The 57,671-nt window shown below is 69.8% G+C and carries 50 protein-coding genes and 1 pseudogene (1 of these 51 only partly in view); 8 read left to right on the forward strand and 43 right to left on the reverse strand.

Going from position 1 to position 57,671, the window contains the following annotated elements; all coding sequences use genetic code 11:
• The 5 genes from ACFVKT_RS14690 to rpsB all read right to left on the reverse strand — a co-directional run.
• A protein-coding gene (locus ACFVKT_RS14690) for a phosphatidate cytidylyltransferase (protein WP_385731296.1) crosses the window boundary here: on the reverse strand, nt 1-100 show its 5' end (the start). The gene continues 1,031 nt to the left of window position 1, outside the view; only the first 100 of its 1,131 coding nucleotides appear in the window; its start codon is at nt 98-100; the stop codon falls past the left edge of the window.
• Nucleotides 100-657 (reverse strand): ribosome recycling factor, encoded by a 558-nt coding sequence (gene frr / locus ACFVKT_RS14695; RefSeq protein ID WP_327432044.1) that lies wholly within the window; start codon nt 655-657, stop codon nt 100-102. Before frr ends, ACFVKT_RS14690 begins: the two co-directional genes overlap by 1 nt.
• Nucleotides 658-825: 168 nt before the next feature.
• Nucleotides 826-1,596, reverse strand: a complete 771-nt coding sequence (gene pyrH, locus ACFVKT_RS14700) for a UMP kinase (RefSeq protein ID WP_385731298.1) — start codon at nt 1,594-1,596, stop codon at nt 826-828.
• 193 nt (nt 1,597-1,789) lie between these two features.
• Entirely contained in the window at nt 1,790-2,626 is an 837-nt protein-coding gene (tsf, locus tag ACFVKT_RS14705; RefSeq protein WP_385731300.1) for a translation elongation factor Ts, read from the reverse strand.
• A 94-nt stretch (nt 2,627-2,720) separates the two neighbouring features.
• Complete coding sequence (rpsB, locus tag ACFVKT_RS14710; RefSeq protein ID WP_385731302.1) at nt 2,721-3,671, reverse strand: 30S ribosomal protein S2; 951 nt, start codon at nt 3,669-3,671, stop codon at nt 2,721-2,723.
• 270 nt (nt 3,672-3,941) lie between these two features.
• On the opposite strand from rpsB, the gene ACFVKT_RS14715 reads away from it, so the two are divergent.
• Nucleotides 3,942-4,577 (forward strand): M23 family metallopeptidase, encoded by a 636-nt coding sequence (locus ACFVKT_RS14715; protein ID WP_385731304.1) that lies wholly within the window; start codon nt 3,942-3,944, stop codon nt 4,575-4,577.
• Nucleotides 4,578-4,904: 327 nt separating this feature from the next.
• Here ACFVKT_RS14715 and ACFVKT_RS14720 read toward each other — a convergent pair whose 3' ends face one another.
• The 18 genes and pseudogenes from ACFVKT_RS14720 to proS form a co-directional block, all read right to left on the reverse strand.
• Nucleotides 4,905-5,462 carry a TetR/AcrR family transcriptional regulator gene (locus ACFVKT_RS14720; RefSeq protein ID WP_385732103.1) on the reverse strand — a complete coding sequence of 186 codons (558 nt, stop codon included), beginning with the start codon at nt 5,460-5,462 and terminating at the stop codon, nt 4,905-4,907.
• Nucleotides 5,463-5,726: 264 nt separating this feature from the next.
• Complete coding sequence (gene whiG / locus ACFVKT_RS14725) at nt 5,727-6,569, reverse strand: RNA polymerase sigma factor WhiG (protein ID WP_383681685.1); 843 nt, start codon at nt 6,567-6,569, stop codon at nt 5,727-5,729.
• A gap of 271 nt (nt 6,570-6,840) precedes the next feature.
• Nucleotides 6,841-7,986, reverse strand: a complete 1,146-nt coding sequence (gene dprA / locus ACFVKT_RS14730; protein ID WP_385731307.1) for a DNA-processing protein DprA — start codon at nt 7,984-7,986, stop codon at nt 6,841-6,843.
• Nucleotides 7,986-9,608 (reverse strand): YifB family Mg chelatase-like AAA ATPase, encoded by a 1,623-nt coding sequence (locus ACFVKT_RS14735; protein WP_385731309.1) that lies wholly within the window; start codon nt 9,606-9,608, stop codon nt 7,986-7,988. Before ACFVKT_RS14735 ends, dprA begins: the two co-directional genes overlap by 1 nt.
• Nucleotides 9,608-9,982: a YraN family protein gene (locus ACFVKT_RS14740; protein WP_385731311.1), complete on the reverse strand. Its 375-nt coding sequence runs from the start codon at nt 9,980-9,982 to the stop codon at nt 9,608-9,610. Before ACFVKT_RS14740 ends, ACFVKT_RS14735 begins: the two co-directional genes overlap by 1 nt.
• A gap of 265 nt (nt 9,983-10,247) precedes the next feature.
• Nucleotides 10,248-10,556, reverse strand: a complete 309-nt coding sequence (locus tag ACFVKT_RS14745) for a DUF2469 domain-containing protein (RefSeq protein WP_003965949.1) — start codon at nt 10,554-10,556, stop codon at nt 10,248-10,250.
• Between the two features lie 55 nt (nt 10,557-10,611).
• Complete coding sequence (locus ACFVKT_RS14750; protein WP_385732105.1) at nt 10,612-11,169, reverse strand: NUDIX hydrolase; 558 nt, start codon at nt 11,167-11,169, stop codon at nt 10,612-10,614.
• A 1-nt stretch (nt 11,170) separates the two neighbouring features.
• Nucleotides 11,171-11,941 carry a signal peptidase I gene (lepB, locus tag ACFVKT_RS14755; RefSeq protein WP_385731313.1) on the reverse strand — a complete coding sequence of 257 codons (771 nt, stop codon included), beginning with the start codon at nt 11,939-11,941 and terminating at the stop codon, nt 11,171-11,173.
• A gap of 167 nt (nt 11,942-12,108) precedes the next feature.
• A complete protein-coding gene (lepB, locus tag ACFVKT_RS14760) occupies nt 12,109-12,927 on the reverse strand; it encodes a signal peptidase I (protein WP_385731315.1) in 819 nt (272 codons plus the stop codon).
• Between the two features lie 7 nt (nt 12,928-12,934).
• A pseudogene (gene lepB / locus ACFVKT_RS14765) lies at nt 12,935-14,020 on the reverse strand (signal peptidase I); the annotation flags it as partial.
• Nucleotides 14,013-14,729, reverse strand: a complete 717-nt coding sequence (gene lepB, locus ACFVKT_RS14770; RefSeq protein WP_385731316.1) for a signal peptidase I — start codon at nt 14,727-14,729, stop codon at nt 14,013-14,015. The gene lepB (ACFVKT_RS14770) and the pseudogene lepB (ACFVKT_RS14765), both read right to left, overlap by 8 nt.
• Nucleotides 14,730-14,774: 45 nt before the next feature.
• Nucleotides 14,775-15,125, reverse strand: coding sequence for a 50S ribosomal protein L19 (gene rplS, locus ACFVKT_RS14775; RefSeq protein WP_385731318.1), 351 nt, complete (start codon nt 15,123-15,125; stop codon nt 14,775-14,777).
• Between the two features lie 134 nt (nt 15,126-15,259).
• The gene (gene trmD, locus ACFVKT_RS14780) at nt 15,260-16,081 is read right to left on the reverse strand and encodes a tRNA (guanosine(37)-N1)-methyltransferase TrmD (protein ID WP_385731320.1); all 822 of its coding nucleotides are present in this window, start codon (nt 16,079-16,081) and stop codon (nt 15,260-15,262) included.
• Entirely contained in the window at nt 16,078-16,650 is a 573-nt protein-coding gene (rimM, locus tag ACFVKT_RS14785; RefSeq protein ID WP_385731322.1) for a ribosome maturation factor RimM, read from the reverse strand. The genes trmD and rimM overlap by 4 nt, the downstream gene beginning before the upstream one ends.
• A gap of 84 nt (nt 16,651-16,734) precedes the next feature.
• A complete protein-coding gene (locus ACFVKT_RS14790; RefSeq protein ID WP_075031224.1) occupies nt 16,735-16,974 on the reverse strand; it encodes an RNA-binding protein in 240 nt (79 codons plus the stop codon).
• A gap of 2 nt (nt 16,975-16,976) precedes the next feature.
• The gene (gene rpsP / locus ACFVKT_RS14795) at nt 16,977-17,396 is read right to left on the reverse strand and encodes a 30S ribosomal protein S16 (protein WP_385731324.1); all 420 of its coding nucleotides are present in this window, start codon (nt 17,394-17,396) and stop codon (nt 16,977-16,979) included.
• 324 nt (nt 17,397-17,720) lie between these two features.
• Nucleotides 17,721-18,323 carry a hypothetical protein gene (locus ACFVKT_RS14800; protein ID WP_385731326.1) on the reverse strand — a complete coding sequence of 201 codons (603 nt, stop codon included), beginning with the start codon at nt 18,321-18,323 and terminating at the stop codon, nt 17,721-17,723.
• A gap of 250 nt (nt 18,324-18,573) precedes the next feature.
• Entirely contained in the window at nt 18,574-19,989 is a 1,416-nt protein-coding gene (proS, locus tag ACFVKT_RS14805) for a proline--tRNA ligase (protein ID WP_385731328.1), read from the reverse strand.
• A gap of 199 nt (nt 19,990-20,188) precedes the next feature.
• Between proS and ACFVKT_RS14810 the strand changes: the two genes are divergently transcribed.
• Entirely contained in the window at nt 20,189-21,046 is an 858-nt protein-coding gene (locus ACFVKT_RS14810; protein WP_385731330.1) for a class I SAM-dependent methyltransferase, read from the forward strand.
• 214 nt (nt 21,047-21,260) lie between these two features.
• Here the strand turns inward: ACFVKT_RS14810 and ftsH are convergent, their stop codons facing one another.
• From ftsH to ACFVKT_RS14840, 6 genes are all read right to left on the reverse strand, one after another.
• Entirely contained in the window at nt 21,261-23,186 is a 1,926-nt protein-coding gene (gene ftsH, locus ACFVKT_RS14815) for an ATP-dependent zinc metalloprotease FtsH (RefSeq protein ID WP_385731331.1), read from the reverse strand.
• Between the two features lie 184 nt (nt 23,187-23,370).
• Nucleotides 23,371-24,921, reverse strand: a complete 1,551-nt coding sequence (gene ffh, locus ACFVKT_RS14820; RefSeq protein WP_385731333.1) for a signal recognition particle protein — start codon at nt 24,919-24,921, stop codon at nt 23,371-23,373.
• A gap of 264 nt (nt 24,922-25,185) precedes the next feature.
• Entirely contained in the window at nt 25,186-27,657 is a 2,472-nt protein-coding gene (locus tag ACFVKT_RS14825; protein ID WP_385731335.1) for a [protein-PII] uridylyltransferase, read from the reverse strand.
• Nucleotides 27,658-27,703: 46 nt separating this feature from the next.
• Complete coding sequence (locus ACFVKT_RS14830; protein ID WP_164411711.1) at nt 27,704-28,042, reverse strand: P-II family nitrogen regulator; 339 nt, start codon at nt 28,040-28,042, stop codon at nt 27,704-27,706.
• Entirely contained in the window at nt 28,039-29,376 is a 1,338-nt protein-coding gene (locus tag ACFVKT_RS14835; RefSeq protein WP_385731337.1) for an ammonium transporter, read from the reverse strand. The genes ACFVKT_RS14830 and ACFVKT_RS14835 overlap by 4 nt, the downstream gene beginning before the upstream one ends.
• A 339-nt stretch (nt 29,377-29,715) precedes the next feature.
• Complete coding sequence (locus ACFVKT_RS14840) at nt 29,716-31,197, reverse strand: hypothetical protein (RefSeq protein ID WP_385731339.1); 1,482 nt, start codon at nt 31,195-31,197, stop codon at nt 29,716-29,718.
• A gap of 447 nt (nt 31,198-31,644) precedes the next feature.
• Between ACFVKT_RS14840 and ACFVKT_RS14845 the strand changes: the two genes are divergently transcribed.
• Nucleotides 31,645-32,307, forward strand: coding sequence for a bifunctional DNA primase/polymerase (locus ACFVKT_RS14845; RefSeq protein ID WP_385731341.1), 663 nt, complete (start codon nt 31,645-31,647; stop codon nt 32,305-32,307).
• Nucleotides 32,308-32,405: 98 nt separating this feature from the next.
• On the opposite strand, the gene ftsY is transcribed toward ACFVKT_RS14845, so the two are convergent.
• Nucleotides 32,406-33,611, reverse strand: a complete 1,206-nt coding sequence (gene ftsY, locus ACFVKT_RS14850; RefSeq protein ID WP_385731343.1) for a signal recognition particle-docking protein FtsY — start codon at nt 33,609-33,611, stop codon at nt 32,406-32,408.
• 202 nt (nt 33,612-33,813) lie between these two features.
• On the opposite strand from ftsY, the gene ACFVKT_RS14855 reads away from it, so the two are divergent.
• On the forward strand, nt 33,814-34,785 hold the full coding sequence (locus tag ACFVKT_RS14855) for an LLM class flavin-dependent oxidoreductase (protein ID WP_385731345.1): 972 nt from the start codon (nt 33,814-33,816) through the stop codon (nt 34,783-34,785).
• Between the two features lie 180 nt (nt 34,786-34,965).
• On the opposite strand, the gene ACFVKT_RS14860 is transcribed toward ACFVKT_RS14855, so the two are convergent.
• The 4 genes from ACFVKT_RS14860 to ACFVKT_RS14875 form a co-directional block, all read right to left on the reverse strand.
• Nucleotides 34,966-36,291, reverse strand: coding sequence for a sugar porter family MFS transporter (locus ACFVKT_RS14860; protein ID WP_385732107.1), 1,326 nt, complete (start codon nt 36,289-36,291; stop codon nt 34,966-34,968).
• 342 nt (nt 36,292-36,633) lie between these two features.
• Nucleotides 36,634-40,215: a chromosome segregation protein SMC gene (gene smc, locus ACFVKT_RS14865; protein ID WP_385731347.1), complete on the reverse strand. Its 3,582-nt coding sequence runs from the start codon at nt 40,213-40,215 to the stop codon at nt 36,634-36,636.
• A 208-nt stretch (nt 40,216-40,423) separates the two neighbouring features.
• Nucleotides 40,424-40,624: a hypothetical protein gene (locus ACFVKT_RS14870; RefSeq protein ID WP_365428924.1), complete on the reverse strand. Its 201-nt coding sequence runs from the start codon at nt 40,622-40,624 to the stop codon at nt 40,424-40,426.
• Between the two features lie 384 nt (nt 40,625-41,008).
• Nucleotides 41,009-41,290, reverse strand: a complete 282-nt coding sequence (locus ACFVKT_RS14875; RefSeq protein ID WP_385731349.1) for an acylphosphatase — start codon at nt 41,288-41,290, stop codon at nt 41,009-41,011.
• A 143-nt stretch (nt 41,291-41,433) separates the two neighbouring features.
• Here ACFVKT_RS14875 and ACFVKT_RS14880 point away from each other — a divergent pair, with 143 nt between their 5' ends.
• Entirely contained in the window at nt 41,434-42,393 is a 960-nt protein-coding gene (locus ACFVKT_RS14880) for a CAP domain-containing protein (RefSeq protein ID WP_385731352.1), read from the forward strand.
• A gap of 103 nt (nt 42,394-42,496) precedes the next feature.
• The gene (locus tag ACFVKT_RS14885) at nt 42,497-42,910 is read left to right on the forward strand and encodes a winged helix-turn-helix transcriptional regulator (RefSeq protein ID WP_385731354.1); all 414 of its coding nucleotides are present in this window, start codon (nt 42,497-42,499) and stop codon (nt 42,908-42,910) included.
• 235 nt (nt 42,911-43,145) lie between these two features.
• Here the strand turns inward: ACFVKT_RS14885 and mutM are convergent, their stop codons facing one another.
• The 8 genes from mutM to recG form a co-directional block, all read right to left on the reverse strand.
• Entirely contained in the window at nt 43,146-44,006 is an 861-nt protein-coding gene (gene mutM, locus ACFVKT_RS14890) for a bifunctional DNA-formamidopyrimidine glycosylase/DNA-(apurinic or apyrimidinic site) lyase (protein WP_385731356.1), read from the reverse strand.
• A gap of 137 nt (nt 44,007-44,143) precedes the next feature.
• Entirely contained in the window at nt 44,144-45,001 is an 858-nt protein-coding gene (gene rnc, locus ACFVKT_RS14895; protein WP_385731358.1) for a ribonuclease III, read from the reverse strand.
• 19 nt (nt 45,002-45,020) lie between these two features.
• Nucleotides 45,021-45,194 carry a 50S ribosomal protein L32 gene (rpmF, locus tag ACFVKT_RS14900; protein WP_033321093.1) on the reverse strand — a complete coding sequence of 58 codons (174 nt, stop codon included), beginning with the start codon at nt 45,192-45,194 and terminating at the stop codon, nt 45,021-45,023.
• A gap of 2 nt (nt 45,195-45,196) precedes the next feature.
• Nucleotides 45,197-45,841, reverse strand: a complete 645-nt coding sequence (locus tag ACFVKT_RS14905) for a YceD family protein (protein WP_385731360.1) — start codon at nt 45,839-45,841, stop codon at nt 45,197-45,199.
• 127 nt (nt 45,842-45,968) lie between these two features.
• Complete coding sequence (locus ACFVKT_RS14910) at nt 45,969-47,051, reverse strand: cell division initiation protein (protein WP_385731362.1); 1,083 nt, start codon at nt 47,049-47,051, stop codon at nt 45,969-45,971.
• Between the two features lie 100 nt (nt 47,052-47,151).
• On the reverse strand, nt 47,152-47,631 hold the full coding sequence (coaD, locus tag ACFVKT_RS14915) for a pantetheine-phosphate adenylyltransferase (protein WP_385732109.1): 480 nt from the start codon (nt 47,629-47,631) through the stop codon (nt 47,152-47,154).
• Nucleotides 47,632-47,657: 26 nt separating this feature from the next.
• Nucleotides 47,658-48,245: a 16S rRNA (guanine(966)-N(2))-methyltransferase RsmD gene (gene rsmD, locus ACFVKT_RS14920; protein ID WP_385731364.1), complete on the reverse strand. Its 588-nt coding sequence runs from the start codon at nt 48,243-48,245 to the stop codon at nt 47,658-47,660.
• A 91-nt stretch (nt 48,246-48,336) separates the two neighbouring features.
• Nucleotides 48,337-50,562, reverse strand: a complete 2,226-nt coding sequence (recG, locus tag ACFVKT_RS14925; RefSeq protein WP_385731366.1) for an ATP-dependent DNA helicase RecG — start codon at nt 50,560-50,562, stop codon at nt 48,337-48,339.
• Nucleotides 50,563-50,725: 163 nt separating this feature from the next.
• Between recG and ACFVKT_RS14930 the strand changes: the two genes are divergently transcribed.
• A complete protein-coding gene (locus ACFVKT_RS14930) occupies nt 50,726-52,564 on the forward strand; it encodes an HSP90 family protein (protein ID WP_385731368.1) in 1,839 nt (612 codons plus the stop codon).
• On the forward strand, nt 52,561-55,536 hold the full coding sequence (locus ACFVKT_RS14935) for a tetratricopeptide repeat protein (protein WP_385731370.1): 2,976 nt from the start codon (nt 52,561-52,563) through the stop codon (nt 55,534-55,536). Before ACFVKT_RS14930 ends, ACFVKT_RS14935 begins: the two co-directional genes overlap by 4 nt.
• A gap of 201 nt (nt 55,537-55,737) precedes the next feature.
• On the opposite strand, the gene ACFVKT_RS14940 is transcribed toward ACFVKT_RS14935, so the two are convergent.
• Complete coding sequence (locus ACFVKT_RS14940) at nt 55,738-57,495, reverse strand: DAK2 domain-containing protein (RefSeq protein ID WP_385731372.1); 1,758 nt, start codon at nt 57,493-57,495, stop codon at nt 55,738-55,740.
• Nucleotides 57,496-57,671: the final 176 nt, after the last annotated feature.

Here is a 57,671-nt window from a genome sequence, read left to right on the forward strand (position 1 = left end):
CGTATGCGGGACCCGCCGGGGCAGCCCCCTGGACAGGCCCCTGCTCGGACGGCCCCCAGTACCCGGCTTGTGGCGGCGCCCCCCAGGAAGAGTCGTTCATCAGACCTCGAGCAGCTCAGCTTCCTTGTGCTTGAGGAGCTCGTCCACCTGAGCGGCGTACTTCGCCGTGGTGTCGTCGAGTTCCTTCTCCGCACGGCGGCCCTCGTCCTCGCCGACCTCGCCGTCCTTGATCAGCTTGTCGATGGTCTCCTTCGCCTTGCGGCGGACGGAGCGGATCGAGATCTTGGCGTCCTCACCCTTGGTCTTGGCGACCTTGATGAACTCCTTGCGGCGCTCCTGGGTGAGCTCCGGGAAGACCACCCGGATGATGTTGCCGTCGTTGCTCGGGTTGACACCCAGGTCGGAGTCGCGGATCGCCTGCTCGATGTTGCGCATCGCGCTCTTGTCGAACGGGGTCACCACCGCCATACGCGGCTCGGGCACCGAGAACGAGGCCAGCTGGTTGATCGGCGTCAGTGCGCCGTAGTAGTCCGCCACGATCTTGTTGAACATCGCCGGGTGCGCACGACCGGTGCGGATCGCGGCGAAGTCCTCCTTGGCGACCACGACGGCCTTCTCCATCTTCTCCTCGGCCTCGAGGAGGGTCTCTTCGATCACCACTTGCTCCTGCGTGTCTTGAGTAGGCCCGGCAGCTGTCCTCGTAGGGGTGGCAGCCGGCTGCGTCGCGTCTTGTTCCTGCACGGTTCCGGACCGGCTGGACATTGTCCATCCCCCGGTCAGGGTCCGTACTCCGTCCGGTCTCGGCCCCGGTCGGGGCCGGTCCCGTCAGGCCCGGCTGCTGTGTTCACCCACAAGTGTGCCGATCTTCTCACCCTTGACGGCGCGCGCGATATTGCCCTCCGCCAGGAGCTCGAACACCAGGATGGGCAGCTTGTTGTCCCGGCACAGCGTGATGGCGGTCATGTCGGCGACCTTGAGGTCCCGGGTGATGACCTCGGCGTAGCTGAGCGAGTCGAACTTGACCGCCTCGGGGTTGGTCTTCGGGTCGGAGTCGTACACACCGTCGACACCGTTCTTGCCCATCAGCAGTGCCTCGGCGTCGATCTCCAGGGCGCGCTGGGCGGCGGTGGTGTCGGTGGAGAAGTACGGCATGCCCATACCGGCGCCGAAGATGACCACACGGCCCTTCTCCAGGTGCCGTACGGCGCGCAGCGGGATGTACGGCTCGGCGACCTGCCCCATGGTGATGGCGGTCTGGACCCGGCTGTCGATGCCTTCCTTCTCCAGGAAGTCCTGGAGGGCCAGGCAGTTCATGACCGTGCCGAGCATGCCCATGTAGTCGGAGCGCGCCCGGTCCATGCCGCGCTGCTGGAGTTCCGCCCCGCGGAAGAAGTTGCCGCCGCCGATGACGACCGCGATCTGGGCTCCGCCGCGCACGACGGCCGCGATCTCACGCGCGATCTTGTGCACCACGTCGGGGTCGACGCCCAGTCCGCCGCCGCCGGCGAACGCCTCGCCGGAAAGCTTCAGCATGAAGCGTCCCGCGCCTTTGCCGTCGTCGGTCTTCTCGCCCTTGCCGGCCTGGGTGGTGGTCATGGATCTCTCGCCTCTTTACGTGTCACACATACAAAGAAGGCCATTGCCGGTGGGGTGTTGTTCGCATCCCATGCTCGGCAATGGCCTCCTCGTCAGATCTGCTGTCGTCCGACACGCACGCGCGCGTGCCCACGTACGCGGACGACTGCTGTCGACCCTAGCAGCGGGGCCGGGCGTCGATCGCGGTACGGACTCAGATGCCGACCTTGATGCGCACGAAGCGCTTCAGGGTGACACCGGCCTCGTCCAGGATCTTCTGGACGGACTTCTTGTTGTCGAGCGCGTACGGCTGACCGAGGAGGGTGGCCTCCTTGAAGAAGCCGTTGACGCGACCCTCGACGATCTTCGGAAGCGCGGCCTCCGGCTTGCCCTCGGCGCGCGTGGTCTCCTCGGCGACGCGACGCTCGGACTCGACGACCTCGGCCGGAACGTCCTCACGGGAGAGGTACTTCGGCGCGAAGGCGGCGATGTGCTGCGCGATGCCCTTGGCAAGCTCGGCGTTCGGCTTGTCCAGCTCGACCAGAACACCGATCTGCGGGGGCAGGTCGGGCATGGTGCGGTGCATGTACGCGGAGACGTAGCCGCCGGCGAACTGGGCGAAGCGGTCCAGGACGATCTTCTCGCCCAGGTTCGCGTTGGCCTCGTCGACGAACGCCTGAACCGTCTTGCCGGGCTCGATCTCGGAGCCCAGGAGGGCGTCGAGGTCGGCCGGGGAGGACGCGACGACGTGCTCGGCGATCTGGTTGGCGACGGCCTGGAACCTCTCGCCCTTGGCGACGAAGTCCGTCTCGCACTTCAGCTCGACCAGGACACCGGAGGAGTTGTCGTCGGCGATGATCGAGACCACAGCGCCGTTCTCGGCGGAGCGGCCCTCGCGCTTGGCGACGCCTTTCTGGCCCTTGATCCGCAGCGCCTCGACGGCCTTGTCGACGTTGCCGTCGGCCTCGTCCAGCGCCTTCTTACAGTCCATCATGCCGGCGCCGGTGAGCTCACGGAGCTTCTTGACGTCGGCGGCGGTGTAGTTCGCCATGATTCCTGGAATCTCTCTCGAAGTCTGAAGATCTACGGGCCGAACGGCGGGGGCTTGGTGAGCCCCCGCCGTTCAGAACCCGAAGGGGTGAGGGTCAGGCCTGCTCGGCGTCCGCGGCGGGAGCCTCGTCGGCGACCGGGGCTTCGGCGGCGGGCGCCTCGGCGACCGGAGCCTCAGCGACAACCTCGGCCTGCTCGGCGTCGGCGACCTTCTCGGTCTCGGCGGAGATCTGGACCTCGGCAGCCGGAGCGGCGTCGGCGTCGTCGGCCTTCTTCTCGCCCTCGAGCAGGTCACGCTCCCACGCGGCGAGCGGCTCGCCCGCGGCCTTGTCGCCCTCGGCGGCCTTGCCCACGCCGGAGCGGGAGATGAGGCCCTCGGCGACGGCGTCGGCGATCACGCGGGTGAGCAGGGTGACGGAGCGGATCGCGTCGTCGTTGCCCGGGATCTTGTAGTCGACCTCGTCGGGGTCGCAGTTGGTGTCGAGGATGGCGACGACCGGGATGTTCAGCTTCCGGGCCTCGCCGACCGCGATGTGCTCCTTCTTGGTGTCCACGATCCAGACGGCGCTGGGCACCTTCTGCATCTCGCGGATACCACCGAGGGTCTTCTCCAGCTTGGCCTTCTCGCGCGACAGCACGAGAAGCTCCTTCTTGGTGAGACCCGACGCGGCGACGTCCTCGAAGTCGATCTGCTCGAGCTCCTTGAGGCGCTGCAGACGCTTGTAGACGGTCGAGAAGTTGGTGAGCATGCCGCCCAGCCAGCGCTGGTTGACGTAGGGCATGCCGACGCGGGTGGCCTGCTCGGCGATGGCCTCCTGCGCCTGCTTCTTCGTGCCGACGAACATGACCGTGCCGCCGTGGGCGACGGTCTCCTTGACGAACTCGTAGGCGCGGTCGATGTACGACAGCGACTGGAGCAGGTCGATGATGTAGATGCCGTTGCGCTCCGTGAAGATGAAGCGCTTCATCTTCGGGTTCCAACGACGGGTCTGGTGACCGAAGTGGACGCCGCTTTCCAGCAGCTCCCGCATCGTGACGACGGCCATGGCCGTTCTCCTTGGTGTTCTCGGTTGTGCCGCGCGTGCCGGACGGCACTCGCGCCTGACGCCCGCTTGCGCCTTGCCACTAGGGACCGAGAGGCGCTGACACCGGCCGTTTGAGGGCCTCGTGTCGGGGCGTGCGAAGTCGACCCGGTCGCCCGGATCGCCACCAGAAGTGTACGGGACCTGAGAGGCACCGGATGACGCCGTTGTCCACAACCGGCTGGTACTCCACAGATCCCGGCCAAGATCGGCCCGATGCGGGACGGTTCTCGCATGCGAGCGAAACGATGTCTGCGTACGTGGCTGGGTTTGCTGCTGGGACTGACGGTGACTGTCCTGGGGTCCCTGACCCCGTCCGCCCTTGCCCGGACGACCGGCCCTGCACCACCAAGTCCGCCCAGTTCCCCGGGAACGCCCGCGGCCGCCGACCCGACGGTCCCGGCTGTCGCCCGCGCCTGGCCCTTGGGCGTACGTCCCTCGGTCGTACGAGGCTGGGAACCTCCGGCGACGACATACGGCCGCGGCCACCGGGGCGTGGACCTCGCGGCGGCCCCGGGCACACCGGTACGGGCCGTCGCGCCGGGCCGGGTGTCCTTCGCCGGCCGGGTCGCGGGGCGCGGAGTGGTCTCGGTGGAGCTGACGGGCACGGGTACGCCGCCTCTGCGCACGACGTACGGTCCGGTGCGGGCGTCGGTGGAGAAGGGCGCCGAAGTCGCGGCGGGCGAGATTCTGGGCACCGTGGAACCGGGCAGTACCCACTGCCCGACGTCGTGCCTCCACTGGGGCCTGCTCAGAGGAAAGACCTACCTGGACCCACTGTCCCTGCTCCCGTCTTGGCTGCTGCGCAGAGGCCCGTCCCGCTTGCTGCCGGTGACCGGGGTGCCCTTGCAGCCGCCTGCGCCGTCCTAGCCGTGGGCATGCGTACCGCCAGGGGCAGCACGGGTGGGCACAGCGACACGGACAGCGGCGCCTATGCAGCCGTCTGCACCGTCCTAACCGTGGGCATACGTACCGCCAGGGGCAGCACGGGTGGGCACAGCGACACGGACAGCGGCGCCTATGCAGCCGTCTGCACCGTCCTAGCCGCGGGCATGCGTACCGCCAGGGGCGGCTCCCGTCTCAACGAGAACGGCACCCCGCACAGCGCCGGGCCGCGCGACCCACCCCGGGCTCAGCCTCGACGCCGAGAGCCGGCAGCGGTGGCTCAACCCCAACACCGAGCCCCACCGAGGCGGCTCAGCCCCGAACGCCCCGCAGAGCCATGGCGACCGCCGCGTCGGTGATGGCGGTGGGATTCTCAGCCGCCCCCAGCTCGATCCGGCGCACAGCCGCGTCCACCACACCCTGAAGAAGCATCGCCGCCAACCGCGGCTCAGCGTGCCCCAGCTCCCTGAGCGCCTCGACGATCATCGCCACAAGGCCACCATGAGCCGCACGGATCTTCTCCCGAGCCCCGGCATCGAGCTCGCTCGCGGAGATGGCCACCACGGCCCGGTGCCGCCGGTCCCCGACAAGGGCCAGCTGCTGTCGGACGTAGGCCTCGACCTTGGCTTCCGAGGTCTCCGCCCGCTGCATCGCGTCGGACACCTCAGCCGCCCAGACCGGGAAGTCGACCTCGCACAGCTCTTCGACGACAGCAGCCCGCGACCGGAAGTACTCATAGACGGAAGACCGCGCAAGCCCCGTGCGCTCGGCGAGAGCCGGGAAAGTCAGCGCCTCCGTCCCGCCCTCGGACAGCAGGGACCGCGCCGCGTCCAGCAGGGCGGCTCGCTGCATCGACCGGTGCTCGGCCACGGAGGCCGCTCGAATCCTTGGCACGGCCACCACTTTACGGACGGACCGCCCCGAACGGCACCCACCCCGATCACCCGACCATTCGAAGCCGCACCAAACAGGGACAAGACGACGGCGGGCGCACGGCCGAGCCAAGGTCAGAGGATGCGCCGACCACGGACAGGAGCCGAGGACCTAAGACAGAACGTATCGGGGCCCAGGATGATGGCCCCGGTACGGGGCAAGCCGCGGCAGAGACGATTCAGCGCCCTGCCCCCATCGCGATCAGCGCCCGAAACTGGCCAGCTTCGCCCGCAGCTGGAGCACCGACTTCGTGTGGATCTGACTCACCCGGCTCTCGGTCACCCCCAGCACATTGCCGATCTCCGCGAGCGTGAGCCCCTCGTAGTAATACAGCGTGACCACGGTCTTCTCCCGGTCGGGCAGCGTATTGATCGCCCGTGCCAGAAACCGCCGCAGTTCCCGGTCCTCCGCGACCTCCACCGGATTGTCGGCGGCGGTGTCCTCAAGGGTGTCCATCAGACTCAGCCGGTCACCGCCCTCGCCTCCGACGTGCAGCAACTCCTCCAGAGCCACCACGTTCGCCAGCGACAACTGGCTGAAGACCGCGTGAAGTTCGTCCACGCCGATCCCCATCTCGGAGGCGACCTCGCCCTCGGAGGGGGTGCGGCGCAGCCGCGCCTCCAGCGTCGCGTAGGCCCGCTCCACATTGCGCGCCTTCTGCCGTACCGACCGCGGAATCCAGTCCAGCGCACGCAGTTCGTCGATCATCGCGCCCCGGATCCGCGTGATCGCGTACGTCTCGAACTTGATCTCCCGCTCGATGTCGAACTTCTCGATCGCGTCGATCAGCCCGAACACCCCCGAGGAGACGAAATCCGCCTGCTCGACATTGGCCGGCAGGCCGACGCTCACCCGCCCGGCGACGTACTTCACCAACGGCGAGTAGTGCAGGATCAACTGCTCCCGCAGCCGCTCGTCGCCCGTCGACTTGTACGACCGCCACAGCTCGTCGAGCGTCGAGGGAGCGGGCGGGCGCACGCTGCGGCCGTCACGGGCGGCGGGGGGGATCGCCGCCCGGTCGGACCCGGAGGTGTGCTGGGGCATTCGTCGCCTTGTGCCGTTCTGCTGTGAACTGGGGATGCCTGGGTGAGCTGTCGGTCTGATGTCGAGTTGCCTGAGTGTGCCGGAAACCCCGTGAGCGTAGCGTGACTGGAGCGTCGCAGTGCGCGAAGGTCGGTGGATCACCCCTGCACAGATACGTTCCGCTGGACGCCTCCCGGGTTCCCGGTGGTCGCCCTGCGTGATCACCGGGAGACGCCAACTGCGGGAATTGCCAAGGCTGTCGGTGTTCGCCCGGACGGCCGAACACGCTCGGTCAGCACCCGCTTCGAGCTCCACGGACCGAGATCATCGCCTGGCGTGTCAACTTCCAGCCGTCGCCGTGTCGTTCGACGAAACCAAGTGCTCGGAGTTCGTACAGTCTCCCGACCGCCTCGTCCGTCGTGGTCCCCGCGCCGCGAGCGACTTCCTCGGCCCCCACCAGACCACGGGCCGGCAGCGCGGCCAGCACCCGCCGGGTGTCAGGGTCGAGCAGATCGCGCGGCAGCACGGGGCCTCGCCGGTCGGGAGCCAGGTCTCCTATGTCGCCCACCAGCTCGGCGACTTCCGCCGCGTCGGAGACCAGGACCGCGTCCCCGCGCAACAACTCGTGCACCCCGGCCGACAACCCGCTGGTGACAGGCCCCGGCACCCCCATCGTGAACCGCCCGAGCCGCGCCGCCGCGCGAGCCGTGACCAGCGCTCCGCTGCGGTACGCGGCCTCGACGACCACGGTCCCCCGGGTGAGTGCCGCGATGACCCTGTTCCGCAGGATGAATCTGCTCGGCGTGGGGTGATCGCCGGGCGGCAACTCCCCCACCACCAGCCCCTGTTCGGCGATTCTGGTGATCAACTGGGTGTGCCCGCGCGGGTAGGGCTTGTCGACGCCGCAGGCCAGCACCGCGACGGTGGCACCGCCCGCCCCTAGGGCACCCCGATGCGCGGCACCGTCCACGCCGTACGCGCCACCCGACACCACCACCCATCCCCGCTCCGCGAGCCCCGCGCCCAGCGTGGCCGCCATATGCGCGCCGTACTCGGTGCACGCCCGCGCGCCGACGATGGCGACGGAGCGCAGTGCCCATATCCGCAGACTGGGCTGCCCTCGCACCCAGAGCCCGGTGGGCCGGGCGTCACCCAGATCGTCGAGCTGCGCGGGCCACTGCGGCTCACCGGGGCAGATGAATCTCGCGCCGGCGTCCTGCGCCTGGGCGAGATCCCGCTCGGGTTGCATACGGGAGACCCGCCCCCGCAGCCCCTCCCACCGCTGCACACTCGCCCCGGGCAACGGCTCCCGTCCCTCCACGAGCCGCCGCGCCACCTCCACCGCTCCGAGCTCCCGCAGCCACCGCCCGCCGAGCTCGTCGCCGGGTTCGAAGACCCGCGCGAGGGCGACGCGGGCCATACGTTCGTCGTACGTCATCACCGTGAACCGATCATCATCGGCACCCCTCGGGGGACCCCGGTGCGCAGTTGCAGGGCCAGTGCCACGTCCCCGGCGTCGGGTCGGTCGTGTCCCGCGAGGTCGGCCACGGTCCAGGCGACCCTGAGGACGCGATCCAGACCGCGCGCGGTCAGCACACCTCGCTCCAGTCCGCGCTCGGCCTCGTCCATCGCTCCCGGCAGCGCCTGCCAGCGACTGCGCAGCTCACGCCCCGGCACCTCGCTGTTGGTGTGCCATGGAGTGCCGGTCAGCCGGGCGCCGGAGCGCTCGCGAGCGGCACTCACCCGGTCGGCCACCGTCCGTGTCGACTCGCCCAGCGCGCCGGCCGCTTTCAGTTCGGACCGGGTGACCGGCTCGACCTCGACCCGCAGATCGATCCGGTCGATCAGCGGGCCGGAGAGCCGGGACTGGTACCGGCGGACGGAGGAGGGCGGGCACTCGCAGATGTCGTTAGCCACGCTGAAGCGCCCGCAGGGGCAGGGGTTGGCCGCGAGGACCATCAGGAACTTCGCCGGAAACCGCACGACCCCGGCGCTGCGTGCGATCACCACATGCCCCGCCTCCAAAGGCTGCCGCAGGGCGTCGAGAACAAAACTGCTGAATTCTGGTGCTTCATCCAGAAAAAGAACACCACGGTGTGAAAGAGACACCGCGCCGGGCCGGGCAAGCCCCTTGCCGCCACCGACGAGGGACTGCATCGTCGCCGAATGGTGGGGCGCGCAGTACGGCGGGATCTCCACCATCGGCTTGCCCGGTGGCAGGAGTCCCGCCACGGAGTGGATCGCCGTCACCTCCAGGGATTCCTGCCTGCTGAGACGAGGCAGGAGGGAAGGCATCCGCTCGGCGAGCATGGTCTTGCCCGCGCCGGGCGGCCCTTGGAGGAAGACGTGGTGTCCTCCGGCGGCCGCGACCTCCATGGCGGTGCGCGCCGACATCTGGCCGACCACGTCGGCGAGGTCGTGCCCCTGGTCGTGTTCCGGCGCAGCCATGCCGCACAGGCCGGTCGCCTCGCCCGTGCCCGGCATCCGCAGTCCCGCCAGCAGCGGATCGGGCCGCCCTTGCTCGTCCGGATCCTCCTCGGGCACCGGCTCGTCCGTGAGCACGGCGATCAGCTGACGCAGGCTGCGGACGCCGAGCACCGAGACGCCCGGCACGAGTGAGGCCTCGGCGGCAGCGCACTCGGGCACCACCACCTGCTCGTACCCGGCGCCCGCCGCGGCCAGCACAGCCGGCAGGACGCCGCGTACCGGCCGGACCCGTCCGTCGAGCCCCAGCTCGCCGATCATCACGATGTCGGCGAGCACCCGCGGATCGATCCGCCCGGAAGCACCCAGTACGGCGCAGGCGACCGCGAGATCGAACCCGGAGCCGCCCTTCGGGACGGAAGCCGGGCTCAGCCCCACCGTCAGCTTCTTCTGCGGCCACGAGGCCCCGGAATTGACCACGGCCGCCCGGACCCGGTCCTTGCTCTCCGTCAGGCTCTTGTCCGGCAGGCCTACCAGGGTGAACGCCGCGACGCCCGGTTCCAGGTCAGCCTGGACCTCCACGACGACGCCCTCGACACCGACCAGGGCCACTGAGCAGGTACGCGCGAACCCCATCAGGCCACCCCCCGCGCGTGCTCGACCACGGGCGCGCCGCGGTCGGGGAGGACAACGCCGATCAGATCGATACGGACGCCGCCGGGTGGGGCTCCGCCGTGTTCCTGCAGCCAGCGTTCCGCCAGGCTCCGCAGGCGTTGCGCCTTGGCCGTCGTGACGGCCGCCATCGGGTGTTCGAAGGTCCCCGCCTTGCGGGTCTTGACCTCACAGACGACCAGCGCGTCGCCGTCGCGCGCCACGATGTCGATCTCGCCGGTCCTGCCGGAGCGCCAGTTGCGCGCCAGGACCGTCATCCCGGTCTCGGTAAGCCGCCGCGCGGCCAGATCCTCGCCGTACCTGCCGAGTGCGCTGCGTTGTGCGTTGCGTGTATTCATGTCGGCACCACCTCCGGCGCCAACATTGCGGCTGCTTCAGCTCGCTATTGGATCTTGGTGGACGGGCACCCGACTGTGGAAAACTCCGTCACCCACAAGAGCGCACACCCGACGCAGGAGCGGACACCCAACTCGCGGACACCCAAGACAAGGGCGGACACCCGACACGCGAGCGAACACGCGCACCCCAAACACACGGACACCCGACACAAGAGCGGGCGCCCGTCCCAAGAACGGACGCCCGACGAGCAGCCACTGCGCGTCATCAACCGCCCGGCAGCTCCAGATCGCTCTTGTTCAGCTCCTCGATATTCACGTCCTTGAACGTGAGTACCCTTACCTGCTTCACGAAGCGAGCGGGCCTGTACATGTCCCACACCCAGGCATCCGCCATGGATACCTCGAAAAACACCTCACCCTGGACCGAGTGCACCTGCATCTCGTAGTCATTGGTGAGGTAGAAGCGCCGTTCGGTCTCGATCACATATTTGAACAGACCGACGACATCGCGATACTCCCGATAGAGCTTCAGCTCCATCTCGGTCTCGTACTTCTCGAGGTCCTCGGCGCTCATGGCATGTTCCCCTTCAGCCGTGCGTCCCCCTATTGTGCGCCAGCCCCGGGAGCCTCTAGACGATTTCGGTGTCGAGGACCTCGGGTGTGGCCGGGGGACCCTCGTCGAGCACCCTGCGCAGCAACTCGGCGAGTCTGGTCGGATACACCGTCTCATGTGCCTGGTTAAGTTCCTGGCACGTCCACCAACGCGCTCCGGCGACACTGCGCCGTTCCAGTTCCGTCAGCCCGGCCGCGACCGGCGTCGTCTGAGCCGTACCGGCCGTACTGACCGTGCGGGCCAGGTAGTACCACTCGTCCTGGTCCCAGCGTCGCCCCGCGAACGGAAAGGAACACATCCGCCGCCACAGCACCGGCCCCAGCTCGACCTCGGTGATTCCGGTCTCCTCCGCGAGCTCCCGCAGTGCGGCCTCCTCGTGTGTCTCGTCGCCCTCCAGGCCGCCCCCGGGCGTGAACCACCAGTCGTCCGAGGGGTCGTCCGGCTCATGCCCGTGGAGCAGCAGAATCCGGTCGTCGGGGTCGAGCAGTACCACCCGGGCGACCCTGCGCAGCCCGCCCTCGTACTCGTCAGGGGCCGAGGCCCCTTCGCCGTGCCGGCTCCCGTCGTACGACACCTCAGCGGGCACCGGCAAGCTCCGTCCGGGCCCGGCCGCGCCGAGCCGAGCGCTTGGCGAGCGGACCGTACGCGGCGCCGCCCAGGACAAGTACCGCGCCGGCCACCACCGCGCCGACCATCAGGCGCAACGGTCCCGGATCGGAGAGGGCGCCCAGAGTCTCGAAGCCGGTCGGCCTTTTGAGCATGCCGTTCATGGGCCAGGCGACGGCGTCGACCCGCCCCTCCACGGCGCTGCGCGGCACCGTGCCGCTGGCCGCGTCCGTCAGATGGGCGGTGGAGTCCAGGGAGCCGCTGCGCTCGTCACCGAGCAGGAACAGGTTGCCGTCCGGCACCTTCACGGTCGGGATGCCCATGATCTCGGCCGCCGAGCCCTTGGGGAGATACGGTTCGTCGATCTGCTTCCCGTTGACGGTCAGCTTCCCGTCCGTGCAGCAGGCGACCTCGTCGCCGCCGACGGCGACCACGCGCTTGACCATCGGCGCATCGCCCCAGCTGGCCTCTTTGAAGACGACGACATCGCCGCGCCGGATGTCGGCGCCGTCGACGCGCTGTGCCAGCACGCGGTCCCCCGCGTCGATCGTCGGCGTCATCGATCTGGTCGGCACGGTGTACGGCCGGTAGACCACCGCTCCCCAGACGAACCCGCCGAGGAACAGCACAAGGCCCAGCGCGACAGCGACCCCGGACAGCACCTCTCCGGTCCGGCTGCCCGCCGGGGTGTTGCGTGCGCCGCCGCGTGCGGCCGTGTCTGTCGAGCTCTCGCCACCCATGGATCGGCACCTTACCCGGGGGTACGGGCGGAGGTCAGCCCATGGTTCCGATCACGCACACGGGCCCCACCGACTTCTCACCGTGCCGCAGGACACCCGTACAACCGACGGGGCCGGTGCGCCCGGACGAATCCGAGCACACCGGCCCCATGGGCAACTGATGTGCGCTACTGCGACGCCTTGCGCCGACGCCGCAGCATCACCAGCGGCACAGCCCCTACGAGCGCCACGGCGCCCGGCGAGGTGATGGCTGCCGCCGCCTTGGTGTTGATGCCGGACTGGTCGAAGGTGTCCGGAACCGGGAGAGTGCCCCAGCGGTTGATGGGCCACGCCTTCACGATGGCGCGCCCGACGACGTCGTTCACCGGGACCATTCCGTGGTTCTTGTCCGTCTGGTTGTAGCGCGAGTCCCGCGAGTTCTGGCGGTGGTCACCCATTACCCAGATTTTGCCGGTGGGAACGGTGACCTTGAACTGGCCGCCCTCCTCGTCGACGCTGCACGGGGTGTTCCCGGGGTACACGTACGGCTCGTTCAACGCTTTGCCGTTGACCGTCAGAGGTCCGGTGCCCTTGCACTCGATGGTGTCGCCGCCGACCCCGATGACCCGCTTGATGAGGTCCTTCTCCTCGGCCGACGGCATCAGACCGATCCAGCTGAGAACCGTCTGCAGAGCGTTCGGGTTGGCCGCGGGCTCGCCGGCCAGCCAGGCGTCGGGATCGTGGAAGACGACGACCTCGCCACGCTCCGGCTCGGAACCGAACCACGGGGTCAGCTTGTCGACGAGGACGCGGTCACCCTGCTGGAGGGTGTTCTGCATCGAGTCCGAGGGGATCGAGAACGCCTGGACCAGGAACGTCTTGATGAGCAGCGCGAGCACCAGGGCGATGCCGATCAGGATCGGCAGCTCCTTCCAGAAGGAGCGCTGCTTCTGATTCCTCGCCCGCTCGTCCTGCTCCGCGCGCTCCTGCTCCGCGCTGTCGTCCACGGATCCGCTCTCGGAGTTTTCGGCGTCTACAGCTGGGGCAGCCGAGTCGTCGGGCCGCTCCGGCCGCCCTTCGGGACCTTCGTGTCCGGACCGTGCGCCGACCGCCACATCCCCCACATCCACTCCTCACTCCGTGCCGCAGCCCGCGTCGGATTCGCCGCAGGCCCACCACTCCCATAACGAGCGGGAGTTCCGCAGGGCTCGGGAGCGGGATCAATCCGTCTGGATCCGCAGGGGCCACCCTATGCGACGTGAGAAGAGCGGAGTTCGCGCCTCCGGGTCCATCCGCCACCGTGGCGTAGGTTCCCGGCTCCTCCAGACGTGTCCAGTGCCCGATGGGCCAGGCGATGATCATGGCCCGGCCGACGACGGAGTCCTCGGAGACGGTGCCGCCGTACTCGTCGGTGCGGTGGTAGCGGGAGTCCGCGGAGTTGGACCGGTGGTCGCCCATCACCCACAGGCGCCCCGCGGGCACCTTCACCTCGAACGCGAAGTCGGAGGGCTTGTCGCCGGCGAGGATGTACGGCTCACTCAGCGGCGTTCCGTTGACGGTCACCCGCCCTTGCGCGTCACAGCACTTGACCGTGTCGCCGCCGACCCCGACGACCCGCTTGATGAGGTCCTTCTCGTTGTCGGACGGCAGCAGGCCGATGAAGGTGAGCCCCTGCTTGAGCTGCTTGACGACGACGGGGTCGTCCGCCTTCTTGGTCTCCTCCGCGGTGAGCCAGCCACCCGGGTCCTGGAAGACGACGACGTCGCCGCGCTGGGGCTTGGAGCCGAACCACGGGGTGAACTTGTCGACCAGGACTCGGTCGCCGATCTGGATCGTGTTCTCCATGGAGCCCGACGGGATCACGAACGCCTGGACGAGGAAGGTCTTCAGGACCAGGGCTATGAGCACCGCGACGCCGACCAGGAGGGGTATCTCCTTGACCGACGAACGCCGCCTGCGCCGCTTGATCTTGCGGGCCAGCTTGCGCCGCTCGACGCGACTGGGGCGACCCGCGCTACCGGACGCGCGCCGGGTTCCGGTCGGCAGCAGGTTGTCGGCGGGATGGCTGGAAACTCCGCGCTGTTTACCGCGGTTACCCATGGGCACCGTCCGCGGCGGGCACGCGCGCGTAGGCGCCGGGACGCGTCAGCCGGGTCCAGTGGTCCGAGGGCCAGGCGATCCAGTCCGCTCTGCCGATGACATCACCGACGGGGACCATGCCGCCTCCGGGTGACCCCAGGTGGTCGCGGGAATCGCGGGAATTGCTGCGGTGGTCGCCGAGGAGGAAAAGGGTGCCGTCGGGCACGACGACGTCGAAAGGCACGTCGGACGGGCTGTCCCCCGGGTACAGAAACGTCGACTCGTCGACCGACCGGCCGTTCACCTCGACCCTCCCCTCCTTGTCGCAGCAGACCACATGGTCTCCCCCCACACCGACAACGCGCTTGATGTAGTCGGCGTTTCCGAAGTACCCGGTTCCGTCGAACACGACGACGTCACCCCGCCGCGGCTCAGCACCGAAACGGTACGCCAACTTATTTACGAGAACGCGGTCGCCAATCCTCAATCCCAACTCCATGGAGCCGCTGGGAATCTGGAAGGGCTGCATCACAAAGGTGCTGAAAAAGAGCAGAAAGAGCAGGCAGACCAGCGCGGTGAGGGTGATTTGCCCACCGGGGAGCCAGTCCGCGACGCGGGCCACCAAACCGAAACGCGACCGTCCCTCCGGCTCCTCTGTGTCCGAGATCTCCTCGGTCACACCAGGGCTGGAGGAGCGGTCGCGCTCCGTGTGCTGTGCTTCGGTGTCCATCGGAGCCAGATGTTATCCGGCCCCGGTATGAACCCTCCCGCGAGCTCAGTTGTCGCGCTTCTCCTTGATCTTCGCGGCCTTGCCGCGCAGGTCGCGCAGGTAGTACAGCTTGGCGCGACGCACGTCACCGCGGGTGACGAGCTCGATCTTCTCGACGATCGGAGTGTGCACCGGGAAGGTGCGCTCGACGCCCACGGAGAAGGAGACCTTGCGGACCGTGAAGGTCTCGCGGACACCGGCGCCCTGGCGGCGGATGACTACGCCCTTGAACTGCTGCACACGGGAGCGGTTGCCCTCGATGACACGGACGTGGACGTTGACGGTGTCACCCGGGCGGAAGGCCGGAATGTCGGTGCGCAGCGACGCGCTGTCGACGGAGTCGAGCAGGTGAGCCATTTTGTCTGCTTTCTTCGCTGATGCCACAGGTCATCAACGGAAGTTGATTTTCCAGAAGAGGTGCTGCCTTCGCCGGGGCGGGCGTCGTGTCCCCCTGTGGCAGGGGCGCACGCCGGACGACGCACAACAGCTGCCTATTCTTCCACGGCCTCCGGCCTGCGCCAAAATCGGCCCTCGGGCCCGGGCTGCCAGCCCAGGATCGAGAGCATTTCGCGGTCCTTCTTGTCGAAGGCGGAGGGATCACAGCGCTCGATGAGGTCGGGCCGGTTCGCCGTCGTACGCCGCAGCGCCTCGTCCCGGCGCCAGCGGGCGATCTTCCCGTGGTGACCGCTGAGGAGCACCTCGGGGATACCGCGGCCGCGCCACTGAGGGGGCTTGGTGTAGATCGGCCCCTCCAGGAGGTTGGCCATGGCACCGGGCGCGAAGGAGTCGTCCCGGTGCGACTCCGCGTTGCCGAGGACACCCGGCAGCAGCCGGGCCACGGCCTCCGTGACAACGAGTACGGCCGCCTCACCGCCGGCCAGTACGTAGTCCCCGATGGACACCTCGTAGACGGGCATCCGCGTCGCGTACTCGTCGATGACACGGCGGTCGATGCCCTCGTAGCGGGCGGGCGTGAACACGAGCCAGGGGCGCTCGGAGAGCTCGACGGCGAGTTCCTGGGTGAAGGGACGCCCGCTGGGGGTGGGCACGACCAGTACGGGCCCGTGCGAGCCCGTCTCGTAGCCCTCCGCCAGTACGGAGTCCAGGGCGTCACCCCATGGATCGGTCTTCATGACCATGCCGGGGCCGCCGCCGTAGGGGGTGTCGTCGACCGTGTTGTGACGGTCGTACGCCCACTCCCGAAGATCATGCACGTGCACATTCAGCTGTCCACGCGCGCGTGCCTTGCCGACCAGCGAGACGTTCAAGGGGTCCAGGTACTCGGGGAAGATCGTGACGACGTCGAGCCTCATCCGTTCTCGTCCTCCGACGAGGCGGCAGTCTCCGACGAGGCGGCTGCTGCGATCTCGGCCTGATCGTCGATGAGCCCCGGCGGCGGGTCGATGACCGCCCGCTGCTCCTCCAGGTCGATCTCGGTGACGATCTCCTCGACGAACGGGACCAGGACCTCGGTGCCGTCCGGCCGCTCGACCACGAAGAGGTCCTGTGACGGCAGGTGCGAGATCTCGGTGATCCGCCCGACCTCCGTGCCGTCGACCGTGACGACATCCAGGTCCATCAGCTGGTGGTCGTAGTACTCGTCCGGGTCCTCGGGCTTGTCGTCCGGGTCGACCTCGGCGATGAGCAGGGTGTTGCGCAGCGCCTCGGCGCCGGTCCGGTCGCGGACGCCTTCGAAGCGCAGCAGGAGACGGCCGCTGTGGACGCGGCCCGTCTCGATGGTCAGCGGTCCGGCGGAGGCCGGGTCGGTGAGCAGGACGGCTCCGGGCCCGAGCCTCAGTTCCGGCTCGTCCGTACGTACCTCCACGGTGACCTCGCCCTTGATGCCATGGGCACGGCCGACGCGAGCGACTACCAGCTGCACTGTGCTTGATCTCCTGTCGGTACGACTACGGGCCGGGGACGGCCCGAAAGGCCCTCCCCGGCCCGAGCCGGTGCTGCGTGTACGTCAGCGGACGTGATCCACGTCGACGAGGTCGACGCGGACACCGCGGCCGCCGATAGCACCCACGACGGTGCGCAGAGCGCGTGCGGTGCGGCCATTGCGGCCGATCACCTTACCGAGGTCGTCGGGGTGGACCCGGACCTCGAGAACGCGCCCGCGGCGCAGCTCGCGCGAGGCGACCTGCACATCGTCGGGGTTGTCGACAATGCCCTTCACGAGGTGCTCGAGAGCCTCCTCGAGCATGCTCAGGCCTCGGTCGACTCGGACGCGGCCGGAGCCTCGTCCTTCTTCTCAGCCTTCTTCTTCTGGGTGATGGCCTCACCCTTGCCCTCGTCCTCGCCACCAAGGGCGTCGAACAGCGGGCGCGCGGCCTTCGGCTCGGCCACGAGCAGCGGAGCCGGGGCCGGCAGGCCCTTGAACTTCTGCCAGTCACCGGTCAGCTTGAGGATGGCGAGAACCGGCTCGGTCGGCTGCGCGCCGACACCCAGCCAGTACTGCGCGCGCTCGGTGTCGACCTCGATGCGCGAGGGGTTCTGCACCGGGTGGTACAGGCCGATCTCCTCGATGGCCCTGCCGTCACGGCGGGTACGGGAGTCGGCGACGACGATGCGGTAGTGAGGCGAACGGATCTTGCCCAGACGCTTCAGCTTGATCTTGACTGCCACGGAAGTGGTCTCTCCTGGTCTTGACGTGGTTGGGCACGGCGAGACGGCCGCGTGGGGTTGCGGTACCCGAGTGCCCGATGGACGCGTCAGTCGGAGGAGAGAGGGGTCCTATGCGACTGTCGAGTACAGCTGGCCATTGTGCCACACCCTGGCGGGCGACCGGACCCCGGTGACGCCCTTACCTGGGCACGACGGCTCCCGGCGCCGGGACGAGCCGGATCTCGACCGTGTGTTCCGGCACCCACGAGGTGCCGCCGCTCACCGTCGAAACCGACTGAAACCCACCGGGCCCACCGCGCGACCCGGCGCCTACGGGATACCGCCTCAGCCGGCCGCCGCGCCGACCACCTCAGGAATCCTGAAGGGCTTGCCGCACCCCCCGCACACGATCGGCGCCTGCGCCAGCACCGACGGAACAACCCGTACGTTGCGGCCGCAGTCGCACACCGCCTTCACCCGCACGCCTCCTCCGGAGGAGCCGTGCCTGGCGGCCGGGCCCCGGAAACTGCGGGCCGTGTCCGCGGCGGTCGCGACGGTGTGTGCCTTGAGGGAACGCTGCAACCGCTCGATGGTCGGGCGGTAGCGACGCTTCGCCTCGGGGTTGAGCATGACCAGCGAGAAGCCACTGCTCGGGTGCGGCTCCTCGGGGTGGTCTAGGCCCAACTCCTCGGCGATCGCGAGGAATCTGCGGTTGTGGTAGCGGCCGGCGCGCGAGGTGTCGCGGACTCCGCGTGCGGCTGCGATGCCATGGACTGCCTCGTGAAGCAGTCGCTCGAAGGAGAGCTCGTGCCCGCAAGCGGACGACGACTCCCCGATCAGGGACTCTGGCGCGGCAAGGTCCGGCAGCTCGGGGTGGTACCGCTGAATGTCGGCCCACGCCTCTGCCAGCTCTGCGGCGAGAACAGGTGGTGTCTGTGTCGTGCTCACGTAATGACAACGAGCGGGGGTACCCCCGTGTTCCTATTCCGGGGCATCTCAAATAATTTGCACGTACCCGTCAGTTGCCGCTGATGCGTCCGGACGAGGGCGGGTGCGCTGATCTGCGGAGAAGCCTCACAGTTCATACCTAGCCGGTACGTAGACACCCGTACGCCCCTGCGCGTAGACGAGGTCCGCGCTACGGGGCACCTGTGGTCATCAGATGCGCAAGAGGCGTTTCGGTCGCAGTTGGGCAAACCTAGTACGCGCGCGCCACGACTGCGACGTTACCGGGTGAATCGTCGGAGTCGGGCACCGACCCGTCCGCGGCGATCAGACACCGTACGGTCACGGAGTGTTCGGCCAGTCCGGCCTCGCCTTCTTCGCCGAGGTCGGCCCACGGGATGAGCGCCCAGCCGCCGGCCACCGCCGCCTCGACGGCCTCCTCGACCGTCGACACCTCCGCCGTCCGGGATTCACGCCGTGCGCGTGACTGTTCGAGAAGCAGCGCCTGGTCCTCTTCGAGGACGGTGGGCAGCAGGGCGACAAGGCTGTCGATCGCCACCGGCTCCTTGCCGCCGCGGAGACGACGGACCAGCATCACGGTGCCGTTCTCCAGGTCACGGGGTCCGACCTCGATACGTACGGGCACTCCCTTGAGCTCCCAGTCGACGGCGCGGCGCCCGAAAGGCGTGTCCGTGCGGTCGTCCACATGCACCCGCACGCCCGCCGCCTTCAACTGATCGCCGATTTCGCGGACCTTGGCCAGAACCGCACCATCGCCCTTGATCGCGAGGACGACGGCCTGCACGGCGGCGAGACGCGGCGGGACGCGCAGTCCGTTGTCGTCGCCGTGCGACATGATCAGGCCACCCACCATGCGGGTCGACGACCCCCAGGAGGTCTGCCAGACGAGCTCCTGCTTGCCCTCGCTGGACAGGAACTGGGTGTGGAAGGCCTTCGCGAAGTTCTGTCCGAGCTCGTGACTGGTGCCCATCTGAAGGGCCTTGCCGTCGCCCATCATCGCTTCGAGCGTGAGGGTGTTGACGGCTCCCGCGAACCGCTCGCTCCGCGTCTTCCGGCCGAGTACGACGTCGATCCCGAGGACGTTGACCATGAAGTCGGCGTACACCTTCTCGTGGATGTACGCGGCGTACTCCCTGGCCTCCTCGTATGTGGCGTGGGCCGTGTGCCCTTCCTGCCACAGGAACTCGGTCGTACGGAGGAACACACGCGGGCGCATCTCCCAACGGACCACGTTCGCCCACTGGTTGATCAGCAGCGGCAGGTCACGGTAGCTCTGCACCCACTTGGCGAAGTAGTCGTTGATGATCGTCTCGGAGGTGGGGCGGACGACGATGGGCTCCTCCAGCTCCTTGCCGCCGCCGTGCGTGACGACCGCGAGCTCCGGGGCGAAGCCCTCGACGTGCTCGGCCTCCCTCGTCAGGTACGACTGCGGGATGAAGAGCGGGAAGTACGCGTTCTGGGCACCCGCTTCCTTGATCCGGGCGTCCATCTCCTGCTGCATCCGCTCCCACAGCCCGTACCCGTACGGCCGGATGACCATGGTGCCGCGCACCGGACCGTTGTCGGCCAGCTCGGCCTTGTTGATCAGATCCTGGTACCAGCGCGGAAAATCGTCCGCCTGGGGCGTGAGAACGGGTGCCTTGGCCATGGCGCGATGGTACGGGCCCACGTTGCCGGGATGTGAATTCTTACCGAGCGCACACCTGGCGCCCAAACCGGGCGCCGTAACCCCTGGACGACAGGTCGAGTGCGGAGTTTCCTGGCATACGGGGGGAGTGCGGCGCACTGTCACGGGGGTCGGGGAAACGGGGCGCAGCGGCAACTCTCGGCGGATTGGGGCGCTTTCGATGACACCTACGCTCGTGCGGCAGCACCTACCTCACGCGGGGCGGACGCCCCGGGTGGACCCGTGTGCACGCGCGCGTGACTGGGCCGAGATCCAGGAGCGGATGCTGGTGCCGCTCCATGAGGCCGTCTACGAGCGACTCGAAGTGGGCGCCGGAACACGGCTGCTCGGCCTGCGCTGCGGCTCCGGGCTCGCGCTTCTGATGGCGGCCTCGCGGGGCGCCGCGGTCACCGGTGTCGACTTCGGTTCGCCCGAACGAGTGACCCTCGCACGGGAGCGGTTGCTGCCCCGGACGTGGGGCACGCGCACGCGTGCCGACACCCGTCTCGTCGACGGCCTCCCCCACGACGTGGCCGACGCGGCGGTACCTCCGTTCAACCTGATCACCGCCTTCGAGCCCATCGGGTGTGTGGCCGGCGACTCCGAAGGGCTCGCCGAACTCCTGGACTCGGCGACACCGCTCGCCGAACGGGGGGCGCCCGTGGTGCTCGCCGGGTGGGGGCCTCCGGAGCGGTGCGCCACCTCGTCCGTGCTGCGGGTCGCCGCCAAGCTGGCCGACCCGCTGCGGAGGGCGGGCAGTTGGCGGGCCGCCCGTCGTGACGACCTCGAGGAGGTCGCCCAGCGGGCCGGGCTCCGGCCGGACGGGTCGGGGCGGGTCGCCTGTCCGTTCGGGTATGCCGATGTGGACAGTGCGGTGCGGGGGTTGCTGTCGACCGGGCTGTTCGACGCGGCGGTCGAGGCGACGGACGAGGCGCAGGTCGACAAGGAGCTCCGGGAGGCGCTGCACCCCCACCGGCGGCGGGACGGCGCGGTGTGGATGCCGAACGTCTTCCGCTACCTGATCGCCCGTACGAGGTGAGGTGACGGGCGTTTTTCGCCCCCTCCGCCCCTGCCCGTCCCGTACCTGGGGGCTGCCGCCCCCAGACCCCCGCTGTCGCGCTGAACGCGCTCGTCCTCAAACGCCGGACGGGCGAAGGGGGTCAGCCCTCCGGCGTTTGAGGAGCGGGGGTCCAGGGGGCAGCGCCCCCTGGGATCGGGACGGGCAGGGGCGGAGGGGCGAAAGAAGCCCCCGCCTACGCCAGCCGCTTCACCCCCGCGATCCGGTACGCGTCCGCCTCCTCCAGCGTCTCGTTCGCCAGCAGCGCCTCGGCGAGGGCGTCCAGTTGCCCCCGGTGGTCGCGGAGCTTCTGGCAGGCCTCCTCGTAGCACTCGTCGACGATGCGGCGCATCTCGTGGTCGATCGAGTCGAGCGTCGCCGGGGCGGCGGAGAGACCGTAGGCCTGCTGGGCGTCGTTCGGGAGGGCGGAGAGCCGGCCCACGCGTTCGCTCATGCCCCAGCGGGCGACCATGCCGCGCGCGAGGTTGGTGACCTGCTCCAGGTCGTTCTCGGACCCCGTCGTGACGACTCCGTAGACGACGTGTTCGGCGGCCATGCCTCCCAGGGCGCCGATGATGCGCCCGCGCAGGTACTCCTCGGTGTACGCGTACCGGTCCGCGTCCGGGGTGGAGAGCGTGACGCCGAGAGCACGCCCGCGCGGCACGATGGTGATCTTGCGGACGGGGTCGGCGCCTGGCTGGAGCATGCCGAGGAGGGCGTGGCCGCTCTCGTGGTAGGCGGTGCGACGGCGTTCCTCGGCGGGCATCACCAGGGGACGTTCGGCGCCCAGTTGCACCTTTTCGAGCGCCTCGGAGAGGTCCGTCCGCGTGACCTGGTCCTGCTTGCGCTTGACGGCGAGAAGCGCGGCCTCGTTGGCGAGGTTGGCCAGATCGGCGCCTGTCATACCCGGAGTCGAACGGGCCACCTGGGCCAGATCCACGTCCTGGGCCAGCGGAATCCCCCGGGTGTGGATCTCCAGGATCGCCTCGCGGCCGCCCCGGTCGGGTGGCGAGACATTGACGACACGGTCGAAGCGGCCAGGGCGGGTGAGCGCCGGGTCCAGGATGTCCGCGCGGTTCGTCGCCGCGATGACGATGACCCCCTCCGAGCCCGAGAAGCCGTCCATCTCGGTCAGGATCTGGTTCAGTGTCTGCTCGCGCTCGTCGTGGCCGCCCATGCCTGACCCGCCGGCCCGCGCCCGCCCGATCGTGTCGATCTCGTCGATGAAGATGATGGAGGGGGCCACCTTGCGGGCCTCCGCGAACAGTTCGCGCACCCGGGACGCGCCCACACCCACGATCATCTCGATGAACTCGGACGCCGAGGCCGAGAAGAACGGCACCCCCGCCTCCCCCGCCACCGCCCGCGCGAGCAGCGTCTTGCCGGTGCCGGGAGGGCCGGCCAGCAGTACGCCGCGGGGCATCTTGGCGCCCATCTTCCGGTACTCGTCGGGGTTCTTGAGGAAGTCCACGACGTCGTTCAGCTCGCCCTCGACCTCGTCGATCCCTGCCACGTCCGCGAAGGTCGTGCGTGTGGCGCCGGGTTCCAGCTCGACCGGTTTCGGCGGCGCCTTGCGGCCGAGCATGCCGCCCGCGCCGCCCATGCCCGCGCTCATCCGCCGGGCGATGAAGATCCACAGGACGACGAGCAGCAGCATCGGCGCGAGCGAGATCAGCAGGTTGGACAGGAAGCTGCGCTGCTGGACCACCGGCTCGGCGGTCACCGTGACGTTGTGCTTCTCCAGGTTCTCCCAGAGCTGGTCGTCCGCGAAGGACGGCCGCTGGGTCTTGAACTTGGTGTACTTCCCGTCGCCCTCCGGGTTGTCCAGGGCGTTCTTGAGCTGGCCCTGGATCGCGTCGCCGGTGGAGTAGATCTTGGTGACGTTGCCGTCGTCGACCTGCTTGCTGAACTCCGTGTACGAGATCGTCGGCTCGTCACCGTCGTTGAAGAAGGACAGCACCAGGTTGGCGATCAGGTACACGACCAGGGCGGTGAGGATCAGACCGCCCCAGCCGCCCGGCATCTTCCTCCGGCCGGAAGGCGGCGGGGTCGGCTCGGGCGGAGTGCCCTCGGTACGCCACGGCTGGTCATGGGTCTTGCGTGGCGGCACAGGGTTGCTCATATCCGGACGTTACGACAGGAAAAGAGCGCCAGCACCCGCAGGGAACGCACTGGGGGCGCCCCCTGAGAAAAGGGGCGCCCCCAGCGTCGTACGAGATCAGAGCCCCGTACGCGAAGACCCGCACGAGTCGACAGCCCCGTACGCGACGAACCGTACAAGGAAGCAACCCGTACGCGACGAACCGTCAGCCCATGAACTTCTTGAACTCGTCCGGGAGCTCGAAGTCCTGGGCGCCCTGCTGGGGCAGTCCGAAGGCGCCGCCCGGCTGGGCGCCGGCCTCGCGGCGGGCCGCGGCCTCCGCCTCCTCCTGCTTGCGCTTCATCGGGTTGCCGGAGCGCTGCTTGCCCTTGGCCTGCTTCTGCTTCTTCTTGGTGCGGCCGGGGCCGCCACCCATGCCCGGCACCCCGGGCATGCCCGGCATTCCGCCGCCCTGAGCCATGCGGGACATCATCTTGCGTGCTTCGAAGAAGCGCTCGACCAGGCCCTTGACCGCGCTGACGTCGACGCCGGAGCCCTTGGCGATACGGGCGCGGCGCGAGCCGTTGATGATCGTCGGCTCGTGGCGCTCGCCCGGGGTCATCGACTTGATGATCGCGGCCGTACGGTCGACGTCACGCTCGTCCAGGTTGGCGATCTGGTCCTTGATCTGGCCCATGCCGGGGAGCATGCCGAGCAGCTTGCTGATGCTGCCCATCTTCCGGACCTGTTCCATCTGGGCCAGGAAGTCGTCCAGGGTGAAGTCCTGGCCCTTCTTGGACGCCAGCTTGGAGGCCATCTGCTGGGCCTCTTCTTGGCTGAACGTCTTCTCCGCCTGCTCGATCAGGGTGAGCAGGTCACCCATGTCGAGGATGCGGGAGGCCATCCGGTCCGGGTGGAAGGCGTCGAAGTCCTCGAGCTTCTCGCCGTTCGACGCGAACATGATCGGCTTGCCGGTGACCGACGCGATGGAGAGGGCCGCACCGCCTCGGGCGTCGCCGTCGAGCTTGGAGAGGACCACACCGTCGAAGCCGACGCCGTCACGGAAGGACTCGGCGGTGTTGACCGCGTCCTGACCGATCATCGCGTCGACGACGAAGAGGATCTCGTCCGGGGAGACGGCGTCGCGGATGTCCGCGGCCTGCCGCATCAGTTCCTGGTCGATGCCCAGACGGCCCGCGGTGTCCACGATCACAATGTCGTGGACCTTCGTCTTCGCGAACTCGATGGAATCCTTGGCGACCTTGACCGGGTCACCGACGCCGTTGCCCGGCTCGGGCGCGTAGACGGCGACGCCCGCGCGCTCGGCGACGACGCTGAGCTGGGTCACGGCGTTCGGGCGCTGGAGGTCGGCGGCGACGAGGAGCGGGGAGTGGCCCTGGTCCTTCAGCCACTTGCCGAGCTTGCCCGCGAGCGTGGTTTTACCGGCACCCTGCAAACCCGCCAGCATGATCACGGTGGGGGGGTTCTTGGCGAACCGGAGACGGCGGGTCTCGCCGCCGAGGATCGTGACGAGTTCCTCGTTCACGACCTTCAGGACCTGCTGCGCAGGGTTCAGCGCCTTGGAGACCTCGGCGCCGAGGGCGCGTTCCTTGACGTTCTTGATGAACGTCCGCACGACCGGCAGGGCGACGTCGGCTTCGAGGAGCGCGATACGGATCTCGCGTGCGGTGGCGTCGATGTCAGCTTCGGACAGCCGGCCCTTGCCCCGCAGGTTCTTGAACGTCGCTGAGAGGCGATCGGAGAGAGTATCGAACACGGCGCTCGTCTGTCCTCAGGGGTCGGGGGCGATGGGAATCGCCCTCCAGGGTATCTGGCCGCGCGCGGAAGGGTCTCCACCGCGTTCTTACGAAGCTGAGGGCACCCCTCGTATTCGGACTCGCACCGGGTCCGTACGAGGCTGAGGGCACCCCTCGAATTCGGACGTACACCGGGTCCGTACGAGGCTGGAAGCACCCCTCGAATTCGGACTCGCACCGCGTTCGTACGCCCCCGAAGGCATCCCCCACGCCCGCGCGCGGGCTCACCCCCGCAGCATCTCCTCCAGCGCACGGGCCAGCGAGGCCGCCTCCTCCCCCGGCAGCGGCGCGCCCTTCGCGCCCGTCACATAGAAGGCGTCCACGGCGTTCGCGCCCAGCGTCGACACATGCATGCTCCGCACCCGTACGTTCGCCTCCTCCAGCGCCCGCCCGATGCGGTGCAGCAGGCCGGGGGCGTCATGGGCACGGACCTCGATGACGGTGGCATGGCGGGATGCCGCCGGCGCGACCGTGACCCGGGGCGGCGGCGCGATCGTGCCCCGGCGCCGGGGGTAGGCGGCGTCCCGCTCGGCGAGACGGGCCGCGATGTCGAGGGAGCCTTCCAGGGCGCGTACGAGGTCGGCGCGCAGGCGGGCGGCCTGGGGCAGCGAGCCGTATTCGGCGGCGACCCGCCAGTTGAGCAGCAGGACCGATCCTTCGACCTGGCCGACGCCGTCGGGCAGGTCGAGGGCGCGCAGTCCGGCCGTGCGAACGGTCAGGCGGTGCATGGCGAGGACACCCGCGACGGCGGGGAGCACACCGGGCTGGTCCGGCACGGCGATGAGGAGCTCCACACCCAGCGGCTCCGGGTCGTGGGACGCGGAGTTGGCGGCGGCCTCGGAGTCGACCGGTTCGGTCTGTGCGCGCAGCGACAGTACGGGCCCGCCCGTGCGGAAGGACTCGATCGAGAGCCGTTCCTGTTCGGCCGTGGGAGCCGCGGCCTCGGGCTCCTCGGGGGCGTCCCCGGAGAACACGGCAGAGACCCGCTTCACCAGGTCGGTGACCAGGGAGCTGCGCCACGAGGACCAGGCGGCGGGCCCGGTGGCCAGTGCGTCCGCCTCGGTGAGCGCGTGCAGCAGTTCGAGCGTGCCCTGCGAGCCGACGGCCTCGGCGACCGAGCGGACGGTGGCCGGGTCCTCCAGGTCACGCCGGGTCGCGGTCTCGATGAGCAGCAGATGGTGGCGTACGAGGGTGGCGAGCACCGCGACGTCCGCGCGGTCGAAGCCGATCCGGGCCGCCACGTCCCGGGCGATGATCTCGCCGGCCACGGAGTGGTCGCCGGGCCAGCCCTTGCCGATGTCGTGCAGCAGGGAGGCGACGAGGAGCAGGTCGGGGCGGCCCACCCGGCGGGCCAGTTCGGAGGCGCGGACGGCCGTCTCGATGAGGTGGCGGTCGACGGTCCAGATGTGGACGGCGTTGCGCTGCGGCCGGCAGCGCACGCGCTCCCAGTCGGGCAGCAGCCTGGTGATCAGGCCCTCTGCTTCGAGTGCCTCCCAGACCTCGATGGTCGGGCGGCCGGAGCCGAGGAGGGTGACGAGCTGTTCGCGGGCCTCGGCGGGCCAGGGCGTGGGCAGCGGGCGCGCGGCTGCCGCCATGCGCCGTACGGCGTGCAGGGAGAGCGGGAGTCCCGACTGCGCCGCGGCGGCCGCCGCGCGCAACGGGAGCACGGGGTCGCGCTCGGGGCGCGCGGCGCGGGCGAGCACCACCTCGCCGTCCTGCTCGACCACGCCCTCGGCGAGGGGTGAGCGTTCCGTGGCGGGCTTGGCGCCGCCGCCGAGCATGGCGCGCAGGCGCGGACGGACGGCGCGGGACCGCAGCACACGCCCCACTTCGCGCCAGGTCACATCGCTCGCATACGAGACGACGCGCGCCGCCTCGTACACCTGGCGCAGCAGTGTGTCGGCGTCGAGGAGTCCCAGTTCCGCGGCGACCTGGTCCTGTTCCTGGAGGGCGAGGCGGTCGGTGGCGCGGCCGGTGGTGAGGTGGAGTGCGTCGCGGACGTCCAGGAGGCGCCTTCGTGCGTCGCTGAGGCCTTCGCGGGGCGCGTCCGCGAGCCAGGAGGCGGCCACGGCGCGCAGGGCGGTGGCATCGCGCAGTCCGCCGCGCGCCTCTTTGAGGTCAGGCTCCAGCAGGTACTGCAACTCGCCTTGGCGCTCGGCCCGTTCGGCGCACAGCTCCTGGAGTTCGGGGAGACGTTTCGGCGCCTGGTTGCGCCAGTCGGCGAGAACGGCCGTACGCAGTGAGGCGGTGAGGCCGAGGTCGCCCGCGATGTGCCGGGCGTCGAGCAGGCCCAGCTGGACCTTGAGGTCCTCGCTCGCGGTCTTGCGGGCCTCGGTCGGCGTACGGACGGAGTGGTCGAGGGCGAGGCCGAGGTCCCAGACGGGGTACCAGATGCGGTCGGCCAGGGCGGCCACGGCGCCGGAGTCGCTGCCGTCGTGCAGGAGGAGCAGGTCGAGGTCGCTGCGCGGGGAGAGCTCGCCCCGGCCGTAGCCTCCGACGGCGACGAGGGAGACACCGCGCAGCGCCTCGGCGCCGGCGTCGAAGAGGCCGGTGAGCCAGTCGTCCGTGAGTTCGGCCAGGGCCGCACGACGCGGCGGCCCGGACTGCGCCTCCCCCTGGAGGAGGCGCAGCCGGGCCGCCGCATAGCCGCTGGGTCCCGAGTCCTCTGCTTCGGAACGTGTGTCCGTACGCGTCACCCAGTGACTCCTGTCTTTCTTTGTCTCTTTGGAGCGCGTCGTCTCTTTAGAGCGCGTCCGGGCCGCGCTCGCCGGTCCTGACCCGGACGGCGGTCTCGACCGGGATCGACCAGACCTTGCCGTCACCGATCTTGCCGGTGCGGGCCGCCTTGACGATGACGTCGATCAGACCTTCGGCGTCGTCGTCCTCGGCCAGCACCTCGATGCGGATCTTGGGGACCAGGTCGACCGTGTACTCGGCACCACGGTAGACCTCGGTGTGTCCCCGCTGCCGACCGTAGCCGCTGGCCTCGGTGACCGTCAGACCGTGTACCCCGAAGGCCTGGAGGGCCTCCTTGATCTCGTCGAGCCGGTGCGGCTTCACGACGGCGGTGATGAGCTTCATGCGTCCACCTTCTTGGCAGTGCCCGCAGCGGGGGCCGGGGTGGAGGTGAAGCCCGCACCACCACCGGTGCCGCTGAAGTCGTATGCGGTCTCGGCGTGCTCGGCCTGGTCGATGCCCGCGACCTCCTCGTCCTCGCTGACCCGCATCCCGATCGTCTTGTCGATCAGGAAGGCGAGGATCGCGGAAGCGATGAGGGAGTAGGCGAGGACCGCGCCGACACCGGCGCACTGCTTCCAGAACTGGGTCAGGCCGCCGCCGTAGAAGAGGCCCTCGACGTCGGACTGGCCCTTGCCGGAGGCGAAGAAGCCGATGAGCAGGGAGCCGGCGACACCGCCGACGAGGTGGACACCGACGACGTCGAGCGAGTCGTCGTAGCCGAACTTGTACTTCAGGCCGACGGCCATGGCGCACAGCACACCGGCGATGACGCCGACGGCGATCGCGCCGAGCGGGGAGACCGCACCGCCGGACGGGGTGATCGCGACCAGACCGGCGACCGCACCGGAGGCGGCACCCAGCGTGGTGAACGCGCCGTGCCGGATCTTCTCGTAGGCGAGCCAGGCGAGCATCGCAGCGGCGGTGGCGATCTGCGTGTTGAGGAACATCAGCGCGCCGACACCGTCGTCGTTGCCGAGCCACGAGCCGGCGTTGAATCCGAACCAGCCGAACCAGAGGAGACCGGCGCCGAGCATGACCAGCGGAAGGCTGTGCGGGCGCATCGGGTCCTTCTTGAAGCCCACGCGCTTGCCGATGACGAGGATCACGCCGAGCGCCGCGGCACCGGCGTTGATGTGGACCGCCGTACCACCCGCGAAGTCGATCACGCCGAGCTCGAACGCCCAGCCGCCGGTGCCCCACACCCAGTGCGCGACCGGGAAGTACACGACCGTGACCCACAGGGCGATGAAGAGGGACCAGGCGGTGAACTTCACGCGGTCCGCGAGCGCGCCGCTGATCAGAGCCGGTGTGATGATGGCGAACATCAGCTGGAACGCGGCGAAGACGGTGATCGGGATGGTGTAGCCGTCCCAGAGGTCCGTGATGCCGATCCCGCCGAATCCGACGTAGTCGGAGGTCCAGCCGATGAGCGAGCCCTTGTCCGTACCGAAGGCGAGGGAGAAGCCGTACACCACCCACAGGATGGTGACTATGCCCATGCTGATGAAGCTCATCATCAGCATGTTCAAGGTGCTCTTGACGCGGACCATGCCTCCGTAGAAGAAGGCGAGTCCGGGCGTCATGATCAGCACCAGGGCGGAACAGATGAGCATGAACCCTGTGTTGGCGGCAGACAGCGTGGGTGCATCTGCGGCAAGGGTGATGGCTGGTGCCATCGGCGTCTCCTCGTCGTTTGGTACGGCCCCGTGCGGGCGAAGCCTGAAGTGGGCGTGAGGGGTGGGCCGGTTATGCGCCCTGAGATTGGCGCAGCGCGGTTTCGGTCGGCACCCCTCGATGTTTCGCCACCGTGACGAAGGTGCCTTGTGTGTTACGCCTCGATGAACTGCCTGAGACCGGACCGAGCGATCGTTATCGTGGCGCAACCTTCCCCGAGGGGGAGACAGGCCGGCCGCGGCGGGCCGTCCGATGACCTGGCATGGGGGAGCCGAGTCGGGCAGTTCGGGACGGCCGGCCGCGGCCGGGGTACTGGGGAGTAGCCGCTTTCGCGGCCTCGGTCAGACCGCCTCCGCGGTCTCGGGCAGATCGACGGCGAGCTGGGCGGTGAGGTCGACGATCTCGGCGAGGTCCCCGAAGTCGCGGGCCGCCGTGTCGACCGTCTTTCGGATACGAGTGTTGACGCGCTCCGAGCGCACCTTCTTCGCGTACGACATGGCCTCCTTGGCCCGGACCGCGCTCTGCTCGGGCTCCTTCTGGAGGAGGTGCACGGTGGCCATGCCGATGAGGTTCAGTGCGTACGAACGCTGATGTTCGGTGTCCTCGGCGAAGAGGTCGACGGCCTGCTGCATCAGAGGTTCGGCCATGGAGGCGTAGGTGGGGCTGCGTCCGGCGACATAGGCGAGGTCGCGGTAGGAGTGCGAGTTCTCGCCGTACAGCTCGGCCTTGGAGAAGAAGCGGATCCAGTCGGGGTCCGGGTCATCCCATTCGTGCACGTCGGCGAAGGTGTCCTCGGCCATCCGGACGGCGCGCTTGCACTTTCCGGGCTGGCCCATGTTGGCGTACGCGCGTGCCTCCATCGCATACAGCATGGACTGGGTGCGCGGGCTCGCGCAGTCGCGGCTTCCGTACTGCGCGAGGTGGATGAGTTCCAGTGCGTCGTCGGGCCGGCCCAGGTGGATCATCTGGCGGCTCATGCTGGACAGGACGTACGAGCCGAGCGGTTTGTCGCCCGCTTCCTTGGCGGCGTGCAGGGCGAGCACGAAGTACTTCTGCGCGGTGGGCTGGAGCCCCACGTCGTAGCTCATCCAGCCGGCCAGCTCGGCCAGTTCGGCGGCGACCTTGAACAGGCGGCGGCTCGTCTCGGCGGGCTGGGGCTCCTGGAGCAGGTCCGTCACCTCGTGCAGCTGCCCGACGACCGCCTTGCGGCGCAGGCCGCCGCCGCACTGGGCGTCCCACTGGCGGAACATCACCGTGGTGGACTCCAGGAGGTCCAGCTCCGGCTTGGAGAGGCGTCCGCGGCGCACCGAGGTGGAGGGCTCGGGCTCCTCGCGCGGCGCCGTGGGCGAGGGCACGAGCCAGCGCTGCATGGGTTCGATGAGGGCCGGTCCGGCGGCGAGGGCGAGGGAGCTGCCGAGGAAGCCGCGCCGCGCCAGCATCAGGTCGCTGCGCGAATACTCGCTGATCAGCGCCACGGTCTGCGGGCCCGTCCAGGGCAGGTCGACGCCGGACACGGACGGTGACTGGTGGGCGGCGCGCAGGCCGAGGTCCTCGACGGCTACGACACAGCCGAACCGCTCGGAGAACAGCTCGGAGAGGATCCGCGGGATCGGCTCGCGCGGGTTCTCGCCGTCCAGCCAGCGACGCACCCGAGAGGTGTCCGTGGAGATGTGGCTGGCGCCCAACTGGCGGGCCCTGCGGTTCACTTGACGTGCGAGCTCACCCTTGGACCAGCCGCTGCGCACGAACCACGAGCCGAGCAGCTCATTGGGGCGCTTGTCCGTGCCGGTCGCGGTCGTCCCGCCTCCGCCGTTGCCGCCCACTGGAACGCCCCCATCCCTGAGACCACTTGTACGCTGCGTGCGCCAAGCCCTATCAGAATGCCGGTAAATACGGCCCCCCGTCCGGTGGTTCTCACCCTTCGAACGGGAAGTCGACTTGCCCTTGGCATACCCACGAGTGCACACGTCCCCAGGACTCGTGTACTCAAAGTAATCCTACGATCACCCCTCCAGCCATGGCGATCCCGGAAACGCCACCATTCGCCACCCCTTCGAATGAACTCCGCATCGCCCACGCGCGATTCACTTGACACAGGATGGCCGGGAGTGGGCGGAGCGGTGTGCGCCGGGGCGCGCGATGCCGAGCGCACCACCCGGGGCACTCCTGAGCGCCGTCTGGACCGGGCGCAACAGGGGAAGTCGGGAACACAGGGTCACGTTCCCATTCCGTCACGTAACCACCGGTGGATCGGACCCGTTGGAGGGGGCATGGGCTTCACGATCGGCAGTAGTCGGGGGACTCGCGAACTCCGGCCCGGCTCACGGCGCCGCGGCCGTTCGTCCGAGTGCACCGCGGTGGCGGAGTTCACCGGACTCTGGGGCTGGGACGTGGTCCCCGGCGCCCGGGCCGCCGCGGGGGCGTGCTCCTGCGGCCGGGCCGACTGTTCCGCGCCGGGCGCACACCCACTGGCCTTCGCTCCGACGATCCCGGCCGGCGCCACGCTCGACGAAGTGACCGAGGCCTGGGCCGATTTCCCGGGTGCCGCCATGATGCTGCCGGTCGGCCGCGCCTTCGACGTGATCGAGGTCGCCGAGGCCGCCGGTCGCCGCGCGCTCGTCCGGCTCGAACGCATGGGGCTCCCCCTCGGACCTGTGACGGCGACCCCGGACGGCCGCGCGCACTTCTTCGTCACCGCCGGCTCCGCGCCCGAACTCCCCGAGCTCCTCTACCGAATGGGCTGGGACGACGCCTCCCTCGACCTGCACGGCCTGGGCTCGGGCACGCACATCACGGCCCCGCCCTCCGACCGCGCGGGCCTCGGCCCGGTCCGCTGGCTGCGCTCCCCCGCCCTGGACTCGGCGACGAAGCCCCCTCAAGCACGTCTGCTCCTTGGGACGCTGGCCTATGTGGCACATCGGTCGCGGGCGTAGCCGTTCGCGAACCTCGGGCTCACACGCCGAAGCGCCCGCTCCCAACTGCACCTTGGGGGCGGGCGCTTCTCCGAGCACATACCGGTTTCGGTACGCGCCTACTCTCCGATAAGGGCGTCAACGAACGCCTCCGGCTCGAACGGCGCCAGATCGTCCGCTCCCTCCCCCAGACCCACCAGCTTGACCGGCACGCCCAGCTCGCGCTGGACCGCGATCACGATGCCGCCCTTGGCCGTGCCGTCGAGCTTGGTGAGCACGATGCCGGTGATGTCGACGACCTCGGCGAAGACGCGGGCCTGGACCAGGCCGTTCTGGCCGGTGGTGGCGTCGAGGACGAGCAGGATCTCGTCCAGCGGGGCGTGCTTCTCGACAACGCGCTTGACCTTGCCGAGTTCGTCCATGAGCCCGGTCTTGGTGTGCAGCCGGCCCGCGGTGTCGATGAGGACGACGTCGGCGCCCTCCTCGATGCCCTCCTTGACCGCGTCGAACGCGATCGAGGCGGGGTCACCGCCCTCGGGACCGCGCACCGTACGAGCACCCACGCGCTCGCCCCAGGTCTGCAGCTGGTCGGCGGCGGCGGCACGGAAGGTGTCCGCGGCGCCCAGGAGTACATGCTTGCCGTCGGCGACCAGCACACGCGCGAGCTTGCCGGTCGTGGTGGTCTTACCGGTGCCGTTGACCCCGACGACCATCACGATGCCCGGGGTGTCGAGGTTCGAGTCCGTCTTGACCTCTCGGTCGAACTCGGGGACGAGCAGCAGGAGCAGTTCCTCGCGCAGGAGCGCGCGCAGCTCGTCCGGCGTGCGGGTGCCGAGCACCTTCACGCGCTCACGCAGCCGGTCGACCAGCTCCTGGGTGGGCTGTACCCCGACGTCTGCGGTGAGCAGCGTGTCCTCGATCTCCTCCCAGGTGTCCTCGTCGAGGTGCTCGCGCGAGAGCAGCGTGAGAAGGCCCTGGCCGAGTGCGCTCTGTGAGCGCGAGAGCCGGGCGCGCAGCCGCACCAGGCGACCCGCGGTGGGCTCCGGGACCTCGATCGCGGGGGGCGCCGGGGGTTCCTCGACAGCGACGGGGGCCGGCGCCGAGGCGTCGGGGCCCGGAAGATCCACCTCCTCGATCGTGCGGCGCGGTTCGTCGCGCGGCGTCTCGGCCTCGTCGCCGACATGCGGCTCGGCCGGGGGGGCGGTGATGTCGGGGGCGACCGGGGGCGGCGGGGGCAGCTTGCGCTTACGGCTGCCGACGACGAGCCCACCGAGCGCGCCGATCACGACCACGGCGATGAGTACAGCAAGGATGACGATTTCCATAACGCCACCCAGTATCGGCCATCCCCTGCCCGGGAGGGAGAATCCGTCCCGCAGACGGGATTTTGTAGCTTCCTCCAAAGAGATCGGCCCCCTCGCACCGAAAGCCGCGAACGCCGCGCACCCCGCGAACCCGGGCCCGCTGCTCTGGCAACCTGACGAGCCGTCAGCTACCGTCCCCCTCCACACACGAAGGGGGCTCCCGATGCCCGTAACCGTCGTACGTTTCAACCTCGTCGACCCCGACGCCACCCCCGCGTCGCTGAGCGCCCGCTACAAAGCGGCAGTTGAGATGGCCGCGTACGCCGACGACCGCGGCATCACCACCGTGCAGACCGAGGAGCACCACGGCGTCGCCAACAACTGGCTGCCGTCGCCCTTCGCCTTCGCGGGCGCCGTGTTCGGCGCGACCCGGCTCATCGCGGTCACCGTGTCGGCGGTCATCGGCCCGCTGCACGATCCGCTGCGCCTCGCCGAGGAGATCGCCGTACTCGATCTGCTGAGCGGCGGACGTCTCATCACCGTCGCGGGGATCGGCTACCGGCCCGAGGAGTACGCCCTCTTCGGCGTCGACTGGAAGCGGCGCGGCAAGCTCCAGGACGAGCTCCTTGAGACGGTGCTGAAGGCGTGGACCGGCGAGGAGTTCGAGTACCGGGGCAGGACCGTACGGGTCACTCCGCGGCCGTTCTCGGACCCGCATCCCCTGCTGCTGGTCGGCGGCTCCTCGAAGGCGGCCGCGCGCCGGGCGGCCCGTCTGGGCCTGCCGTTCTTCCCCAGCGCCCACCTTCCCGACCTGGAGGCGTACTACAAGGAGCGGCTCATCGAGTACGGCACCGAGGGCTGGACCATGATGCCGTCGGCGGAGACTCCGTTGCTGCACATCGCCGAGGACCCGGACCGGGCCTGGGCCGAGCACGGCAGGCACTTCCTGCACGAGGCACGGACGTACGCCTCCTGGCAGTCGGGCGACATCCGCTCGGCGGTGAAGTCGGCGGCCACGACGGTGGACGAACTGCGCACCGAGGGCGTCTACCGGATCCTCACGCCCGACGAGTGCGTGGCGCACGGTCTCGACAACTACGTCCTGCACCCACTGTCCGGCGGAATGCCCGTCGACGAGGGCTGGCGCAGCCTGCACCTGTTCTGCGAGAGCGTGCTGCCCCGCCTCAAGGACTGACGGGACGGAGAGAAAAGTACGGCCCCGGCTCAAGACCTGACAGGACACAGAAAGACGTACGGCCCGGCTCAAGACCTCGAAGGCCGAGCCGGGGCCGTACGTCTTCTTCTGACGAGTACGGGGAGACGGGCAGCGGGGATGGGCCCGTCTCCCCGAGTTTCGGGGGCCGTACGACGGGACCTAGCCCATCTCCTCCAGCGTCTTGCCCTTCGTCTCCTTGACGTACTTGAGCACGAAGGGGATGGAGAGCGCGGCGAAGACCGTGTAGATCACGTAGGTCGCGGAGAGGTTCCAGTCGGCCAGCGACGGGAAGCTCGCGGTGATGGCCCAGTTGGCGATCCACTGCGCGGAGGCGGCGACGCCGAGCGCGGCGGCGCGGATCCGGTTCGGGAACATCTCTCCGAGGAAGACCCAGACCACGACACCCCAGGACAGGGCGAAGAAGAGGACGAAGACGTGGGCGGCGATCAGGGCGACCCAGCCCTGGGCGGCCGGCAGCTTGCCGTCGACGAGGTCGAAGGAGAAGGCCCAGGCTTCGAGGGCGAGACCGACGACCATGCCCACGGAACCGATGAGCGCGAGCGGCCTGCGGCCGATCCGGTCGACGAAGATGATGGCGATCACGGTGCCGATGATGTTGACGATCGACGTCGTGAACGAATAGAAGAACGACTCCGTCGGGTCGACGCCGACCGACTGCCACAGTGTCGAGGAGTAGTAGAACGCGACGTTGATGCCGACGAACTGCTGGAAGACCGAGAGACCGATACCGATCCAGACGATCGGCTTGAAGAAGAAGCTGCCGCCGAGCAGATCCTTGAAGACCGACTTGTGCTCGCTCTTCATCGCGTGCTCGATCTCGGCGACGCGGGCGTTGAGGTCGATCTTGTCGCCCTCGACCTCCTTGAGCACCGCACGGGCGTGCTCGTCCCGGCCCGCGGAGATCAGGAAGCGCGGCGACTCGGGGATCGCGAAGGAGAGCAGGCCGTAGAGGACGGCCGGGATGACCATCACGCCGAGCATGACCTGCCAGGCCTCAAGGCCCATGAGCTTGCCGCGCTGGTCGCCGTCGGCGGCGTTCAGGATGCCCCAGTTGACCAGCTGCGAGATGGCGATGCCGATGACGATCGCGGCCTGCTGGAAGGCTCCGAGGCGGCCGCGGTACGCGGGCGGGGCGACCTCGGCGATGTAGGCCGGGCCGATCACGGAGGCCATGCCGATGGCGAAGCCGCCGATGATGCGCCAGAAGGCCAGGTCGTACAGGGCGAAGGGCAGCGCGGAGCCGACGGCGCTGATGGTGAAGAGGACGGCCGAGATCTGCATGCAGCGGATGCGGCCGATGCGGTCGGCGATGCGCCCCGCGGTCGCCGCGCCGATGGCGCAGCCGATCAGTGCGACGGCGATGACCTGGGCCAGCGCCGCCGAGCCGATGTCGTACCGGCTTCGGATGGCTTCGACGGCGCCGTTGATCACGGCACTGTCGTAGCCGAAGAGGAACCCGCCCATCGCGGCCGCCGCCGCGATGAAGATGACATGGCCGAGATGCTCGGGATGGGCCGCTCGGGCGCCTGCGTTCGGGGGCACTGTGCTGGTCACGTGTAACTCCTCGGGCCACCGGCCTCACTGCCGGGGGTGGGGGCGAGCCCTTCAAGTGGTCATACAAGTGGCACATAACTTCACGCCGCCCACCACCTGAAGGTAAAAGCAACGTTGCAGAGACTATGCCTTCATGTTTCGAAGTCAACAGGCGGGTGTGGTGTGAATTTCCGGCGCAAGGAGGTCGCCAAATGTTCAAGACTTGAACTCAAGAGAAAGGCCCAGGTCAAGACCCGTGTGGGCTACACGCATCTACCGGAGACGCTGGCTGATGACCTTCGACACACCATCGCCCTGCATGGAGACGCCGTACAGCGCGTCGGCGACCTCCATCGTGCGCTTCTGGTGGGTGATCACGATGAGCTGCGAGGCCTCCTGCAGCTCCTGCATGATCCGGATCAGCCGCTGCAGGTTGGTGTCGTCGAGCGCGGCCTCGACCTCGTCCATCACATAGAACGGGCTGGGCCGTGCCTTGAAGATCGACACGAGCAACGCCACGGCGGTCAGGGATCGCTCGCCACCGGAGAGCAGGCTCAGCCGCTTGACCTTCTTGCCCGGCGGGCGGGCCTCCACATCCACGCCCGTGGTGAGCATGTTGTCGGGATCGGTCAGGATCAGCCGCCCCTCCCCGCCCGGGAACAGCCGGCTGAAGACCCCCTCGAACTGCACGGCCGTGTCGCGATACGCCTCGGTGAAGACCTGCTCCACGCGCTCGTCGACCTCCTTCACCACTTGAAGCAGGTCGGTACGCGTCTTCTTGAGGTCCTCCAACTGCTCACTGAGGAACTTGTGGCGCTCCTCCAACGCGGCGAACTCCTCCAGCGCGAGCGGGTTGACCTTCCCGAGCTGCTGGTACGCCCGTTCGGCCGACTTGAGCCGCCTCTCCTGCTCGGCGCGGTGGAAGGGCCGGGGCTGGTTGCGCGGGTGCTCCGGGTCCTCGGGCAGTTCCTCGCCCTCGGCGGCGAGCGAGGGCGGCACGAGCTGCTGCGGGCCGTAATCCGCCACCAGCCCCGCCGGTTCGACGCCGAGCTCCTCCAGCGCCTTCGACTCCAGCTGCTCGATACGCATCCGCTTCTCGGCGCCGAGCACCTCGCCGCGGTGCACCGAGTCGGTCAGCTTGTCGAGCTCGCCCTTGAGGTCACGTCCTTCGCTGCGGGCGACGCCGAGAGCCTGCTCCCGGTGGGCCTTGGCGCTCTCCGCGGCGGCCCGCTCCTCCTCGGCCCTGGCCAGCGAGACCTCGACGTGCGTGAGCAGTTGCCGCGCCCCGGAGGCGACGGCCTCGGCGACCTCGGCCTCGTACCGCAGCCGGGCCCGGCGCTGCTCGGCACGCGCGCGTGCCTCACGTTCGGCGCGCGCGGCCCGGTCGAGTCCGTCGGCCCGCCCGGCGAGCCCCTTCACCCGCTCCTCATGCGTACGCACCTGGAGCCGGGCCTCCATCTCGGTCTGCCGCGCGTTGGCGCCGTCGGCGGCCAGTCGATCCCGTACGCCGTTGTCAGGCTCCTCCTCCACCGGCATCTCCTCGGCGACGGCGAGCCGCTCGGCCAGCTCCTCCGCCTCCTCCACGGCGCGGTCGAGCGCGTCCTGCGCCCGCGCGGCGGCCGCCGTACTCCGCTCCGCCTCCCCCACCGCGCCACGCGCCTGCCCGGCAAGCCGCCCCAACTGCTGTGCCACGGCCGACTTCTCACGCTCGGCGGCCCGCCGCCGCTCGCCCACCTCCTCGACGAACGCGGCACATTCCTTCCGCCGCGCCGTGGCCTCGTGCTGCGCCTCACCGAGCCCCTCGCACCGCACAGCCAGCTCTTCGAGTTCCGCCGCCGCCTCGTCGACGGACGCCTGCACCTCCAGCAGACTCGGCGCTCCGGCCGAGCCGCCGTGCGCGAAGTGGGCGCCCAGCAGGTCCCCTTCAGCGGTGACAGCCGTCAACTCCGGCCGCCCGTAGACGAGTTCCTCGGCGTCCTCAAGGGTGCCGACCACGACGATCCCGCGCAGCAGCCGCCGTACGGCGGGCATGAGCTCGGCGGGCCCACGGACCAGCTCGGCCGCGTGCGGAGGCCCGTCACTCCGTTCCTGACGGGGTACGCCGCCCTCCGCCGCGTTCGTGCCCCGCTCCTCCGGAGCCCCCGCCAGCAGCAACGCCGCCCGGCCCGCGTCCTGCTTGCGGAGCATGCGGATGGCGTCCGCCGCCGAGGCGGGGGTGGTGACGGCGATGGCGTCGGCCGCGGCGCCGAAGGCGGCGGCCAGCGGGACCTCGAAGCCGGGGGCGACCGTGAGGAGTTCGGCGGCCGGGCCGAGGAGGCCCGTGAGGCGGTCCTTGGCGTCGAGCAGCGCCCCTGTGCCGTCCTTGCGGCGCAGGCCCAGGGCGAGGGCCTCGCGGCGGGCCTGGGTCGCGGCGCGCTTGCGTTCCGCCGCGGTGGCCGCTTCGCGGGCCGCCGTCAGCGCGGCCTCCGCGTCGGTCAGCGCCCGCTTGGCCGCCTCGTGCTGCTCGGCCAGTGTGGCGTCGCCTGCGTCGAGGCCGTCGACCTCGGCCTTCAGCTCCTCGTACTCCTGCTGGGCCGCGACCGCGCGCTCCTGGGCCTCGTCGCGGGATGCGGCGAGGCGGTCGATCTCGGCCTGCGCGGAGGCGGCCCGCGAACGGGCGGCGTTGACCTGGCCGTTGAGCCGGGCGAGCCCCTCGCGGCGGTCGGCGATGGCGCGGGCGACGTCCTTGAGGCGGCGCTCCTCAACGGCGAGCTCGCGCTCCAGCTCGGCGCGGTGCGCGACGGTGTCCTCAAGGGCGTGCTCGGCAGCCTCCAGGGCCGCTTCGAGCTCGGCCTCCTGCTCACGGATCCGCGCGGCCTCGCGCTCCATGTCCTCGGGGTCGCGCCCGCGCCGCTCCTCGGGAGGTGTGGAAGTCGCGCTCTTCACGCGCGCGTCGGCCAGCGAGATCGTGCCGCGCACCCGCTCGGCGAGCTGCGACAGCTCGTACCAGGTCTGCTGGGCGCGCTGCAGGCGCGGCGCGAGCCGGCGGACCTCGTCCTCCAGAAGCGCTTCGCGCTGCTGCGCCTTCTTCAGCTCGGCCTCGGCGCTCTCCTTGCGTTCCTTCAGCGCGGCCTCGTCGGCGATCTCGCTCTGGAGCGCCTGGCGCAGCCGTACGAGATCGTCGGCGAGGAGCCGGAGCCGGGCGTCGCGCAGGTCGGCCTGGATGACGGCGGCGCGGCGCGCGACAGCGGCCTGCCGGCCCAGCGGCTTCAACTGCCGGCGCAGCTCGTCCGTCAGGTCCTGGACACGGGCCAGGTTGGCCTGCATCGCGTCCAGTTTCCGCAGCGCCTTCTCCTTGCGCTTGCGGTGCTTCAGGACGCCCGCGGCCTCCTCGATGAAGGCGCGGCGGCCCATCGGATCGGCGTGGAGTACGGAGTCGAGCTGGCCCTGCCCGACGATGACGTGCATCTCACGGCCGATGCCGGAGTCGCTCAGCAGTTCCTGGATGTCAAGCAGTCGACACGTGTCGCCATTGAGCTGGTACTCGCTGCCGCCGTTGCGGAACATGATCCGCGTGATGGTCACTTCGGTGTACTCGATGGGCAGCGCGCCGTCGGAGTTGTCGATGGTGAGCGACACCTCGGCGCGGCCCAGCGGTGGACGCCCGGTGGTGCCGGCGAAGATGACGTCCTCCATCTTGCCGCCGCGCAGCGACTTGGCGCCCTGCTCGCCCATGACCCAGCTCAGCGCGTCCACGACATTGGACTTGCCCGAACCATTGGGGCCCACGACACAGGTGATGCCCGGCTCGAACCGCAGCGTGGTCGCCGAGGCGAACGACTTGAACCCGCGCAGGGTGAGGGCCTTGAGGTGCACGCCGCTGGACTCTACCTTTCGGGCCGGTCTCACTCCATGAACACGCGGTTTCACCCATGAAGGTGCAGGGCACACCAGACGTTGAAGACAGGGGAAAAGTACGCGGGGGAAAGAAGAAGGGACGCCGAAGAGGCGTCCCTTGTAATTCTGACAACTTAGCGGTTGATGTGGGCTGCCCAACCACTGCTGTCGTGGTGCGATGCAGTGATCAGGTGAGCGCAGGCTCCGCCTGGGGTACGTCGAGATCGAGAAGCGAGTCGTGAGAAGCGGCAGCCGCGAGCGCGTCGTTCTCGGCCTGGATCCGTCCGAGCTCGGATTCGAGGTCCTGTACGCGCTGCTGGAGCCGTCGCATCTCGGCAATGAGTCGCGGGTCGGAACCGCCGACGTAACCGAGAAGCGCCTTTGCCATGATGGATGGTCCTCCACACTGAGTGACCGACCGAAACGGTGTGGGTCGATGGGTCGTGAGGGAATCGCACCCGCGATGCTTGACACTTTTAAGTTCTTGCTGCTGTTCCACATGCCAAACAGCTAAGGTGCGCGGGGCTTTCAGCGTCTCACCAAAAAGTTTGACGGTCAACACGATCACGCCCGCAATGGCGGACGACGCCGGGGCACGCGGCCCCTCAAGGGCGGCGCTGCGACTCCTGCGGGCCCTGGGGCGTGGAGATCATCGATATCCGCGGAGCCTGCCACGACCGGCCGTTCTTGGCAACCACCTGGGCCTTTCCGCTCCCGGCAGGTGCTGGTGGCATGTTCCGCCGCTCCGGCCCGGTCGGTTGCCGCCGCTCGGTCAGCGGATGGCGAAGCCGTCGTAGATCCCTCGGGGCGTGTCCCAGATCTCAGTGACTCCGTCCACGCGCCCGGGTGTGTCGTCCCCCTGGAGCCAGTCGAGCAGACTCTGGCAGCCGGTCCGGGGGCCCTCCGCGACCACCTGGACCCGTCCGTCGTCGAGATTGAGAGCAAAACCACTCAGCCCTCCGATCTCCAGCGCCTTGGCCCGCGTGAACCAGCGGAAACCCACGCCCTGAACCCTTCCGCGCACCCAGACGACCACCCGTACGACCTCGTTCATGGGTGCACGCTAACCGGACAATGTCTCTCGGGACACATCCTCCCCTTGCGCCATGCGGTACCGTCCCGACCCAATGAGTCTCATATGAAACTCACTCTTTAGGGTGAGGTTCGCTGACTGCAAGATCGAGGAAGGCCACATAGATGGGACGCCACCGACGCTCAGCCGCCGGCCGCGCCGCCACAGGTCGCGCCACCGGGGGCACGGACACCCGCACGGACCGCACGGGCACCAACGGTCCCTACGGGCCGGAGAACCTGTATGGCTACGCGGCTGTCGCCGACTTCCCGAGCGGTGCCGTAGCCCGCTCGCACCGCAAGCGGAAGGCCGCCACCCCCGTTCGTACGGGGCTGCTCGGCGTCTCCGCCGCCGTGGCCCTGGGCACCGTCGCCGTCGCGGCCGGTGTGATGCCCGGCGCTGAGAACTACTCCCTCGGCGGTGGCAACGCCGACAACGTGCAGGCCGCCGGCTCCCCGTCCAGCGTGGAGACCCCGCAGGGCGGAACCTCGGGCAGCGCGGACGAGAACCGCGACGACTCGGGGACGAGCCGTGACGCCGAGCGCGAGGCCACGCCCTCGGCCGCCCCCTCCACGTCTGAGGCCGCCCCGACGACGACACCGCCGAAGAAGCCCACGGCCGAGCCCACCGAGAAGGCCACGCCTTCGAAGCCTGCCGAGGAGCCCACCAAGGCTCCGGAGACCACCGCCCCGGTGACGGTGTCCGCCGAGACCGCGGCCGAGAACGCGGTGCTCGAACTGGTCAACGTCGAGCGGGCCAACGCCGGGTGCAGCCCGGTGGCGGCGAACAGCTCCCTGACCGAACTGGCCTCCGCCTTCAGCGCGGACATGGCCGCGCGCGGCTTCTTCGACCACACCGACCCCGATGGCGCGACCCCGTGGGACCGCGCGGCGACCGCCGGGATAAGCAACCTGGGCGGCGAGAACATAGCCCGCGGCCAGGCCACCGCCGAGGCCGTTATGGAAGCCTGGATGAACAGTCCCGGCCACCGCGCCAACATACTGAACTGCGACTTCAAGACCCTGGGCGTGGGTGTGCACCTCGGCGAGGGCGGCCCTTGGTGGACCCAGGACTTCGGCTACTGACCGGCCTCGGGTACCGGTCGCGACGGCCGGTACCCGACCCAGCACGCGCTATCGATAAGTAAGCGCAACCCCACAGTGGGCACTGTGCCGGTACGCTCGAAACATGGAGCCAGCTGTGCGGACCGCCGATGCGAGCGGTGAGTGTCAGGACCTCGCGTACAGCGTGTTCGCCCGGAACTGCCCGGCCCGGGGCACGCTGGAGCACATCACCGGACGCTGGGGCGCGCTCACGCTGGGAGCCCTGCACGACGGCACGTTCCGTTTCAACGAGCTGCGCCGCCGTGTCGACGGCGTCAGCGAGAAGATGCTCTCCCAGACCCTCCAGGCACTGGAGCGCGACGGCCTGGTACACCGCGACGCCCAGCCGACCAATCCCCCACGCGTCGACTACACGCTCACGCCGCTCGGCCGCGAGGTCGCCCAGCGTCTCCTGACCCTCATCCACTTCATGGAGGGCCGCATGGACGACGTACTGGAATCCCGCGAGCGCTACGACGAGGCGCGCTCGCGGAGCTAGAGCCTCTCCGGCGGATCATGCCGCAGACGCTGGGTTCGGCACGCCCATCTGCGGCGTTGTCGTCGGTCGCCGGCTCCCCCACTCTCGGCTTCGATCGAGCGGGGACCCCCATCGCGTCGACTCCCTCCTCCGCCTTGCAGCTGCACGCACCACACCCCGCTCACCAGCGCTGATCAGTTGCCGCGATTTCCTGCGACCTGACCCGCCGGACAGGCCTTAGCCGAAATCGCCGCTGCTACGCCGTCGCGCGCGGCGGTCGCTGACAGCGCGGGCAGAAGTAACTGGACCGGTTCATCCACGCGCGCCGCATCATCGGCGTCCCGCACCGCCCGCAGGGTTCGCCCTCGCGCCCGTACGCGTCGAGCGAGCGGTCGAAGTAGCCCGACTCCCCGTTGACATTGACGTACAGGCTGTCGAAGCTGGTGCCGCCGGCGGCGAGGGCGTCGTTCATGACGTCGCGGATGTGGCCGAGCAGCTCCGTGGTGCGGGGCCGGGTGAAGGTTCCGGTGGGGCGTTCGTAGTGCAGCCTGGAGCGCCAGAGCGCTTCGTCCGCGTAGATGTTGCCGACCCCGCTGATCAGCGACTGGTCGAGCAGGGCGCGCTTGATCGTCGTACGACGGCCGCGCAGCGCCGTGTGGAACGCGGCGTCGTCGAAGAGCGGGTCGAGGGGATCGCGGGCGATGTGCGCGATGACGTCCGGGAGGCCGTCCGCGGTGTTCTCGTGCAGGGAGAGGCCGCCGAAGGTGCGCTGGTCGACGAAGCGCAGCTCGGTGCCCCGGCCGTCCTCGAAGCGGATGCGGACGCGCAGGTGTTTCTCGTCCGGGGCGTCCTCGGGCTGCACCAGGAGCTGGCCGCTCATACCGAGGTGCGCGAGCACGGAGTACGGGGAGTCGGCGAGGGGCAGCCACAGGTACTTGCCGCGGCGCCTGGCCTCTGCCACGCGGTGGCCCGCGAGCGCCTTCGCGAAACCCTCGGGCCCGGCCAGATGCCGCCGTACGGCTCGCGGATGCCGGACCTCCACCGTCCGCACGACCCGCCCGCTGACCCAGCGCTCCAGACCGCGCCGCACGACTTCGACCTCGGGCAACTCGGGCACGGCGCTCCTTTGGAGAATGCGATACGAACCCCGCCGCTGCGCGAGCGCTGCGACGGGGTTCGGATACTGCGGGTACTGCGGGTGTTACGAGTACTACTCGTACTACGGCTACCGCGGGTGCTTCGGTTGTGAAGGAATCAGGCCGTGGCCGAATCGCTCGCCGGAGCCGAGGGGGTGTCGGCGTTCCCCTCGGTGACCTGGACTGCTGCCGCCTGTTCTGCTTGTTCGGCGGCGGCCGTCCTGGCCGACTTCGCGCGTTCGTCCGCGTCGGAACGGATCGCACGCCACGCGGATTCCGCGGCCTGCTGTTCCGCTTCCTTCTTGCTGCGGCCGGTGCCGGTGCCGTACGAGACGCCTCCGACGCGGGCGGCAGCAGTAAAGGTCTTCTCATGGTCAGGGCCGGTCTCCGAGACCAGGTACTCGGGAACCCCGAGCCCCTCGGTCGCGGTGAGCTCCTGGAGACTGGTTTTCCAGTCCAGGCCGGCCCCGAGATTCGAGGACTTCTCAATCAGCGGGTCGAAGAGCCGGTGGACGAGTTCGCCCGCCGAATCCAGACCCTGGTCGAGATAGACCGCGCCGATCACCGCTTCAAGGGTGTCGGCGAGGATGGACGCCTTGTCCCTGCCTCCCGTGCCTTCTTCACCCCGGCCCAGCCGGATGAAGGAGCCGAGTTCGAGGCCACGACCCACCTCCGCCAACGCACGCGAGTTGACCACCGCGGCCCGCAGCTTGGCCAGTTGGCCTTCTGGGAGGTCGGGGTGAGTGCGGTACAGCGTGTCCGTGACCACGAGGCCGAGCACGGAGTCCCCGAGGAACTCCAGGCGTTCGTTGGTCGGCAGACCGCCGTTCTCGTACGCGTACGAACGGTGGGTCAGTGCACGCACCAGAAGGGCGGACTCGAGCTTGTAGCCGAGCCGCCCTTCCAGAAGCGTGTGGGACGAGGCTGTGTTGTCCGCCTTTTTCTTGGCGTTTGAATCCGCCTTGGCGTCAGACATCAGACCTCTCACCAGCCGCTCAGACCTCGAGGACCTGACGCTTGTTGTAAGTGCCGCAAGCGGGGCACGCGATGTGCTGCAGCTTGGGCTCGTGGCAGCGCTCGCACGCAACCAGGTTGGGGACCGCAGCCTTCCACTGCGACCGGCGGTGGCGCGTGTTGCTGCGCGACATCTTCCGCTTCGGAACAGCCACGGCTACTTCTCCTGCTTCTCGTCGACGCCAGTTTCGGCGCCGCCCAACTCGTCCTTCTCGCCATCTTCGAGTGAACCGGCGAGTCCCTGCAGTGCCGCCCAACGGATGTCGACGGCCTCGTGGTGGTGGTCCGGGGCGTCCGCGAGCCGTGCTCCGCATTCGGAGCACAGACCGGGGCAGTCGTCCTGGCACACCGGCTGCATCGGCAGTGCGAGCACCACCGCATCACGCAGCACGCCTTCGAGGTCGAACAGGCCGTCCTCGAGAAAGAGCGCGTCCTCGTCGTCCTCGGCGTCGTCGGCCGGCTCCGCCTTGGGGCGGCCCCGGTCGTCGGCGTCAGGGTACGAGAACATCTCCTGGAACTCCGCTTCGAGCGCCAGCTCGAGCGGCTCCAGACACCTTACGCACTCCCCCTTGGCCAGTGCACGGGCGGTGCCTGTGACAAGCACACCTTCCATGACCGACTCAAGCCGGAGGTTGAGCTCCACCGGGGCGCCTTCCGGCACTCCGATGACTCCCTGGATCCCGAGATCCTTGGGGGCCTCGATCGTGCGGGACAGGCGCTGGAGCGCGCCAGGACGCCGCCCCAGCTCGTGTGTGTCGAACACGAGCGGGTTGCGGTGGTCGAGGCGGGCGTTCAGAGCCATTCCTGCTTTCGATCTTCGAAGCTCAAGAGGATGCCGCCCGCGATGTTCCGGGGCAGCAGTGATCGCGGACGTACACGCGACCGAAGAGCCAGGATACTGGACCTTTCGCTCTCGGCCCAATCCGGTGTCAGCGCCCCTGTTCGTACGCCCGCAGCTGCTCCGCGCTGATCATGCTCGTGTCGAAGAGGCTGGTCTCGTCGAGGGCGTGCTGCTGCTGCTCCATGGCGTGCGCCTGGGGCTGCGCGTAGACCTGCTGCTGGCTCTGGTCGTACGCCGGCTGCTGGTCGTATCCCTGCTGCTGCGGGTAGGCGGCGTACGGATCGGCGGTCTGCTGCTGGTACGCGTACGGATCCTGCTGGGCGTACTGCTGCTGGTATCCGTACGGATCCGGGACCTGCTGCTGATAGGCGTACGCGTCCTGCTGCGCGTACGCCTGCTGCTGGGCCGGGATGTCCGGAGCCTGGGGCGCCACGGGCTGCTCGGGGGTCTCGGTGATTCCCGCGAGGCCCGCCAGGTAGTCGGAGTCGTTCGTGTGGTGCGCGGGTGTCCCGTCCTCGTCCGTGAGGAGGCCGAGGTCGTCGCTGGCGATACGGCCGTGCAGCTTCTGCCGGCCGCGGCCGACGGCGTCCAGGGTCTTGGCGAGGACGGCCTCGAAGGCGCCGAGCTTGACGTCGACGTACTCGTCGGCGCTCCGGCGCAGGGTCTCGGGGTCGTGGCTGCGCTCGGGGGCGTCCTCGTCCTCGTATCCCTGCTCGTCGGTGCCCGGGCCGGTGCCCAGGAGCTTCTCGCGGCCGCGGCCGACGGAGCCGAGGGTCTTGGTGAGGACGACCTCGAAGTTGGCGAGCTTGGAGTCGACGTAGTCGTCGGCCTCCGCGCGGACCTCCTCGGCCTCCTGGCGGGCCTCGGCGAGGATGCGTTCGGCCTCGGCCTGGGAGCGCCGGGCGACCTCCGTGTCGGAGATCAGCGAGCCGCGCTCGGCGTGCGCGGTCTCGATGATCCGCTCCGCCTCCTGGCGGGCGTGCTCGACGAGCTGCTCGCGGCCGCCGATCAGTTCCTCGGCCTGGGCGAGGGAGCCGGGCAGCGCCTGGCGCACCTCTTCGAGCATGGCGAGCAGTTCGGCGCGGTTCACCACGCACGAGGCCGACATGGGCATGGAACGGGCGCTGCCGACCGACGCGACGATCTCATCGAGCTTCTTCTGCACGTCCACTCTGTGCTCGCCACTCTCTACAGGTGTTTATGGAGACGGACGGGTCGACTGTACGACCACTGCCTCCCCGCCCGACACCGGATGACGGACTGTCAGGCGATCAGTCCTTCTTGAGCCGGTCCTTGAGCGCCTCCAGGACCAGCGGCGGCACCAGGTGGGAGACGTCGCCGCCCCAGGTCGCGACCTCCTTGACGAGCGAGGAGGACAGGAAACTGTAGGTGGGGTTGGTGGGGACGAAGAGGGTCTCCACGCCCGACAGGCCGATGTTCATCTGGGCCATCTGCAGCTCGTAGTCGAAGTCACTGACGGCGCGCAGGCCCTTGACGATCGCGGGGATGTCGCGCTGCTTGCAGAAGTCGACGAGGAGGCCGTGGAACGCCTCGACCTCGACGTTGCCGAACTCGGCGGTGACTTGGCGGATCAGCTCGATCCGCTCGTCGATCTCGAAGAGGCCCTTCTTCGACTGGTTGATCATCACCGCGACGTGCACGACGTCGTACAGCTTGGAGGCTCTGGCAATGATGTCGAGATGTCCGTTGGTGATCGGGTCGAACGACCCGGGACAGACGGCGCGGCGCAACTGAGGTCCCTCGCTCTCCAGTCCGGTCATCGTGCGTCTTCGCACGTAGCGGCGGCGCGACCGTACCAAAACGTCCCCTCGCCGTAACGACGGGCCCTGATCGCGTCGAAACCGACCGGCCACCCGAATTCGCCGCCTCTGGTGCTGCGCTCCACGGTGACGAGGGCTTCGGCCGCGAGCCAGCCCCCCGTCCGGAGTGTGAGCAGAATCTCGCGAAGATCGTCGTCCGAGACGGCGTACGGGGGGTCGAGGAAGACGAGGTCGTACGGGTCCGACGGCGCCGGTGTCTGGACGATCTGTTCCGCTTTGCCCGGCCTGACCTCGGCGCCGGGCAGGCCCAGGGTCTTCACGTTCTCGCGGATGACGCGGGCCGCTCGGGCGTCGGCCTCGACGAGCAGGGCATGTCCGGCACCCCGGCTGAGCGCCTCCAGGCCGACGGCGCCCGATCCGGCGTACAGGTCGAGGACGCGCTCGCCCGCCAGGGGGCCGCCCAGCAGGGACTGCCAGGTGGAGAAGAGGCCCTCGCGCGCCCGGTCGGAGGTGGGCCGGGTGCCCGTGCCCGGCGGAACAGCCAGCCGGCGTCCGCCGGCCAGGCCGGCGATCACGCGAGTCATGAGGGTCCTTTGCACTGACGAGAAGGGCGACGGGGATACCGGCCCCAGTCTCTCAGCCACCGGGCGGGGACTGCCTGTCAGGTTCCTCGGCTCACCCCTTGTCCAAGTACTGCTCCCTCTCCTCGTCCAGGAGCGCCTGGAGTGCCGTACGCAGGCCGGGGAGGCCGGCGAGCTCCGGGTCGGCGGCGACGACCGCGGCGGCCTCCTCGCGGGCCTCGGCGATGATCTCCTCGTCCTCGATGACGGCCAGCATGCGCAGCGAGGAACGGACACCGGACTGGGCCTGGCCGAGGACGTCGCCCTCGCGGCGCTGTTCGAGGTCGATGCGGGAGAGCTCGAAACCGTCGAGAGTGGACGCCACCGCGTTCAGCCGCTGGCGGGCCGGGCTCGCCTCGGGCATCTCGGTGACCAGGAGGCACAGACCGGGGGCCGAGCCACGGCCGACGCGGCCGCGCAGCTGGTGGAGCTGCGATACGCCGAACCGGTCGGCGTCCATGATCACCATCGCTGTGGCGTTCGGCACATTCACCCCGACCTCGATCACGGTCGTCGCTACCAGGACGTCGGTCCCGCCCGCGGCGAAGCGGCGCATGACGGCGTCCTTGTCGTCGGGCTGCATCCTGCCGTGCAGGACTTCGACCTTGAGCCCTTGGAGGGGGCCGTTGGCGAGGTGGTCGGCGATGTCCAGGACGGCGAGCGGCGGGCGCTTCTCGGCCTCGGCATCCGCATCGGATGACTTCTTCTTGCTCTTGGCCTTGCCCGGGTCGTCCTCGTCGTCGCCGATGCGGGGGCAGACGACGTACGCCTGGTGGCCGTTCTCCACTTCCTCGCGCACGCGCTCCCAGGCGCGCGACAGGAAGTGGGGCTTGTCGGCGGCGGGGACGACATGGCTGGCGATCGGCGAGCGCCCGGCGGGGAGTTGGTCGAGGACCGAGGTCTCCAGGTCACCGAAGACCGTCATCGCCACGGTGCGCGGGATGGGGGTGGCGGTCATGACCAGCAGGTGCGGGGGCTGCTTGCCCTTGCCGCGCAGGGCGTCGCGCTGCTCGACACCGAAGCGGTGCTGCTCGTCGACCACGACCAGGCCCAGGTCGTGGAACTGCACCTTGTCCTCGATCAGCGCATGCGTGCCGATGACGATCCCGGCCTCACCGGTGACGAGGTCAAGGAGCGCCTGCCGCCGGGCGGCGGCCCCCATGGACCCGGTGAGCAGCACGATCTTCGTGGAGTCGTCCGCCCCTCCGAGCATCCCGCCCTCGGCCAGCTCCCCCATCATCTCCGTGATCGAACGGTGGTGCTGCTGGGCGAGCACTTCGGTGGGCGCGAGCATCGCGGCCTGCCCTCCGGCGTCGACGACGGCGAGCATGGCGCGCAGGGCGACCATCGTCTTTCCCGAACCCACTTCTCCCTGGAGCAGCCGGTGCATCGGATGCTCGGTCGCGAGGTCGTCGAAGATCTCCTTGGAGACCTTCTGCTGGCCTTCGGTGAGGGTGAAGGGCAGCTTGGCGTCGAAGGCGGTGAGGAGGCCGGCCGGCTTGGGTCTGCGGGCCACGGCGGGGAGTTGGGCGTCGGCGTAACGGCGGCGGGCCAGCGCGACCTGGAGGACGAAGGCCTCGTCCCACTTGAGGCGGGCGCGGGCGTCGTGGACGTCCGCCGTGGTCTGCGGACGGTGGATCTTCAGGAGCGCCTCGGGGAGGGCGACGAGGCCGCGGCCGTCCCGCAGTGAGTCCGGGAGCGGGTCGAGGGCCTCCTGCGCGTGCGGCAGCACCATCTGCACGGACTTGGCGATCTTCCAGGACTCCAGCTTGGCGGTGGCGGGGTAGAGCGGGATGAGCGCTCCGGCCCAGGAGCCGACGGTCTCGGTCGCCTCGTCGTCGTCGCCGCTCAGCAGCTCGTATGCCGGGTGGGCGAGCTGGAGGCGGTGGTTGAAGACGGAGACCTTGCCGGAGAACATCGCGCGGGTGCCGGGCAGGAGGTCCTTGTGGGGCTTGTGCACGCCGTGGCCGAAGAAGACCAGCTGGAGGCGGCCGCTGCCGTCCGTGATGGTCACTTCGAGGCGCTGGCCCTTCCCGCGCGGGGCCTTCGCCGAGGCGAAGCTGTGCAGGCGGGCGTCGGCGACCTGGGCGACCACTGTCACGTGCTCGTCCATGGGCAGGTCTGCGAGGTGGGTGAGCTGACCGCGCTCCTCGTATCTACGGGGATAGTGGTGCAGCAGGTCGCCCACGGTGTGCAGGCCGAGGTGCTCGGCCATCACCTTCGCGGTGGCGGGGCCGAGCGTCTTCTTCAGCGGTTCTTCGAGCACGGACACGAGATCCATTGCACACCACCGCACTGACATCGCCGTATACGTCCTTGAAATCCGCTGGTCAGGCGGGTGGTTCCGGGCCTAGGATGACCCGCTCCGGCCCTCTTCGCGGTCACCGTCCTGCGGGACCGCCCGACCCCGCGCCGTCGCCCGTCCCCCCACCGGCGCTGCGACGATGGAATCCCAGACCTCACAGTCATCCCAGGCAGCCCAGCCACCTCATACCTTCCAGGTCGACCTGCGCGGTCTGGTGGACCTCCTCTCCCATCACCTCTACTCCAGTCCCAAGGTCTATCTGCGCGAGTTGCTGCAGAACGCCGTGGACGCGATCACCGCTCGGCGCGCCGAACAGCCGGACGCTCCGGCCACCGTGCGCCTGTACGCCGAGGGCGGCACTCTGCGCGTGGAGGACTCCGGGATCGGTCTCACCGAGTCCGATGTGCACAGCCTCCTCGCGACCATCGGCCGCAGTTCCAAGCGCAACGACGGTCTGGAGTCGGCGCGTTCAGACTTCCTGGGCCAGTTCGGCATCGGGTTGCTGGCGTGTTTCGTGGTCGCCGAGCGGATCCGGGTCGTCAGCCGGAGCGCGCGTACGCCCGATGCGGCGCCCGTGGAGTGGACGGCGGCCGACGACGGCTCGTACACCGTGCGCACCCTGCCGCAGGAGGCCCGCACCGAACCGGGCACCACCGTGCACCTGGTCGCACGCGCCGGGGCGGGCGAGTGGCTCACGGAGGAGAAGGTCCGTTCGCTGGCGCGGGACTTCGGCGCGCTGCTGCCGTACGACGTTCGCGTGGGCGACGAGGCGATCACGGACCTGCCTGCGCCCTGGGACCGTTCGTACCCGAGCCCTGCCAACCGAAGGGTGGCCCTGGCGCGGCACTGCCACGACCTGTTCGGGTTCACGCCGCTGGACTCGATCGACCTGGACGTGCCGCTCGCCGGCATCCGGGGCGTGGCGTACGTCCTGCCGTCCTCGCTCAGCCCGGCCCAGCGCGCGAGCCATCGTGTGCACCTCAAGGGCATGCTGCTCACCGAGCGGGCCGAACAGCTGCTGCCCGACTGGGCGTTCTTCGTGCGCTGCGTCCTGGACACGGACAGCCTGCGGCCCACGGCGTCGCGCGAGTCGCTGTACGAGGACGAGACGCTGGCCGCCGTACGCGAGGCCCTCGGCGAGCGGATCCGGTCCTGGCTGACCGGGCTCGCGGCCGGCGACCCTGAGCGGCTGGCGGCCTTCCTCTCGGTGCACCACCTGGGCGTGAAGTCCCTGGCCCGGCACGACACCGAGATGCTGCGCACGATGCTGCCGTGGCTGCCCTTCGAGACGACGGACGGGCGGCTCTCCCTGGAGGAGTTCGCCCAGCGGCACCCGGTGGTGCACTTCACGCGGACCGTGGAGGAGTACCGGCAGGTCGCGCCGATCGCCTCCGCACAGGGCGTCGGAGTCGTCAACGGCGGCTACACGTACGACAGCGAGCTGGTCGAGGCGCTGCCGTCCGTGCGCCCCGGGACGGTCGTCTCGGAGCTGGACGCCGACACCGTGACGGCTCACCTGGACTCGGTCGACCCGGCCGAGGAGCTGGCGCTGGCGGCCTTCCTTGGGGCCGCGCGGGCCAGACTCGATCCCCTGGGCTGCGATGTGGTCCTGCGCGCCTTCCACCCGCTCTCGGTCCCGGCGCTGCACCTGGACGACCGGGCGGCACGCCACGAACAGGCCCGCGCGGAGGCCGAGAACCAGGCCGACGACCTGTGGGCTGGCATCCTCGGCTCGCTGCGGGGCAGCGCTCCACGCGCACGTCTGGTGCTCAACCACCACAACCCGCTGATCCGCAGGATCAGTTCACTCAAGGACCGGGAGCTGATCGGCACCGCCACGGAGTCCCTCTACGGGCAGGCCCTGCTGATGGCCCAGCGCCCGCTGCGGCCGGCCGACTCCGCGCTCCTGAACCGCGCGTTCATCGGCCTTCTCGAGTGGGCCACACACACCAACTCCGGGGAGGACGGCCACCGATGAGCGGGATCGACCCCATCACTGACTTCGACACGCTCCGCCAGGCGATGGCGGACAACTTCGAGCAGCCGGAGGGCCCCGCCCGCAACGCGCGCGCCGAGCTTCTGCTGGCCGAGGCGGAGAAGCTCGGCATCCCCCTCGCGGTGATCGAGGCACTCGCGCACCAGCTGAAGGTCTACAACTACAGCTCCGAGAAGGACAAGATGTTCGTCCCCTTCGCGCGCCTGCTGCGCATGTGGGACGAACACCCCGAGGACTTCGACGAGTACGAGATCCACTCCCTGCACTGGGTCTTCAAGTGGATGTCGGCCGGAATGCTGGACCAGCCGCACATTCCGCTCGCCTCCATAGAGAAGTGGCTCGGCGAGATGGAGCACCGCTACCGGCTGGCCGGGCACTCCGAACGGGCCGTGCGCAGCGCCGAGTTCAGTGTGTCCGCTCACCTCGGAGATCTGGACCGCGCCGAGCGGGCGTACGCCGCCTGGCTGGCCGCCGGCCGGGACACCATGGCCGACTGCCACGCGTGCGAGCTGCACGGCCAGGGCTGGTGGCAGGCGCTGCGCGGCTCCGACGCGGAGGCGGTGGAGCTGTGGGGCCCGGTCCTTGAGGGCGAGTACTCGTGCGCCCATGAGCCGCACACAGTCCTCGCGTCCTCCCTGGTTCCCTTGCTGCGCCTGGGGCGCGTCGACGAGGCGCGCGCCAACCACCTGCGGGGCTTCCGGCTCGTCCGCGCCATGGAAAGCATGCGCGGCGCGTACGCGGACCATGTGGAGTTCTGCGTGCTCTCCGGCAACGAAGCGCGCGCCCTGGAGCTGCTCGCCGAGCGCCCCGCGTACTTCACGGACTCCGGGGACCCGCGCAGCAAGCTGGACTTCATGGCGGTGGTGGCCCTCCTGATGGACCGCCTGACCTCCCTCGGGCTCGGCGACCAGTCGGTCCCCGGGCCGGTCGGCCGCGCGTGGACAGCGAGCGACCTGGCCGCCCACGCGCGCGGAGAGGCCCTTTCGCTGGCGGCGCGCTTCGACGCGCGCAACAGCACGTCGTACGTCAGCACGCGTGCCCGCGCGCGGATGAACCAGCCGCCGCTCGTCGACCGCCTGCCGCTCGGCGTGCGCTCCGTGCGCCCCGCACCCGCGGTGCACACACCCCGCCCGCCGGCCGGCGCGGAACCTGCCGCCGAGCCCGACCTGTCCGCGCTGCTCACCGAGGCCCGCCGACTGTCGGACTCCCGGAGCCCGGACGCCATCGAGGCCTGGGCGGCGGTCTCGCGTGCCGCCGAGGGGCACGAGCTGGACATCCGCGACCGCGCTGAGGTCGCCGACCACGCGGCGATGGAGCGCGGCCCGGAGGGCATCGAACTCTTCCACCGCGCGGCCGAGCTCTACGCCGAGGCCGACGACCCCGGCGAGGCCCTCGCCGCCCGCGCCCGCGCCGCCTACGTACTCGCCCTGACCGGCGGCACCGAGGAGGCACTGGCGGCCGTATCGGAGCTGTACGACGGGGTGCTCGCGCTCTACGCGGACGGCGGGACCGGAGTGTCCCAGACGGCGTCCGTGCTGGTGGGGCGCGCGCGGATTCTGATGCATGGCCTGGACAGCGAGGCAGGTGTCGCCCGCCGGCCAGAGGCTGCCGAAACGGCGGCCCGGGAGCTGCTGGCCCTTGCCGAGCCGCACGTCGAGGACCCGCGGCTGGCTTCCCGTGCCGCGGAGGCGCAGGCGATGCTCGGGGAGCTCGCCGCGCGCGCAGGGGACACCGAGAGGGCCGCGGAGCTGCTTGGCCGGGCTGTGGAGACGTATGTGTCGGCCGGGCTGCAGTGGTTCGCCGTGGAGCATGAAGCGCGGCTCGCCGGGATCGCCCTGCACCGCGGCGACATGGAGGCGGCGGAGCGGGCGGCGCGTGCGGCACTGGAGCACGGCGGGCCTCACCTGGAGGCGCCGGGCCATGCGCAGTTGCACCTTCAGCTCGCCGAAATCCTCGGCGGCACCCACCAGTTCGGGCCCGCCGCCGAACACGCCCTGGAGGCCGCGCACTGGGCCGACGAAGCCGGCCAGAGTGCCACGCTCGGCGCCTGGGCCCGGCATCAGCTCGGAGGTTTCCTGGTCCGTCAGGGGCGGTGGGCCGAGGCCGCCGAGATACTGGAGTCGGCGCTGCCCGATCTGACCACCGACATGCACGGCGACGGCGCGATCGTGCAGACCCAGTGGTGGCTCGGCGACTGTCTCACCGAACTCGGCGACCACCGCGAGGCCGCCGAACGCTGGTTGCAGGCCGCCGACATCGCCCGCCACTGGCCCGAGCAGCGGGACCACGCGATGCTCGCCCATCTCGCCGCCGAGGCCCTCGGAAACGCCGGGCTGCACGCCCAGGCGGACCAGGCGTACGCGCGCGCCGGCGACCTCTGGCGCGACCTCGGAAACATCCACGGGCTGATCCGCTCGCTGCGCGCCCGCGCCTGGGCGGCCGTCCGTACGGACGCGGGGCTCGACGGGGCGCGGGAGTTGATGGCGGCGGCGGTTCGGGAGTGCGAGGCGGCGATCCTGGACTCGCCGGGCGCCTCCGGCTCCCTCGTGGAACTGGACGAGGACGGCGACGGGGACGAGAGCGAGGAAGCGCGTCTGCGTCTCGTCGCCGAACTCGGCCACACCCACCGGCAGTTCGGTGATCTGGTGGCGCGTTCCGTGCCGGACGACGCGGAAGAGGACGAGGCCGACCCCTCCTACGAGGAGGCCCTGGGCCACTTCGCCGAAGCGGCCTCCGCGTTCGCTTCCCTCGGGGACGAGCTCCTCGACGTCCGTACCGCCGCGGAACTCAGCGCCGGCTGGCTGGAGGCGGACCTCCGCCGGCCCGCGGCGGCCGTGGCACGCGCGCGTACGGTGCTTGCCGCTTACGCGGGGCTGGAGGGCGAGACCGCGGAGGCGCGGCGCGCGGAGGCGGAGAACATGCTGAAGCTGATGGAGGCGGATTCGGAGGGGTGACCTGGGGGGTGGGGGGAGTTTTCTCGCCCCCTCCGCCCCTACCCATTCCCGTCACTTGGGGGCTCCGCCCCCAAACCCCCCTCAGCCCGTCCGGCGTCTGAGGACGAGCGCGTTCAGCGCGATACGGGGGTCTGGGGGCGGAGCCCCCAGGATCGGGACGGGAAGGGGCGGAGGGGGCGAAAAACTCCCCCACCCAGCCCGCTACTCCACCCCGATCAACAACAACGCCCCCTGCCTCCCACCTCGGTACACCACCGTGTCCACCGCCAAATACCCTTCCCGTACCCGGGATTCAAGGCGGTCGGCGATGGCGGCGGGCGCCTCGTCGCCCAAAACGAGGGTGACCATCTCGCCGCCGGCGGAGAGCATGCGGTCCAGGACGGCTTCGGCCGTGACGGTGATGTCGGAGCCGATGACGGCGACGTCGCCGTCGATGAGGCCCAGGACGTCACCGGCCTGGCAGATGCCGGCCATGGTCCAGGACTGGCGCTCGGCGACGGCGACCTCGGCATAGCGGGTGGCACCGGCCGCGGAGGTCATGGCGACGACGTCCTCGTCGAAGCGGCGTTCCGGCTCGTGGACGGCGAGCGCGGCGATGCCCTGGACCGCGGAGCGGGTCGGGATCAGCGCGACCCGGACACCGTCGGCGCGCGCCTGCTCGGCAGCGGCGGCCGCGGTGTGACGCAGCTCGGCGTCGTTCGGCAGAAGCACCACCTCACGCGCGTGGGCACGCCGCACGGCCTCGACGAGCTCTCCGCTCGCGGGCGGCTCCCCCGGCCGCGCGAGCACGGTGGTCGCCCCGGCCTCCGCGTACAGCCCGGCCAGCCCCTCTCCGGGTACGACGGCCACGACGGCACGCTGGGCGCGCTCCCGGGGCGGCCGCCCCGGGCCCCCGGTGTGGACGTCCCCGAGCCCGAAGTGGGTGATCCTGATCCGGTACGGCCGTCCGGCCTCGACGCCCGCCTCGACGGCGGCACCCGCGTCGTCCACGTGCACATGGACGTTCCACAGGCCGTCCCCGCCGACGACGACGAGCGAGTTGCCCAACCGGTCGAGCCGGTCGCGCAGCCGGGCCACGGCCCCGTCCTCCGCTTCCAGGAGGTAGATCACCTCGAAGGCGGGCCCGCCCTCTTCCGGCACCGCGTCCGCGCACACATCGGGGTGCACTCCCCCGATGCCGGCACCGACGATGTCAACGATGTCGGCATCGGCGTCGGTCGAAGCACCGGCCACGCGCGCGTGGACCTCCGCGGCGCCGGCGAACGCCCTGGGCCGCTCCCCCGTGAACGTCTCCACCAGCGCCGCCAGCACCGCCACCAGCCCCCGTCCGCCTGCGTCGACGACACCGGCGCGCTCCAGGGCGGCCAGTTGCCCAGGTGTCGCGGCGAGGGCCGCCCGCGCCCCCTCGTACGCCGCGCGCGCGACCGTGCCGCAGTCCCCCTCGGCGCCGGTGGCCGCGTCGGCGGCGGCCGAGGCGACCGTGAGGACCGTGCCCTCGACGGGGTGGGCGACGGCCTGGCGGGCGGAGTCGGCTGCCTGCCGCAGGGCCAGCCGCAGGCCAGGTCCGTCGGTGTGAGCGGTCTCACTGTCGGCGGCGAGCACCTGGGCCATGCCGCGAAAGAGCTGCGCGAGGATCGTCCCGGAGTTGCCCCGGGCGCCTATCAGCGCGCCGTGCGCCATCGCCCGTACCGCGTCCGCGAGCGTCGGCCCGCCCCCGCCGCTCTCGCGTTCCCCAGCGGCGTCGTACCCCGCGCCGACCTCGTGCCCGGCGAAGACCGCCTCGACCGCCGCGGTCGCCGATTCCAAGGTCAGATACAGGTTGGTGCCGGTGTCCCCGTCGGCCACCGGGTAGACGTTGATCGCGTCTATCTCCTCGCGGGCCCGCCCCAGCGCCTCCAGTGAGAGACCGCACCAGGTGCGCACCGCGAGAGCATCGAACGTCTGCGGCACCTGCGGCACCTGCGCCTCCCTGAGCTGCTGGACGTGGACGCAGCGTAGACCCAGAAGGGGTTACTGTCGGTAGGGGGTCTACGGAGGGCCGGGGCGTGGCCCTGAGCAGCCATGGTAGTTTCGTTGTCTGGACGCAGTCGTTGTATGCTGCTCCGGTTGCCCGATCCGATCGGGCCTTCCTCCTG

Source organism: Streptomyces sp. NPDC127595, from assembly GCF_042671685.1.
Classification (GTDB): Bacteria; Actinomycetota; Actinomycetes; order Streptomycetales; family Streptomycetaceae; genus Streptomyces.

Excerpts from the sequence above, each read along its gene's own strand:
- pyrH (WP_385731298.1), bottom strand. The coding sequence starts at position 1,596 with ATGACCACCACCCAGGCCGGCAAGGGCGAGAAGACCGACGACGGCAAA.
- tsf (WP_385731300.1), bottom strand. The coding sequence starts at position 2,626 with ATGGCGAACTACACCGCCGCCGACGTCAAGAAGCTCCGTGAGCTCACC.
- rpsB (WP_385731302.1), bottom strand. The coding sequence starts at position 3,671 with ATGGCCGTCGTCACGATGCGGGAGCTGCTGGAAAGCGGCGTCCACTTC.
- ACFVKT_RS14715 (WP_385731304.1), top strand. The coding sequence starts at position 3,942 with ATGCGAGCGAAACGATGTCTGCGTACGTGGCTGGGTTTGCTGCTGGGA.
- whiG (WP_383681685.1), bottom strand. The coding sequence starts at position 6,569 with ATGCCCCAGCACACCTCCGGGTCCGACCGGGCGGCGATCCCCCCCGCC.
- dprA (WP_385731307.1), bottom strand. The coding sequence starts at position 7,986 with ATGACGTACGACGAACGTATGGCCCGCGTCGCCCTCGCGCGGGTCTTC.
- ACFVKT_RS14735 (WP_385731309.1), bottom strand. The coding sequence starts at position 9,608 with ATGGGGTTCGCGCGTACCTGCTCAGTGGCCCTGGTCGGTGTCGAGGGC.
- ACFVKT_RS14740 (WP_385731311.1), bottom strand. The coding sequence starts at position 9,982 with ATGAATACACGCAACGCACAACGCAGCGCACTCGGCAGGTACGGCGAG.
- ACFVKT_RS14745 (WP_003965949.1), bottom strand. The coding sequence starts at position 10,556 with ATGAGCGCCGAGGACCTCGAGAAGTACGAGACCGAGATGGAGCTGAAG.
- lepB (WP_385731313.1), bottom strand. The coding sequence starts at position 11,941 with ATGGGTGGCGAGAGCTCGACAGACACGGCCGCACGCGGCGGCGCACGC.
- lepB (WP_385731316.1), bottom strand. The coding sequence starts at position 14,729 with ATGGACACCGAAGCACAGCACACGGAGCGCGACCGCTCCTCCAGCCCT.
- rplS (WP_385731318.1), bottom strand. The coding sequence starts at position 15,125 with ATGGCTCACCTGCTCGACTCCGTCGACAGCGCGTCGCTGCGCACCGAC.
- trmD (WP_385731320.1), bottom strand. The coding sequence starts at position 16,081 with ATGAGGCTCGACGTCGTCACGATCTTCCCCGAGTACCTGGACCCCTTG.
- ACFVKT_RS14790 (WP_075031224.1), bottom strand. The coding sequence starts at position 16,974 with ATGCTCGAGGAGGCTCTCGAGCACCTCGTGAAGGGCATTGTCGACAAC.
- proS (WP_385731328.1), bottom strand. The coding sequence starts at position 19,989 with ATGGCCAAGGCACCCGTTCTCACGCCCCAGGCGGACGATTTTCCGCGC.
- ACFVKT_RS14810 (WP_385731330.1), top strand. The coding sequence starts at position 20,189 with ATGACACCTACGCTCGTGCGGCAGCACCTACCTCACGCGGGGCGGACG.
- ftsH (WP_385731331.1), bottom strand. The coding sequence starts at position 23,186 with ATGAGCAACCCTGTGCCGCCACGCAAGACCCATGACCAGCCGTGGCGT.
- ACFVKT_RS14830 (WP_164411711.1), bottom strand. The coding sequence starts at position 28,042 with ATGAAGCTCATCACCGCCGTCGTGAAGCCGCACCGGCTCGACGAGATC.
- ACFVKT_RS14835 (WP_385731337.1), bottom strand. The coding sequence starts at position 29,376 with ATGGCACCAGCCATCACCCTTGCCGCAGATGCACCCACGCTGTCTGCC.
- ACFVKT_RS14845 (WP_385731341.1), top strand. The coding sequence starts at position 31,645 with ATGGGCTTCACGATCGGCAGTAGTCGGGGGACTCGCGAACTCCGGCCC.
- ftsY (WP_385731343.1), bottom strand. The coding sequence starts at position 33,611 with ATGGAAATCGTCATCCTTGCTGTACTCATCGCCGTGGTCGTGATCGGC.
- ACFVKT_RS14855 (WP_385731345.1), top strand. The coding sequence starts at position 33,814 with ATGCCCGTAACCGTCGTACGTTTCAACCTCGTCGACCCCGACGCCACC.
- ACFVKT_RS14860 (WP_385732107.1), bottom strand. The coding sequence starts at position 36,291 with ATGGGCGGGTTCCTCTTCGGCTACGACAGTGCCGTGATCAACGGCGCC.
- ACFVKT_RS14870 (WP_365428924.1), bottom strand. The coding sequence starts at position 40,624 with ATGGCAAAGGCGCTTCTCGGTTACGTCGGCGGTTCCGACCCGCGACTC.
- ACFVKT_RS14875 (WP_385731349.1), bottom strand. The coding sequence starts at position 41,290 with ATGAACGAGGTCGTACGGGTGGTCGTCTGGGTGCGCGGAAGGGTTCAG.
- ACFVKT_RS14880 (WP_385731352.1), top strand. The coding sequence starts at position 41,434 with ATGGGACGCCACCGACGCTCAGCCGCCGGCCGCGCCGCCACAGGTCGC.
- ACFVKT_RS14885 (WP_385731354.1), top strand. The coding sequence starts at position 42,497 with ATGGAGCCAGCTGTGCGGACCGCCGATGCGAGCGGTGAGTGTCAGGAC.
- rnc (WP_385731358.1), bottom strand. The coding sequence starts at position 45,001 with ATGTCTGACGCCAAGGCGGATTCAAACGCCAAGAAAAAGGCGGACAAC.
- ACFVKT_RS14905 (WP_385731360.1), bottom strand. The coding sequence starts at position 45,841 with ATGGCTCTGAACGCCCGCCTCGACCACCGCAACCCGCTCGTGTTCGAC.
- rsmD (WP_385731364.1), bottom strand. The coding sequence starts at position 48,245 with ATGACTCGCGTGATCGCCGGCCTGGCCGGCGGACGCCGGCTGGCTGTT.
- recG (WP_385731366.1), bottom strand. The coding sequence starts at position 50,562 with ATGGATCTCGTGTCCGTGCTCGAAGAACCGCTGAAGAAGACGCTCGGC.
- ACFVKT_RS14930 (WP_385731368.1), top strand. The coding sequence starts at position 50,726 with ATGGAATCCCAGACCTCACAGTCATCCCAGGCAGCCCAGCCACCTCAT.
- ACFVKT_RS14935 (WP_385731370.1), top strand. The coding sequence starts at position 52,561 with ATGAGCGGGATCGACCCCATCACTGACTTCGACACGCTCCGCCAGGCG.